Origin of the sequence: Planomicrobium sp. CPCC 101079, assembly GCF_007859275.1 — a bacterium.
In the GTDB taxonomy this organism is placed as follows: domain Bacteria; phylum Bacillota; class Bacilli; order Bacillales_A; family Planococcaceae; genus Planococcus.
Map to the genome: position 1 here is coordinate 115,344 of NZ_VOHC01000032.1, position 57,671 is coordinate 173,014.

Here is a 57,671-nt window from a genome sequence, read left to right on the forward strand (position 1 = left end):
TCGATTTTGGCATTGTGGCGGGCAGCTATGGCGTAGCAAATGCCGAGCCCAAGCCCAGTGCCATTGTCTTTTGTTGTATAAAAAGGCGTGCCAAGCTTTTCCAATACTTCCGGCCGGATTCCCTCTCCTTGGTCCTGTACGCCAAGAACGATGCAATTTTCACCTTCCTGGTACGTAAAAATTGTTAGCTGTTTTCCGGCCTCCATCGCATCCAGTGCATTGCGGTACAAGTTGATGATCAATTGGCGGATTTCGTTGCGGTTTAGCAGCAACTCTGGTATATCTTGCGTGTCGAATTCAATCAGTTTGTTTTGGCCGAACGTATCAATCTTTATTAACGGCGCAATATCATGGATGACGGCATTCAAATCCAGCATCTGCAAATCGGATGTTCGTGTGTTTCCTACTGACAGAAATTCGGTAATGATCGCATTGGCACGGTCGAGTTCTTCAATCATCACATCGAAATAGACATCGTGTTTATCCAGCTTGTTTTCTTGCTTCAACAATTGCAAGAATCCACGGACTGTGGTCATTGGATTGCGAATTTCATGACTGATGCCCGCAGCCATTTGCCCGATCAAATCCAAGTTGGACAGCCGCCGCAATTCTTTTTCGTATTTCTTTTTCTCCGCTATGTTTTTGGATAAACAGCAAATTCCTTCATCGTAAGGATAGGCGACGACTTCGTTCCAATAGTTTTCAGAAGTGGAAGGCATTTCGAAGTGTACCGGCACCCGGTCTATCATAGCGCGATGGAATTCTTCATACATAAGTGTTTTTGCCCATTCAGGGAAAATTTCCCATATATTTTTACCCATTACGTCCATTGCTCTTTTTCCTTCTGGAAGGTATTGATGCTTGTTGATATAGATAAATTCCCATTCTTTGTTCAACGCGAAAAATCCATCTGTAATACTTTCAATAACGCTGACCACTTTTTCATTGGCAGCAGCCAGTTCGCTTGTCCGCTCTTCCACCATGTTTTCAAGCTGGTCCATATACAGCAAGTTTGAAAATGTCGGGGCTGTAGCATCGACAATAGATTGTACCAATTGAATTTGCGATTCGTCATAAACAGGTGCTTCTCCAGCCGGCTCGGCAACCAGGATGACTCCGATCACTTCCCTCATCAATGCCAACGGGATCAGGAGCGCTCCTTTGCATGGCCCGACCGCGACATGAGAAATAGTTTTTGTCTGGATCACCTCTTGGATTATATTCTCATACGTCCGCCCTTTTTTTGCTTTCTCAATCAATCTGCTCCATTCCGCCTCTGTCCAGTTGCAGTCCCTGCTCTGACTTGTAGCGCGAATGATTTTTTTCTCCACCGGATCCAAAAGGTGAATAATCATATTGTTGTTGTTCAGCACTTTTCCAATGTAGTAGAAACATTTATCCATGCATTCCTGCAGCGATGAGCACATCGATAGATCACTCGTAACATCGAGCAGCAGCTGTTTCTCAGCAATAAGGCTTTCCTTCTGCGCCAAGGTTTTAGCGTTCCGGATGGCAACCGCCGCCATATTCACATAGGCTTCCACGCTCTGGATTTCCGACTCGATCAAGTTCATCGGCGCTCCGTAATCAAACAAAAAAACCAAACCGTACAGCTCTTGCTCAAACGAAATCGGCAATGCCAGCAAGGATTTTATCTCAAGCGCTTCAACAGGTGTGCGGTCAGGCCGGTTGTCTTTTACAGCATCAGGAATGTAAATGGTCTTATTTGTTTCAATAACTTCTTTGGCCAATAAATCCGTTTTGGGATCAATCACTTGTTTGTAGAGCGAGGCGCCATTTATAACTTCCGGCTTTCCCGCATATGCCCTGAAAGTTCCATCTTCCTGGGGCAAGAAAACGCCGACAGAACTACATTGCATGATTTCTTCAGAAATTGCCGCCGTTACATGCTGCAGCACTTCGCGCAGTTCTAATTTGGTATTGATGATTTTTGTTATATTCGCCAACCTGGAATATCTTATCTGTTCCCCTAACATTCTTCCACTCTCCAGTCATACGGCCTCTTTATGTTTTTTGATGAAAGGCCCACTAGCTAATTTCTATTTTCTCAGTCACCAGGCACTTCTTATTTTACATCGGATACTAGGAACTATATAGAAAAACAGAGAACTTTCCAACACCCGGCGGCAAAAAGAGCAAGATCTTTTTTCACCTTTGAACTGACCCCTAAGTTTTCTGCTAAAGTGATACTTTTAACTAGGCCAATCCTTTGCTATTGTAGCAGTACGTTAAAAACTGCAAAGAAAGAAGGAACAGGACGATGCAAAAAACAACAACCACCTCTTATTCAAGCGGCCGCACTTTTGATTTGATTTTGACCGCTATGTCCATTGCACTTGTATTTGTTGCTACGCTTTTGTTAAATATAAAATTGCCGATCACAGCAAATGGCGGATTGGTCCACCTAGGGACCGCTATGCTTTTCGTCATCTCGATTGTCTTCGGCCCTAAAAAAGGGATGATTGCCGGTGCCATCGGGATGGGGCTATTCGATCTAGTTTCCGGCTGGACCCTGTGGGCGCCAATTTCATTTCTTGCCCGTGGCCTGCAAGGATATTTAGTCGGACAAATCGCTTGGTCGAGCGGCCGCAAGGGCAATAGCGTCGGCTTCAACATCCTTGCCGCCATAGTCTCGGTGCCATTTATGCTGGCTATATACTATGTCGGTGAAGCGATCATCTTCGGCAATTTCGTCGTACCGGCAGCGTCAATTCCCGGCAACCTCATCCAGAATGCAGTGGGGCTTATTGTAGCCATCCCAGTCGCCATCGCATTGAAGAAAATACCGTTCTTCAAATAAGAGGTAAAAAAGAAACTCAATAATTGCGGTAATAGTTATAGCTGCAAAAACAGGAGAGTGCCCGTATATGGGCACTCTCCTGTTTTTATTTATCAAATTTTACGTTTTCAAGATTTTAACAACTTATGATTCAGTTCACAGTAACGCGTCTAGATAAGTATTTGGATAAAACACATTACCCTGCCAGTATTTCTTTTTTTGTATTTAATTCTTCACTTTCTAAATGCACTTTTTCAGATTTAACGACGAATATACTAATTAAAGTTGCAAGCGAGAAGAGGGCCATGATGACATATAACACCATGTCATAGGATTGCGTTTTTTCTAAAACAAAAGTACTTAACTGATTGCCTGTCAATCCTGCAAACGCCCAAGCGGATAAGGTTAATCCATGTACAGTAGAAATACTGTTTAGACCAAAACGGTCCGACAGCAATGGCGGCAAAGATGAAAATCCTCCACCGTAACCTGCATTTATGACACAAAGCAAGGCGATAATAAGGAATGCCGTAAGAGTATTGCTAATACCATCAAGCACAATCGTTAGTAAAATGGCTGTAATCGATGAAGCGAAAATAATTTTGTAAATCGAATTCCGGTCTTTTAATTGATCACCCAGTGACGAGAAAGCTATCCGTCCGCCTGCATTGAAAATAGCTGTCAGCGAACTGACTAAACCAATTGCCCCGAATCCAATGAACGCTAAAATGCCTTTTTCTTGTGAAATCAATGCTAATCCGCACGTGATATTAATATAGAACATGAGCCAAATCCCAATGAATGTTTTATTTGTTAATACATTCTTATAACTAAATCCTTGGCTTAGTGGACTTTCTTTTTCATATCCACCTGGTTTCTTCAGCAGCAGATGTCCAATAACCATCATCACTAAATATAAACCTGCTAAAATATAAAACATTGTGTAAATGCTGGCGGGGTTCACTAAAATCCCTTCATCGGTTCTTTCTCCAAGCAATTTTTCCATTAAAGGACTTGCTATCACCTTCGCTAAGCCGAAACCTAAAACTGCGAGGCCTGTCGCTAACCCTTTTTGCGTTTTAAACCAAAGCATCAATGTTTTTACCGGAGTTAAATAACCGATGCCAAGCCCAATCCCCATAATAAGCCCATAAGAAAAATAAACGCCGATCAATGACTTTTGATAAATGAAGAAACCGGTTCCTGCCATCCCGGCAACAAAAAACAACGCCGCAAGGAGGGATGACTTCTGGATGTTTTTTTCGACAAACTTGCCCCCGAAAGCTGCAGACATGCCAAGAACAAAAATGGCTATACTAAATGCCCATTCCACGTTACCGACCGTTTCCCCCATGTAAAAAGCAATATCCCCCTTGAACAATGACCAACAGTAAACTGTGCCGATGCTGCAGTGGATCAGTAAAGCCGGAAGCACAGCACGCATCCACTTGTTGTTAAATTTATCCATTAGGCAAATCCTCCACTTTCCTTCAACTTAAATTTATATTTACGAACATTATATTTATTTTAAATAAAAATGTTCGTCTTTAAGTTGTTATTTAGTAAATTTAAAATTAAATCATGTTTTATTTAACTCCATTTACGAAAGTCAATAAAAACATTATATAGTATTCTGGCATGTAAAAGAACAGGGATTGTTACATAAAGGAATGATTGCGGAAAAATATTTAAAAGACATTATCCAAATAAGAATAGAAGCGACTTCGTTTATTACGATACGGTTCACCTCCATAAATACAAAAAACCTTTAGCCCAGTGATGGACTAAAGGTTTTTGTATTTAGAAAATGAAGCTATTATTTAAGCTTTTTCGCTCAATACTTTTGTTTCCACACCAGACCAGTTGATATCATCCAAACCAAGCGCTTTCGCTGTTGAAGCATGGATTTCTTCGAAAAGCTCAGGATTGTCGGATAAGGAAACACCATAAGATGGAATCATTTCTTTGATTTTTGGTTCCCATTGTTTCAACTCTTGCGGGAAGCATTTCTCAAAGATTTCAAGCATGGCGTGAACAGCAGTGGAAGCTCCTGGAGAAGCGCCAAGCAGCGCAGCAACCGAGCCGTCAGCAGCTGTAACGATTTCTGTACCAAACTGAAGGGTTCCTTTGCCTTTATCGGTATCTTTGATCACTTGCACACGTTGTCCTGCTACAACGACTTCCCAATCCTCGAGTTTCGCAGTCGGGATGAACTCGCGCAATTCTTCAACGCGTTTTTCGTTCGACAGCATCAATTGCTGGATCAAGTATTTAGTCAGTGACATCTCTTTTGCCCCTGCCGCAAGCATCGTGAAGACGTTATTCGGCTTTACAGATCCGATCAAGTCCATGTTGGAGCCAGTTTTTAGGAACTTCGGCGAGAAGCCGGCAAACGGTCCAAACAGCAAAGATTTTTTGTTGTCGATATAGCGTGTATCAAGGTGCGGCACGGACATTGGCGGAGCGCCAAGTTTCGCTTTGCCGTATACTTTAGCGTGATGTTTTTCTGCAATCGCCGGATCTTTACATACAAGGAACAACCCGCTTACCGGGAAGCCTCCGATATGCTTGGATTCCGGAATGCCTGTTTTTTGCAGGATCGGCAAACTTCCGCCGCCTGCGCCGATGAAGATAAATTTCGCTGTATGGTATTCGATTCTATCTTCAACCATGTTGTGGACTTTCACTTCCCACATGCCGTCAGCAGTGCGTTTAATATCTTTAATCGTATGCTTGTAGTTGACTTCAACATTTTGCTTCTGCAAATGGTCAAACAGCATGTTTGTCAAAGCACCAAAGTTTACATCGGTACCTGAATCGATTTTCGTCGCTGCGATCCGATCGTTCGGATTCCGGCCTTCCATGATAAGCGGAATCCACTCTTTCATTTTTTCAGGGTCTTCCGAGAATTCCATGCCTTTGAAAAGCGGGTTATCAGCCAGCGCTTCAAAACGCTTTTTCAAAAAGCTGACGTTGTCTTCCCCAAGCACCATACTCATGTGCGGGATTGGCATAATGAAATCTTTCGGGCTGTTGATCCGTTTGTTCTCTACAAGGAAAGACCAGAACTGGCGCGAAAGCTGGAACTGTTCGTTGATTTTTATCGCTTTTGTAATGTCAATCGATCCGTCAGGTTTCTCAGGTGTATAGTTAAGCTCGCACAGTGCAGCATGCCCTGTACCCGCATTGTTCCATTCGTTAGAGCTTTCTTCCCCTGCCTTTTCGAGCTTCTCAAATACTTTGATTTCCCATTCTGGTGACAACTCTTTTAGCATGGCCCCCAAAGTCGCACTCATGACTCCGGCACCAATTAAGATAACGTCTGATTTTTTCTGACTGCTGCTCATTATACCCTTCCTTATCCTGTATATTTGCAACAAAGATGCGGCGCACCTTTGTTGCTTAAATTTCTAAAGGCAATGCACTCTATGGAATCTAATTATAGATTAAAATCTTTACTACTAACTAGTAATTATAAACTAATTACTGCCGGTAATAAAGTAAGTTGCCCGGTATTACAGCTTCGAAACTTGCACAAACTAAGGTTTTTCTAGTGCTATGCCGCAAAATAGCTTTTTAAAAAATAAAAACTGAGTACTCCTTATTTGCTCAAACTTTAGTTTACGGCCTCCCTGCTTTCCATATAAACACATACCCGGTCGCGCCCTTCTTGCTTGGCCTCGTACAAAGCTTTGTCTGCTTTATTTAAAAGCCGGGAAAGGCTTTCCTCGGCTTCTTCTCTTGCGGCTGCCACACCTATGCTCAAAGTCACTGAAATTGCCCGCTTCTCGGTGACAAGCGGCTGAAGTGCCAAGTGCATTCGCAGCCCGTCAGCCAGTTCTTCAGCTTCTTTTTCAGTGCAGCCGTCCAAGGCGATAACAAATTCCTCGCCTCCATAACGTGCAAAGACTTCCCCTTCTGTTAACTGCTTTTGAAAAACTTTGGCAACATGCACGAGCACTTGATCACCGATATCGTGGCCATACGTGTCATTCACTCGTTTAAAATGATCAATGTCGACCAAAAGGACCGTAAAAGGCGACAGATTTTTTTTCGCTGCCTCAAAGTTCCGCTCCGCTTGGCGCAAAAAAGCGCGGCGGTTGTAAATTTGAGTCAGTTCATCAAAATAAGCCTGGTGTTCGAGTTGTACCTGCAGCCTTTTTACTTCTGTAATATCTGTGAAAATGATCAATCGGCCCTTGCTGTTTTCAAGCGGGGAAATCCGGACTTGGTAAATCCGCTCTGACCGATCTGTCGCAAGCTGCACTTCCTGGTTGGACCAGGCGTCTAATTCTAACGGAAACGGGTTTCCAGACAGCTCTAGCCAAACCTCATGAAAGTTTCTGCCAAACTTGTTTTTATTCAATTTCGGAAAATTATTTTTGGAGGCTTGGTTAAACTCGATGAGCCGGTGGGATTCATCCAACACGATGACTCCATCGTTGATGCTGTTGAATATGGCATCTTTTGCAATCGGCATCAAAGTGAACAGCCGCGAAGTGCTGATCGCCCATAGATACAAAAGCGAAGACAGCCAAAGAACCATCGGTACAGGATCGATCCCTGCCGGCGTCACCCCGATTAAATAAAGAAACGCTGTAGCCATTGGCACAAATTGGCCGAATAGCAGCGCAACCAATTGGGGCCGATACACTTTTGCCGTTTCCCGCCAGTGGAAAAGCACCAGCAAAAACGCAAAAAACATACAGCCGAATGTGTAAATCCCATGAACGGTATACCAGCTGCCAATCTCTTGATAAATATAAGGCGCCCCTAAAAGAGGATCTACTTGAAACACTTTATAATGCAGGTGGTGAAAGTCATTGGTCGCCACCATTGCAAAACTGATCATCGGAATCACAAGCAGTGACAGGCATCTTTTTCTTGTTAAGGTTATCCCTAAGTAATGCATGACAAACAATAAGCCGAGCGGCGAAGAAACCGGCATGCCGACATACTGGACGATGGTCCAAAACTTCATCTGTGCTAGAGTCTCGGCCAGCAAGCCGAAGGCGGATGCAAAACAATAGATGGCGATTGACGCTGCATAAAAAACAAAATACTTGGCGACATTCGTGAAATTATGGCGCTTCAAAAAGACATATAAACATAAAAACAAATTCAGCACGCCTGACGTACTGATAAGTGTAATGTAAGTGGTCAATTGCGGATGCATGGGTTACCTTCTTTTCAGCAAACTTTTCTTCTAATGTAGCATAGATGGAGTGAAAAAAGAGGAGGTTTTAGAAGAGGGGCAGGAGTTTTTCCTGAGCCTAAGGAACTATCCTAACGCAATGTGTTAAGAGGCATTCTTGAATAATAGAACATCCCATGAACCAAGTGCTTTTAGCATGCCTCCCGGGGTTGGTTCTGTTGCAATGGAAAGATTACCCGGCAACAACGCTGCCGCCACAGTATCATCTTCTTTGAGCTTAACCAATTCATCGTTCACCAGATTTTTAAGTTCTTCATTTTCAAATAGGAAATTGATAAAAAACAGTTTCTGCTTCTCCTGATTCTGCCGAAGCCGTGCTTCAGGCTATCACGGAGTTACGAACAGCCAAATCACTGCATCCGCTGCTAAAGGCAATTTCGCAGTAAAAAAGAAAGGAGATGGGTCCGGCTTCTGCCAAACTCATATCCTTTCTGTTCAATTTGCTTTTTTATCTTTTAAAGATTCATACTGGCGAATCACTTCTTGGGTGATTTCGCTGTTTTCATCCAAGTGGCTGACGTTCTTCAAAACATATGCCGGCCCATTTTCTTGGATCATTTTCTGGATTTCTACTGCTTCTTCGTCCTCTGGAGAATCGAACAACAAAGCAGCGGCAATCGCTTGTGCAAGATTGGTATAAGGCAATCCCGCTTTTTGAGCTTGGGTTGCCGGACGGATCAACCGGTCTTCAGGCCCGAGTTTACGGATCGGCGAACGGCCCACTCTTGTAACGCCATCATTCAAGAATGAATTCTTAAAGCGCTCAATGTTTTTGTTGATGTAAGCCAAATGCTCTTCTTGATCAAGGCCATACTCTTTGACCAAATAAGCACCCGTCTCTTTCAGTGTCTCTCTTACCTGTTCCGCTACGTGTTCATCAGCCAATGTTTCATCGATTGTCGATTTGCCTTCCAGGTAGCCGAGGTACGCAATAACAGCATGTCCCGTATTGACGGTAAACAATTTCCGTTCAATGAATGGCGCCAAGTCTTCAACGATTTTCATCCCGGTCACTTGCGGGATTTCTTCTGTTGTTTCCACGACCCACTCAAAATAAGGTTCGACCAACACATCGAGCGAACTTTGGTCTTGGATCGGCACGATGCGGTCAACCGCCGAATTGAAGAAGTAGACTTTGCCTTCTAGCTTCTGCTTCGTTTCTTCGTCAAGATTGTTCAAAATATGATTCTTCAAGATATCTGTTGCCCCGATTTGGTTTTCACAAGCAATCACATAAAGCTTTTCATCTGTTGCCCCTACGCGCTTCGCTATGCCTTTGGCGATTAGCGGCGCAATCCGCGGCAGGATGTTCGGCCCGATTGCTGTCGTCAAATACGTCGCTTGTTGGATCGCCTCTATCACTTCATTTTCCTGGGTCATGTTATTTAACCCTGAAACGTTTTTGATGGTCGTTGTTTCTTCTTGTGCTGTAGCCAGCTTCACGCCGTACTGCTGTTCTTCGTTTAATTTATTGATGACTTGTTCGGCAATATCGACGAACGTTACATGGTAGCCCGACTCGGAAAACAGCGCCCCGATAAAGCCTCTCCCTATATTCCCTGCTCCAAAATGAACCGTCTGTTTCAACATTATCATTCCTTTATCAAATTATTTTGTAGGTAGTCCAAAAATAAATCCTCCAGCTTTTGCCGGATCATTTTTTCGTTCGAAGATGAAAAAATCATCATCGAAGCAGCACTTTCAATCAAACTAGTGCTGATCATGCTTAAAATTTCCTGTTCCCTGTCGCTCATCTTAGTTGGCGCCAGCATCAAGAGCAGATTTTTTATCTGCATACTCTGCCCGTCCATTCCTTCGACTGTACAGAATTCTTCCAAATGTGCCACTTGAAATATCAGTTCCTGGATACTGTCATCCCGGCAATGGAAAAGTCCCATGGTTGTGTCCGGGATGCCAAGACCGCCTTTCTTCTCCCGCTCCTCCAGCTGGTGCATAACGGCTGGAGCATCAGTGATAAGGCGATTGGTTTTCGCTTGTTCCACCATTCTATTCAGCACTTGCCAGTGGTCCGGCGCCTGGTGTTCCCGGTATACTTGGAAGTTGTTCAGAATAGCATCCATGCTCGATTGGACATCTTTTATTTCCTGCAGGAGGGTCTGGAGGCTCGGTTTGTTGTTTTGCATCCTGTCGTCCTGCTGAATCTCTGGAGTCAAATACCGCTTTTTCCTGGTGATTTTCTCCAGGTTGTTCTGCAGATAGTTTTCTATATACCCGATATCCTTGTCACTTAACAACGGGCTTACCATAATATAGTCAATATCTGTAAGCGGCAGCCTAATGGTGGAAATGATTAAGTCGTAGTCGTCAAAATGCGCCGATTGAAATTCATTGATAGATAAAATTTTCACGGCATTGATTTCGACAATTTCTTTTTGGATGCGGCTTGCAAGCATTTTGGAAGTTCCAATGCCCGTCGGACAAATGACCACGGCGTTGATTTGCACTTTTTCCTCGTTCATCAACAGAGCCGACCCGAAGTGCAGCACAATAAAGGCAATTTCATCAGCTGGGAAATCCATGTCCTTGAACACTTTTTCCAAGCTTTTCGCAACTGCCATAAACAACACCGGGTACTTTCGTTTAATCTCGTCAGTCAACGGATTGTATAATTCCAATTTTTGGTTCAAGCGAAAAATTGATGGGCCCATATGCGCGAGCAGCCCTTGATACAGCGAAAAGTCATCCGATAAATCAACATGCAGGTTGGTGGAGACTTCCTCAATGACATTCTTGATCAGCTTGCCAAGCAGCACACTGTCGTAATAACCCCAGCCAGCGCCATGAACTTTAGAACCCCTTAAAACAACCGACAGAAAATGCGCGTCGCTGGTCGTCAATGATGCAGAAAGGTCAGCGTTCAACTCAGCGCAAAGTTCATCCATCAATTTTGATTCGCTTGTATACTCCGTTACCACTTCAGCAATCGGATTCAGCAAAAAGTGGTTTTCGGTCCGCTGGATCGTTAGGCAAATGTGGATGACCAGGCCGATATAATCACTGTCGGCCAATCGCGTTTGTTCGTTATTGATCCGTTGGTTTACCAAACAATCAATCGCTGCCAAATACCGTGGTGAAAAATAGCCCAGAACCGGCTCTTCCAGCTTTTTCCCTTGCTGCAGCAAATACAGCTGCTCAACGATTTCTTCGTAAAAATAAACCAAAAAATAATTGGCCAGCGCATGCCGTTTATTGGCTTCTTCTCCGTCGAGTTCCACGCCGACGCCCCTTTTCCGCGTCAAGGCGATTGAAAACTTGCCGAGCCATTCCGCTAAATCATCCAGGTAAGCCGATAGCGTGGCAGCGCTGACGCCCAATTGGTTGGCGAGCATCCGTGTCTTGAAAGAAGACCCTTCGTGCAGCAGGATGATCAGCAAGTTCAGCTTGCGTTCTTCTGGCGTTTCATCGGTCGGCTGGCTGCTCATGAGGTTTTGGATCAGCCTGTAGACCTGCTCGTTTTTCCCATCGATAAAAAGCCCTTCGTTTGAAGTGCGCTTGAGCTCCAAATCAAATTCCTCTAAAGTTTTTTCCACAGATTTTAAATCTCTTTGGATTGTTCTGGCACTGACATTTATATATGTAGCAAGCGAGTGGACCGTATGCTTTCCAGCGGTTCTTACGATCAACTCGATGATGGACTTTTCCCTAAACGTGACAAACATTCTTCTCACTCATTTCGCTTTTAAACTGCCTTTTTTAAGAAAATACGAAATATGGGTTGAATAAATTACTTTCAGTGAAAGATACTCCGCAAAACAGCTTCGCTTGCCGCGGGCGAGCGCTGAGCCTCCTCGCCGCTTCACGGCTCCGGGGTCTCATCTGTCTCGCTTTCCCGCAGGCGTCTTCGCTATTTTGCTCCGCATCTTGCAGCCAACTAGCAGTAAAATTGCAATACTCCATCGGTTCACTTATGATCTCAAGAAATTTCTAAGCCTTTCCCAAAGCGCTCGAAGCGATTTCAAGAAATCATTTTTAAATTCAGCCTATATAAACCAAAAAGGCAGGTTTCCCTGCCTTCTATTGTAGTATTTAATTGCGATTGAGGATACTCATCAGTTCTTTGGCTGATTTTGCTTGCACCAGTTGGTCGACGTTTTCTTGGTCAGCGCAGATGACTGCGATGCCAGAAAGGATTTCCAAATGTGTGCCGTCCTTGCCTGCGATACCGAAGATCAATTTCGCGCTTTCTCCGCCGAAATCTACACCGTTCGGCACTTGGACAACCGTAAAGCCGGATTTGATAACCGCTTTTTTAGCTTCTTCCGTACCATGCGGAATTGCGACGTTGTTGCCCATGTAGGTAGTGGTGATTTCTTCGCGTTTCAGCATTTCGTCAACGTATGAAGGCTTGACATAGCCAGCTTTCACTAATGCATCCCCGGCAAAGCGGATGGCTTGTTCTTTTGTTGCGAAGCTCTGGTTAAGGAAGATATTTTCTTCTAGCAAGAGGTCGTCTTCTTCGACCATTTTAGGTTCAACGCCTACAGCGTCTTTCTGAGAATCTTCAACAAGCTCCGCCTGTTGAGCTGTGACGCCGTTTTGCAAACTTGCAATCAACTTATCGTATTCAGGGCTTGATAAGAAGTTGTCCACCGAAATATGGTAAGCACCCGGTATTTTGTTTTGCGCACGCGGCGTCAATTTTTCCTGCGTGATGATGATTTGTGAATCGGCAGGAAGTGTGCTGATGGCTGTATTGGTAACTTTCACATCCAAATCAGCTTCTTTTACTTTCTTGCGAAGGAGAGAAGCTCCCATCGCACTTGACCCCATACCGGCGTCACAAGCAAAGACGATTTTGTTTACATTCTCTGGAAACGCGCCGTTTGCTGATACAGTTCCTGCTGCTAATGCAGTGGATACAGAACTTTTCTTGCCTTTCATTTGTTCCATCTTCTTCGTTGCTGCATCGATATCGTCTTCTGTTTGTTTGCCTGACTTCAGGACCACTGCAGAAACCAGGAATGAAACAGTTGCTGCTACAAGGACTGCTGCGAAGTTGGCCAGATACGCCATTCCTTCAGGCGGCGTTACCGCTGCAATAGCCAAAATACTTCCTGGAGACGCTGGTGCGACCAAGCCGCCGCCAAGCAATGTAAGTGTGAAGACGCCGCTCATTCCGCCTAGGATGACAGATAGGATAAGCATCGGCTTCATTAACACGTATGGGAAGTAGATTTCATGAATTCCCCCAAGGAAGTGGATGATAGCCGCTCCCGGAGCCGACTGTTTTGCTACGCCTTTTCCAAACAGCATGAACGCAAGCAGTACGCCAAGCCCCGGTCCAGGGTTTGCTTCCAAAAGAAACAGGATTGATTTTCCGCCTTGCTGGACTTGCTCCAACCCGATCGGCGACAAAACACCGTGGTTGATGGCATTGTTAAGGAATAAGATTTTCGCAGGCTCGATCAGAATGCTTGTCAGCGGCAATAAGCCCGCTTCAACCAGCCAGTCAACACCTGCAACAAGTGTCTGTGTAAACGCATCTACTGCCGGGCCAACGCCCATATAGGCAAGAAGTGCAAGAGCCCCACCGAGGATACCAGCAGAGAAATTGTTGACAAGCATTTCAAAGCCTGTCTTGATTTTCCCGTCGATCAACTGGTCAAATTTCTTGATGACATAAGCGCCAAGCGGCCCCATGATCATAGCCCCTAAGAACATCGGCGTATCAGGCGCGCCGACTATAACCCCCATCGTGGCGATTGCACCGACTACGCCGCCGCGCTGATCATGAATGAGCCGGCCTCCTGTATAGCCTATAAGCAATGGCAACATGTATGTAACCATCGGCCCTACTAATGAGCCAAAGCCCTCATTCGGGAAGAACCCCGTCGGAATAAACAACGCCGTGATTAAACCCCAGGCGATAAAAGCACCAATATTCGGCAATACCATCGAACTCAGGAAATTCCCGAACTTCTGTATTGCAACTTTTGTTTGTGATTGTTCCATTACGAACCACCTCTCAGAAAAAGATATTTAATTTCTTTCCTTATCATAGGTTAGAAATGTAAACGGATTCAATAACAAGGAAAATCAACTTTGTCGGGGTTGTCGTGACAAAGGTGGTGTTTCTGATTTGAAAATTGATGGTGGTTAAACAAATTATGGCTGCCTTAGTGATATTCAGCAGAATGGCTGTGCTTTTCGCGGGCTCGGCCGAACTAGCTCAGGACTTGTGTCCGAGTGGGTCTCGCCGATTTGAAGCCGAGCAAAAACACCAAAACTAAACCGCTTTGGTGTCTCCACTCTACATTTACTTCTGAAGCAAGGATGTACGGAAAATCTTCCGAAAGTTCGGCAGGCACTACAGTGACTCGGTCGCCTTCTTTCAATTCCTCAAACGACCTTGCCGCTCCGCTGAATATGGTGGGATCAATAAGATAAATTTTTTCGTGTACTGGTGATCCCGCTTTTGAATTATCCGTAGTCACTTCCAATATAAAGCTTGAATCTGTTTTCTCGATCACCGTTCCCTCGTAGTTTCCACAAGCCGCTAAAAAAAGCATTGAACCGATTAACAAGCCAAGCAATCTCTTCATCTCCGCTCACTTCCGTTTCATGGAGCGTTTTCTAGTACACAAATAAACTCTGAAATTCAGCTTTTCACATTTGTTGCTGGTTAATGAAACCATCATTCATTGTTCATGAAATTCTGCTTCTCCAAATAGTTCAGCACCGTTTGTGAAAACTCCATATGAGATTCCTTTGTATATTTGGCTATCGTGTAGATTTGAGCGAGGTTTTTTAATCCCAGTTCCTCTGTCATTTCCTTTAGCCTTGGAACGTCCATATAGCGATTCCATCCCTTTTCATTTCGTTCTTTATAAATCTCTAAAATCTCTTCCTCGGAATAATCTTGGTACTTGTCATAATGCACAATCCCGTGTTGCGGCAACCGGTCACGCGGAGCAGGATTTTCGGCAGGATACCCTAGCGAAAACCCGACAACCGGCACGACGTTTTCCGGCAAGTTTAGAAGTTCGCCAATCTGGTCGCAATTTGCAAGCGTTGAGCCCATATAACAAATCCCTAGTCCCGCATTCTCCGCTGCTAATGCACAGTTTTGCGAGGCTAACGTAGCGTCAATGGTGCCGATCATCAAGCTCATGAAATTATCGAAATGCACCGGTGCGTCGTTGAGCGAAAGCCATTTTCTCATCCGGTTGAAATCGGCGCAAAACGTTACGAGTACAGGCGCATCCACCACCATGGATTGTTCCATATGCGCGTTGTACAATTTTTTCTTCAATTCTTTGTCGGTCGTAACGACAATGGAATAGGTCTGCATATTGCCGCTGGAAGAAGCGCGGATTCCGGCTTCAAGAATTTGATCCAGCAATTCTGGGCTTACTTCCCTGTCTTCGTATTCGCGTATCGATCTGTGTCCGTGTATAACGTCTTTTAGTTCCAAATTTATCACTCCTTAATAAAACTATAGCATTAACAGGAATGTTCTGACATTAAAGATTTAGTTTAGAAGTCCTCTCGTTATCATTCTAAGATCTATGTTACTTTTAGGTGAAAGAGGCAATAATAGAGAGAGAATATATAAAATAAATTTTATAGGAGCTGAGGATTAAATGGCAAAAGAAGCTTTGTTGATTGTAGATATGAGCAACGATTTCGTAGCGGATGATGGAACATTGACGGTAGGTAAGCCTGGGCAGGTTATCGTACCTTATATCATTGATACGGCTAACCAGTTTTTAGAAGAAGGAAAAGTGGTGGTCGTGGCAATGGATGCGCACCAGCCAAATGATCCACACTTTGAATTATGGCCTCCCCACAACGTAGTAGGTACAACAGGACAAGAATTGTACGGAGAATTGCACGAGTGGTTCAGAAAGAACGAAGATCATGAAAATTTGGTTTACACCCCTAAACCTAACTACAACGCCTTTTTTAAAACAGGTTTGGCTGAAAAGCTACGGGATTTAGGCATAGAAAAGGTTCATACGGTCGGCGTATGTACAGATATTTGTGATTTTCTTACAGTTGCTGGAGCGGATGCGGAAGGATTCAAAACCGCTATTCATGCAAAAGGCGTCGCTACATTTACTGACCTCGGCGACACGATGGTAAACCATATGAAAACTTGCTTCCATACAGAAATTATCGAATAAAGACAAATAAAGAAGGATCTTCAATTAGAAGATCCTTCTTTAATACTTCAAATGCATGGATAATAAATTCTCTTTCAGTCCTCTTTAGCAGCAGACTTAAAAATTTTTGCCGTCAGCAGATTTCGCTCTTTGTTATGACAGAACGTCCAACTTATTGAGCCGTGTAACCACCGTCAACAATGATGCTGTTCCCGGTCATGAATGAAGAATCATCGCTGGCCATGAATACGACAGCTTTTGCCATTTCTTCCGCTTTGCCAAGGCGCTTCATCGGAGTCATTGCAGCTAACGTTTGTTTGCTTTCTTCCGGAATGATTGGGGTATCGATGAATCCTGGGCATAATGCGTTAACGCGAATGTTCTGCTCCGCGTATTCAAGTGCAAGAGAACGCGTTAAGTTAACAACGCCGCCTTTTGCTGCGTTATAGGCAGCTGATCCAGGAGAACCGACCCAACCATACATAGAGGCAGTATTAATAATTGAACCTCCGCCAGATTTTAGCATTTCACGGATCGCTTCACGAGCTACCAGGAACACTCCGTCCAGGTCAACATTCACTGTGTTGCGCCATTCAGAGTACTCCAAGTCATGTGTTGGGTGAACGCGTCCGATACCGGCATTGTTGAAGACAACATCCACATTCCCGAAAGTTTCAACCGCTTTTTTAAAGATATTGATTACCTCTTCCTCGCTGGTAATATTGGCTTTAATAAATAACGCTTCGGCATTAAGCGCTTTCAATTCTTCTTCAAAAGCTTTTCCCTTTTCTTCATTCAGATCCACAAGAACCACTTTCGCTCCTTCTGAAACGAATAAACGTGCTGTCGCTGCACCGATACCAGATGCTCCTCCTGTAATTACAGCTACTTTGTTTTGTAATTTACCCATAATGAGATTCCCCCTATATCAATTTAACTAGCACGATTATACTTATCTTAGACGAATATACTAAAATAAAATTTGTGCTAAGTCGTCCTCAATTTCACTTTACTTTGTTGTTCCCATTTTGCAATCATCAAGATTTTATTGAATGTCTATGCAATAGACATTCAGAGCCGATTTGTCTATTTCAAGGGGGATTTTCAATGAATGACGAACAAAACACGTCTTCTAAACAACGAAACCGGACAAAAGAACACCTAAAGCTCGCATTGATTGAGCTTATCAAAGAGAAGGGGTACCATACTGTTACTATAAAAGACATTGTAAGCCGCTCCTCCTATAATCGCAGTACGTTTTATATCCATTACCGGGATAAAATGGACTTAGCTGAAGATTTACTCGATTCTATGCTCGAAGGGTTGGAAGATTCCGTAGGTCAGCCATACATACCTGGACAAAAAATATACACGGCAAATCTGCTCGCTCCATCCTTCAGCATTGTTTCTTACATATACAAGCACCGAATTTTTTTTGAGCTTATTAATTTCACTGACACCTTGCCAGAACTACATACCAGATTCCCGCAAGCCATCTTAAAAATTTATAAGGAACAATTTGTATTCAGAACAATTAACGACATCCCGGTAAACATGGAATATTTTAAGCTATATACGGCCTACGGCTTTTACGGACTTGTTCAGAATTGGATTAAAACCGGTTTCAAAGAATCACAAGAAGTATTTATAAAAGAAGTAATTGATTTATCCAAGACCCATATCCACTCGTTTGAATACAAAGGAAAATAAACGAGAGAGGCGTTCCATTCGAAATTTAGGCTTTCTAATAAATCCTTTAAACAAGCATCCCACAGAAAACATTCATTTCGGAAAGGATCTGTTCAAAATGGAGATTGAGAATCTGATCGAAGTGAAGACCAGGCAGGAATTCAGGAATTGGCTTGAGGAACACTCAACTATCGAAAAGTTTTGTTGGGTGCTGATCAGTAGGACTGAACAGGCAGGAGCCATCCGCTATTTAGATGCCGTTGAGGAAGCGTTATGCTTTGGCTGGATTGATGGCACAACGAAGAAAATATCAGAGACCAAAGTGGCCCAAAGATTTTCTCCAAGAAAGAAAAAAAGCAACTGGACCGAATTGAATAAAGAAAGAGTGCGAAGGCTAGCCAAATTAGGCTTGATGAAAGAAGAAGGGCTGCGGATTCTCCCTGATATGCGCCCCGAATCGTTCGCCATCGACAAAGACATTGAAGCGCGCCTGAAAGAAGATGCCCAAGTATACCAAAACTTCCTCCGCTTTCCCGAACTTTATAAGAGGATCCGAATCGATACGATTCAAAGCTACAAACATGACCCTGAGCTGTTCTATAAGCGATTGGAGAAATTCATCAAAAACACAAAAGAAAACAAGATGTACGGCCAGTGGAACGACAACGGCCGCTTGCTCGATTATTGAAAAAGGAAGGAGCCCATTTATGGCCCCCTCCTTTTTCATGTGTGCTTTTTCTGCTGAAAAACAGATGAAGTTTGCGGCTCAGGTTGCAGCTGCGGTCGCTTGGTCAGCCTTTACACAATCAATTGCGACAACAAGCGCAACGACGAGGGCTTCCATCCTTTTGTCCACTATTTCAACTTGGTAACTGTCCCCCCACGTGAACCATTTCTTGCTCACTTGCCCCACAACTTTTCCATGCTGCAATACTTGAAAATCCATATCCCACCAATTCCCGAGCACCTCGATGCCGGCCGCATCAATCTTATAACGCGCCTTGACGAATGAAAACTCCTTTTCAATCGTCAACACCTCTTGGCCATTCACCTCAACAAAGAACTTCGGCAAGAAACTAAACGTCTTTTTCGTTATGAGCGCAACCTCGCTTCTTGCTGCGTCCTTGATGGAAAAAGTTTTTGGAATCTGCATAAAACTGCCTTCCACAGAATACACATCGTTCTCGTGCTGGTCTTTCACCGTAAATTTTTCGCTCAAACTGAATAATTTCTGCTTTACGTAAAGGTATGTCATACTCCGCCTCCTTTGAATCTATGCTAATTTCTCCATACAACTGAGAGTAACTGCCTTTACTTACGGTTAACCCCGTCTAAAAGTTTCTAGTTAAGTTCGTTTTAGTTTAATTGTTTTAGTCGCGCTCGATAACCTAAAAAAGGATCTTCTAATCGAAGATCCTTTTCCATTTTATAATTCTCGAATAGAGCCGCGCTGCTTTCGGTTATCAAACAGCAAGTGAATCAGGCTCTCATAATACGAGATAAATTCGCCATTGCGGATCATGGCTAAAATTTCTTCCCTGCTTGCCCATTTCACGTTCTGCACTTCATCATACTGTAGCGTGAGGGTATGTAACGGCACATCTTTTTCAATCAAATAAATGTCATCAAAGCCTCTTTCAAAGTTTATCGTTAAGTGAGGCCTAAATTGCTGGAAGTCCAAATCCATACCAATCTCTTCATACAACTCCCGCTGCGCGGCAGTTTGGCTTGTATCCCCGGCCGTTGCACTCCCTCCTACAGTCAGATCCCACATATTCGGCCATCCTTCTTTAAAAGGCTGCCTTTGTTGAATGAGCATCTCTCCATCCGAATTGAAAATGCACACATGGACCACCAAATGGTAGTCGCCAGGCTGCATCATTTCCCCGCGCACCCATGTCTGGCCGGTTTTCTTGCGGTTTATGTCATATAAATCCCATAATTCCATGGAGTACCTCCGTCTATTTTCTAATAGGCTTGAATTCTCTTTGCGTTCGAAGATGATCTCGAAGAGAAAAGGTTTTTTAAAGAATTTAATATACTTCTTGCAGCGTATCCCTGAACAATCGATCCAGCATTTCCGTAGGATCCTTCACTGCAATGTTCAGCGATTTGGCATATTCTTCGAGTCGTTCCATCTCGTATTCCACAAAATTGTTGATGACATCTATACGGGGCTCGATATCAAACTCATCCCCAGCCAATTTCCGTCTCAACAGCTGATTAACTTCATTTTTCAATTCGCTTTCAGGAACGATGTCTTCCAATAACTCCTGGAAGCTGATAGGGGGCGCCCCGTTATATTTCTCGATCCACTTGCAAGCCAATATCGGCCGAAGCACATAAAAATACTTTTTGATCTTCACTTCAGGACCCTGGAGGTATTCACGATAGTTTTTCTTAGCCATATTCAAATAATGATAAAGCATCGAATTTGGATAAAACACATCGGATTCCAATGACCGCATGTTATCGACAAACCCGTATTTTTGATAATAGACGATTTCGCTTCTTAGCCATTCCAATAGCGGCGGATTATTTTTCCTGAAAAGGCGCAGCGCTTTGGTGACTTCCCAGCCGCTGATGTCGAGCAAATCATTTATCGGCTCTTCAATCACATCCCGTTTTTCCCTGATTCCCTGCGGATCGATCGACAGATACCATTCGGGTGAATGAATATAAATAAACCGGACATCGTAATCGCTGTCTTTTGATGGAAAGCCCCATGCCCGGCTTCCAGATTCCACTGCATATAAAATTTTTACTTCGTGTTTCTTTTCGATTTCCAATAGCTTCTGTTGAATGATTTCGTTCATCGACATATCTCCTAATTCGTTTAGTTGGACAGCTGCATTTCCCATTTGTTAGGTTTAACGGCCCGTTGCATGCAACCTGCGATGGAGCTCACGAACCTGTTCCGCCAGTTCAGGGACAGGGCCATCTACGACCGCATCCTTGATCACATCTTCGATGGCCAGGTTCCGAACGCGCGACGGCGCAACGCCCATTTCACTTAGCCACCCGGCCAACTGCTCCGATGAACTTGCATACACGATTCGCCCCAAACCGGCCCAACCGTGAGCCGCCGAACACATCGGGCAATGTTCCCCGGATGTATAAACCGTCGCCTTGCTTCTTTCTTCAAGTGCCATATTGTTTGCCGCCCACCGTGCGATCGCAAACTCCGGATGCTGTGTATGGTCACCGCCTGCCACGTGATTATGGTCTTCAAAAAGCACTTCTCCGGCAGCTGACACAAGGACAGACCCGAACGGCTCGTCCCCTTTCTCTAAAGCCGTCTCCGCCAATTCCACACAACGCCGCAAATGCTTCAAATCCGCCTCACTGATCATTTTTGACTCCCCTTTCGTGCGCTTGCATTCCATACAGCTTTACTGCCTATCTTAACTTGCCTTTGACACAAGAATATCATTCTATAGGAATTATTGCCCTTAGATCTATTCAATAAACGAATAGATAAATCATAAAAAAATACAAGAAAAAAATAACGAAAGTGGAAATTTCCACTTTCGTTATTTCTGGATTGCAAAAAGAAGTGAGAAGGAAATTTTTCAAAGGCTCTAATATACTTCCTGCAAAGTATTTCTAAACAATTCATCAAGAAGTTCCGTTGGATCCTTCACTTCTATATTGAGTGTTTTGGCATATTCTCGAGGCGCTCCATTTCGTATTCCACATTTTTATGCTCTTCTTGGGATAATGCCTACCTCATTTTAAACACAGCTGCCTGCTATAACTCCTTACAAGGGCATCTGCGCTGTCTTCATACCGTTTTCCGGGCCCATCCCGTAATGGCCGCAATATCCTCAGGAGTGGTTCTGCAACAGCCTCCGATAATTTGGGCGCCAGCTTCATGCCAGCGTTGTGTGCTAGCGGAAAACGGATTCGCCGCAAGCTCTTCGTTCCACGTTTTGCTCGTCGGATCGTATTGTTCACCTGAATTGGGATAAACAATGATCGGTTTTGAAGATCGGCTTTTTATCTCGTTAATTAACGACTCTATAAATTGCGGTGCTGAACAATTGATGCCAATTGCGGCAGCTTGCTCTTCTCCATCCAGCCATTCAGCACAGACGGAAATCTTTTCTCCATCACTTATGTGGAAGCCATCCTTTGCACTAAAGCTGAACCAAGCACAAACCCCTGGAAACTCCTCGAGTACCTTTAGGATCGCTTTCGCTTCCGCCAGGCAAGGAAGCGTCTCACACGCGAGAAGATCCGCCCCCGCTTCCACCAATACCCTAATCCGGTCTTTATGAAAGGCAACCAATTCATCTTCGGTCAAAGAATAATTCCCGCGATATTCAGAGCCGTCCGATAGAAAAGCGCCATACGGTCCGACAGAGGCGGCGACTAACGGCTTCGGCCTGCCGGACTTGTCATTCAAGTTCGTCCAAAACTCGTCGCGGGCCTCTGATGCAAGCCGGACAGACTTTTTGATCAAGGCGATTGCTTCTTCCTCAGTCAATCCTCTTTCTTTATACCCTTCAATTGTCGCCTGGTAGCTTGCCGTGATTGCACAATCTGCACCGGCATGAAAATAATCGAGATGGACTTGCTTTATCAATTCCGGCTTCTCCATTACGATTTTTGCTGACCATAGGCGATCATTTAAATTGCATCCATAATTCTCGAGTTCTGTCGCCATCGCACCGTCCAGAATCAGAATAGGATAGTCCGTTAAAATTTCCTGTATAGGGTTCACTCTAAACCATCCTTCCACTGGCCAAACTTGTTTCGCCATCTTTTATTTGGTTCTGATTGCTTTGCCTAAAAATTGTTTGGTTCTCTCAGCTTTAGGATGATTAAAAATTTGCTCAGGTGTTCCCTCTTCAATAATCACACCATCTTCCATGAAAATGACGCGATCGGAGATTTCACGAGCAAAATTCAGTTCATGTGTAACAATAAGCATCGTATTCCCTTCGCTTGCCACCTTTTTGATCGTTGTTAAAACTTCATCGACTAGTTCTGGATCCAAGGAAGATGTCGGTTCATCAAACAGTAGAACTTCCGGATTGAGTGCAAGCGCCCGGGCAATTCCCACTCGTTGCTGCTGCCCGCCTGATAGTTGTGCCGGATAGTGGCTTAACCGGTTCGTTAAGCCGACTCTTTCGAGAATTTCCAAGCTCTTCTTTTTTGCTTCAACCTTATGGACTCGCTTCACACTGGTCAACCCAACCATCACATTTTGCAGCACGGTAAAATTTTTAAACAAGTTGTATTGTTGAAAGACCATTCCTGTTGAATTTCTTAAAGTAACGATATCTGCTTTGCTTGCTGATTCAGCATCCACTCTTTTATCGCCAATTTCAACGATTCCGCGTGTCGGCTGCTCCAAGAAATTAATGCAGCGCAAAAGAGTGGATTTGCCTGAACCGCTCGGCCCTAAAATCGAAACGACTTCGCCTTTATTGACGGTTAGGCCGATCCCTTTCAGCACATGCTGGCTGCCGTAATACTTATGGATGTTTTCCAATTTAATCATGAAGCAATCCCTCTTTCATATCTGCGAGCCCGCTTCTCAATTAGTACCAACAATCGCTCTACTACAATACAAAGAATCCAGTAGACAATCGATACCCCGATATACACTTCAAAAAATGCCAACCCGCGGGAACCGAGAATTTTGGCTTGTCCCATAATATCTATAACACCAATAATGAAAACAAGAGAAGTGTCCTTGATCGTGCTGATAAACATATTTCCAAGGTTGGGTATGGCCACGGCCAAAGCCTGCGGAAAAATGATTTGGAGCATCATTTGAGCAGGGGTCATCCCGATTGATTTAGCGGCTTCGAATTGCCCACGGTCAACCGATTCAATTGCAGACCTGATTGTCTCGGACAAATAAGCCCCCAGATTCACAGAAAACGCCACCAACGCATAGACCTCTGGGGGAATGCTATTAACATCCGCCGATTGAAGCCAGCCATATTGGATCTGCAAATAATAAATAATTTTAGGTATTCCATAAAACACAAGATAGATCTGCACCAACAAAGGGGTTCCCCTGATAAATGATACGTAAATAGACGAAATTACCCTTAATACCGGAACCCTATATATTTTGATGAGTGCCGTAATCACCCCGATAAACAAACTCAAAATCAGCGAGCCTACAGCAATCCCGATCGTAATGGGCAGCCGCGAAATAATAGCAGGAATACTTTCTATTAAAAAATTGATATCCAGTAAATTTTCCATATTCTCTTCCCTTCCACAAACCTATTCAGGGATGTATTCTCCGCCGGTCCATTTTTCCGACAACTCGGCCAACGTGCCATCTTGTTTGAGTTCTTCCAGAACAGGGTCGATCAAAGCCTTTAACTTTTCGCCTTCCTCTTCCTGTTTCAGTACAATGCCCATGTCATCATTGACCAAAGGCTGGCCCACAACTTCCACACCCAGATCATTTTTTTCCAAAACCGCGTTGATCATGATCGGGTCGTTTACATAGGCATCTATACGGCCATTCTGCACATCTTGCAAAATCTCAGAAGGGTTTCCGCTTTCGCTGTATTTCAGGTCAATCGGCTGCGCCGCTTTTTTGTTGTATTCTTCCAAAAGCAATGTGTAAGAATCTCCAGCTAGAGCTCCGACCTTCTTGCCTTCCAAATCCTCTATTGTTTGAATGTCTTCTCTTCCTTTTTCCACGGCAATCACCGTCTGGGAAGCAAAATACGATTCATCGGTGAACAAGTATTTTTCCTGGCGTTCTGGCGTTTTCGCTACTTGATCGGCTATGGCCTGAATTTTATTTGATTCCAGTGCAAGAAACATACTGTCCCAAGGAACAGCAACAAACTCGAATGTATAACCATCCAATTTCTCGTCGATTTCTTTTACAACTTCAACATCATACCCTGTCAGTTCGTTGTTATCGTCTGCAAAAGCAAAAGGAGGATAATCGTTTTGTGTCCCTACCAGAATCACTTGGTCTCCAGTGGCACTTGTTGCTGCTTCTTTTGATGAACACCCGCTTAATGCCCCACTTACACCTAATAATAAAAACAGAGATCCGGCTAAGTAATGTTTTCTTTTCATTTTAAAAACTCCTTTGTTTTACAGAGAGTCACAAGTCAATTCCGTGCCAAAAGCAATGATGCATCTTTTGCTAATTAAACAACAGTAAAGCCTGCGCTGCTTCAATTCATTGTGCAGATGAACCAATTTCCAGAGACCCATGCCTGTCGCCAGTTTGAATCCGGTAACTCTTCTCCTTTCGCTGTAAGAAATAAAACAGCGGCAGTGTTTTTTGTATACAAAAAAACCTATTCCGATACGAAATAGGTTTTAATCTACATCTTATCTCTCAGAGTAAACACTCTGCAGGAATTAGCACCTCTCATAAAAATGATGGTTGCTGGACGTCATCGGGCCTGTCCCTCGGTCTCTCTTGATAAGTTATTTAATTTTTTTACATATTAAAGATAGTATTTTACATTGCCTCTCCTGTCAAATACATTTTTCTTTTACTCCGAATTTATACAAAGAATTTTAATGAAAATTTGAAGATTAGAGTGAAAAGGCAAGGTTTTATGCCTTCTTAAGCTTTTTAAGGAAGTTCATTTCGTATATTAAAAAGCGCGCTATGAAGAATTGACAACAATTCAAATGTTAAATACTATCTAATAATACTTCAAATTTTGGAGAGCTCTTTACAAATAACATCGAATTTTACTTTATCCAGGGCTGTTAGCTTTTAAACCGACCCAATTTCACAGAAGAGCGGAGCGAAAGAAAAATGACAAAAGCCACTGTTTTTGATGTAGCAATAATTGGTGCCGGAACAATGGGAATGGCTGCCGGCGCCTTTTTGGCACAACAAAAAGTAAGCACTTTATTAATCGATGCCTTTGACCCGCCCCACATTAATGGGAGCCATCACGGGGACACCCGCCTCATCCGGCATGCGTACGGTGAAGGCAGACAATACGTTACATTGGTGAAGCGTGCCCAGCAATTATGGGAGGAACTTGAAAAGCAGACAGGCTATAAAATCTTTGAAAAAACCGGAGTTCTGGGCCTCGGCCCAAAAGACTCCCCTTTTCTCCAGGAAACAATTGCTGCTGCTCAAAAGTATGAGCTTCCACTCGAGCTGTTAACTGGTGAGGAGATCAAAGAAAGATGGCCTGGGTTTTCAGTTCCGGATCATTTCATCGGGTGCTTCGAAGCAGGATCTGGAATCATTTACAGCGAGACTGCAATTCAGGCATACAAGGAAACGGCTCTTAAAAATGGCGCAAATCTTGTGACGAATACACCCGTGAAGCACATCGACGTGAATGACGAGCAGGGTGTCAAAATTTCGACCGAAACCACGACATATTATGCCAAGAAAGTAATTGTCACTGCAGGGGCATGGGCAGCAAAATTATTGCCGGATTTAAACCTTCCAATTCAGCCAACCCGTAAAGCCGTTGCTTGGTTTGAAGCACCTTCTGAATTATATGACGCTGCTAACTTTCCGGCCTTTTTTGTAGAAGACACTGATAAAAAAGCTTATGGGTTTCCTAGCCTGAACGGCGCCGGCTTGAAAATCGGAAAATCCGATGGCGGGCAAGCGATTGATCCGAACTCGCATACGCAGAACTTTGGATTGTATGAAACCGATGAAGGCGACTTGAGGCGCGTGCTTGAAACCTACATGCCTGGCGCCAACGGGAAGCTCAATCAAGGGAAAACTTGTTTATACACAAACTCAAGTGACCACGATTTTATCGTTGACTACCACCCGGAAAACAACCATGTCATCTTTGCCTGCGGCTTTTCTGGGCATGGCTTTAAATTCGGCAGCGTGATGGGAGAAGTATTAAGCCAAATGGCTTTAGAAGGGCAAAGTCAATTTGATATTTCAATATTCTCGCTAAAAAGATTCGGCTTGTGACCAAAAGCAGCAAACGGAAGATGCCTCCCTTTACTTTCCACATCTTGTTGTAATTTAATTATGAAAAAAAGCACCTCTAACGAGATGCTTTTTTTCTTTTATTGGCTTTTAGTTTGCTGGCTAAAAAAAGATAAAAAGCCAATCAGCAACTGCCTCAGATATTAAATTTCCTCATTTCTTCCAAAGGGGGCTTTTCAATTTCAGGTAGCTATTGGCTGAGAGACTACCGTTTACTCCAACTCCTCTTCCTGAAGCAGCTTGAACCCTTCAATCATCGTGTCTTCTTCCACCTCGATCAAGAGGCAGCGTTTGCCGTTGTAATTGACCTGCTTCACGTACCGCAGATCCTGCGGGCTAATTTTAATGTCCGCCACTTTCGTGCTGATTTTGATGGACTTAGACGCGTAGCTCGGAATGACGTGGCTGGCTTTCATTTCGTAGTTTTTGTCCTCCACTACCCGCTGAAAGGCCCGCTCCACTTTTTCCGTGCTGACATCTTTTACGCCGCTTGCCTTCAAGACACGCGTTACTTCCACCGTATCCAAAGTCGGCGTATCCTCTTCATCTTCGCTCTCTTTTTCCACGACCAGCATATGATTGATCTCATCATATACACCGGCAAGGGTTCTTGAATTTACTTCCTCTCCAATTACCGCTTTGACGATTTCTTCAAACACTGCTTTATCTTCTTCGGCGGTCATGATTTCCTCACCGTTCAGCACGTTCTCGATAAACTGGAAATCCGGGTTGTTCGCTTTGCTTGCGGCATAGATGATGTGGTTGACGTCTGCGGCGTTGTCCGTGAAGCTCGGGAACAGGAAACCGCCAATTGGAGAAGTCAGTTTAATGACGGGATCGGCCAAGACGTTCGATTTGAACTCCCGCTCGATAAAATCAAACACCAGCGAACTTTTCGGCAGCTCAGTCTGGTTGATGCTGCTCAGGATGAAAGGCGTCGTGTACACTTCATCCCGCATGTCGATTTCCGTTTCATCAGGCTCACGTTTCGTCGTTTTAAAATAAGTGCCGCGGATGAACGTGATGACCATGTCCTTTTCGTAGGTTTTGTCTTCCACCATCTTCAAGGCGATGCGCTGCATATTTGCTTTCCAGTCATCAGCATCATCTGCCTCTAGCCCATCGTACAGGAGCCGCTGCGTATGGTCCTCTTGCCCTTCTTCCTGCCGCTGGAACTTCACCTCAAACAGCTTCTCATCCAGTTTCCCGCCCAACACCTTCTTAAAATTAGCAAGAAACAACTCTTGCTGCTCCCGGTCCAATAAGGAAAACGAGCGGCTCTCCTCGTGGAAGATTTCCGTCGTTTCCCCTTTGATGTAAACATTATAAATATCGGTGATTTTCAATAAATCGGTATCTAGCTTGAATCGTTTTCGGATATCTGCTATATCGTTCTTGTTCATGTTTAATTCCAACTTTCTGCTTAAGATCCGTGTTGTACGCAAAAAAAGAGCAGCCAAAGCGTTTGTTTAGCTTTTTGGCGCTCCTTTATTATAACAATATTTTTATATGGAGAAAGGAATGCTTCGAAACACAGAAGCTGGATGTCTTTTTAACGCTTGATTTGGCTTTCGATATAACTGCGCCGGCTTTCTAAAAAATTCGGCAGGAACAATGGGATGGCATCATAGTCTGCCGTTTCTCCGGTTGGTTTTACGAAGTTCGCCTGCTCCGTCGCTACTTCGATCAATAAATTATTCGGCTCCCGGTAATACAGCGATTCAAAGAAATCACGTTGTTTTATGCCGGAATACCTGAAGTTGATATCCAAAATCATTTTCTCCACTTTATCCAAATAGGTACGATCTTTGGCATTCAGTGCAATATGCTGGACTGAACCAGCCCCTTGCACTTCAATATCCCGTACCCTGTCTTCGATGAGGTGAAGCTGCTGCCCAAACAAGGAATGCTCTCCGCCTAATACCGTCACTTCATGATGGTTGTGTTCATACGTCTCGATTTTTTGAAAGCCATGCATTTTCATAAAAGCGCGCGCAGAAGCTTCTGCGTAGCGGACCCGGCACTGGAAAGAATCAATGCCCAAAATGGCATGCTCCAGTGGAATATCAGCCGACTCGTGCGGTGCATGTTCGGAGGCCTCGCCTTTTCTTAAAGGCGTCAGCGCCAGCTGTATGCCGTCACGGTCTTCAAAATGCAAATACTGTCTGCCTTGATAGTGTTCAATTCCGCAATTGAATACATCGTTGGCTTCGAAGCGGGCTTGCCAAAATGGGAGCGACGCTTCGGACGGTACCGCAAAAACCGTGCGTTCTAGACTATTGGTGCCGAACTTTTTTTGCGGAGCGCTTGGCATTTCAAATACGCTGAATTCGGTTCCCGGCCGGCCTGTTTCGTCGCCGAAGAACAAATGGATCATTTCAATCTCATCTTGGTTTACGGTTTTCAATAGAAATTCCAAACCGAGTAGCTTATGATAAAAATCAAAGGTAACATAACGGTCGCGGTTGATGACTGACACATGGTGAATAATCGGGCTTGTCATAGAGCACCACCTTTATTGGGATTGGAGAAGGAATTATGGAACATTTTAACATAGACACAAAATCCAATACATCTTTTGTTGTTTTTCACGGCACAGGCGGAAACGAGTATTCCCTGCTGCAAGTGGTCGGGGACCTCGATCCGACAGCGAATATCCGTGCCTATATAGGGGACGTCGGCACAGGAACAGAACGCCGCTTTTTTGCGCCGCTGGAAAACGGGCACCTGAACCGCAGCGATGTTGATATGCATGTTGCGTCGTTTTTAACAGACTGGGCAGAGCAGAAACCTGAAGGCAAAGTCATCATGCTGGGCTATTCAAACGGAGCCAATTTCTTGCTGGCACTTCTGGAGAAAGAGCCGAACCTTGCAGACGCGGTGGTCCTTTTGCATCCTTCGAATTTAACGTATCATTTTTCCGGCACTTCAAATACTGCGCTCTTTTTGACAGCCGGCGCACGCGATATGATTTCCATTCCGGGTGAATCCTTGAATTTGTCCAAAACACTGGCCGAACATTTCCCGCAGACCACATTCAAGCTGTTTGATCACGGACATGAAATCGCGGATGAAGAAGTGGATTTTATCCGTTCGAAACTGGCGAGCTTATAGAAAGAGAAAAAATCATGCAGAGCTATTTTCTGCATGATTTTTTAGCTTTTATTACATTCTAATCAGTATTAGGACTAGAACGCTTTGATTTCGTCCACCGTCTTCCGGTCCAATCGTTTGATCACTTCAGTTATCAGCTGGACCGTATGTACATAATCATCGTAATGGATTATCGAAGTCGGGGTATGCGCATAACGGGACGGCACATTGACCAGCAATACCGGGCCTTTCCATAATAAGTGAAAGAACCACTGAAAGCATTATCGATTCAATGCTTTCAGTGGTTCTTTTGTTGAGTACTCTTCCTTATGATAAGGCTCATAGAAGCAGATCTAACTGAGAAATTCATTTGGTCGAAACTAGCAATACTTCTACAAAAAGGATTCTTTACAAGAATCCTCATACATTTTTGGTAATAGCGTAGTATTTTATATTTTCCTTTCCCCATTCGTACATCATCAGAACGATCGGCATCAAGCTTTCCCCTAAATTTGTTAAAGAATATTCTACTCTTGGCGGGACTTCGGGGAACACTTTCCGATGGACAATCCCATCCTCCTCTAACTCCCTAATTTGAGTGGTTAATACCTTATGTGTAATTTTTGGAAGCAATCGATTAATATCACTAAATCGTAAAACCCCCTCTGTTGCTAAATGGTAAATAATGATGATTTTCCATTTTCCGCTGATAAGAGACAAGGTTAATTCTTTTTCACAATTAAATTCGCCGCTTTTAATTTTTCTTTTTGTTTCTGTCCGTAAGTCATCCATTGGACTTCCCCTTTCCTTGTGATGATTAAAAGTATCCTTTTGGTAACCTTCTCACAAAAAAGTGCCTTCTTCCAATGAAAAGAATTATATTTTAGAATATATAGAATATAATGAATAATCACACTTATCCTTTAGTTGTTTCGCTTTCCATCTTTAAAGCAGGATGGGCATAAAGATCAGATCTTGTATTTGAAAAAACAGGACAGGAGATGATAGGAATGGCAGGAAACAGAGCGGTTGTATACAGAGGTGCAGGAACTGTAACGGTTGAAGATATTAGTTATCCTGAATTAATTATTAGGGACGGCCCTGGGGTAAATCCTTTGAATGTAGGGCGTAAATGCGAACACGGGGTAATTGTGAAAATCGTTACAACAAATATTTGCGGAAGCGACCAACATATGGTGCGTGGACGCACTACAGCTCCTTCAGGGCTTGTATTAGGCCATGAAATCACAGGCGAAGTCATTGAAGTGGGACGTGATGTTGAATTTATCAAAAAAGGAGATCTGGTCTCTGTACCATTTAATATTGCTTGCGGCCGCTGCCGCAGTTGCAAAGAGCGTGATACCCATATTTGCGAGAATGTAAATCCCGATCGCCCCGGATCTGCTTATGGCTATGTAGACATGGGAGGATGGGTCGGCGGCCAATCAGAATACGTCATGGTCCCTTACGCAGATTTCCAGTTGCTGAAGTTTCCGGATAAAGATCAGGCGATGGAAAAAATACTCGATTTAACGATGCTTTCTGATATTTTTCCAACGGGTTATCACGGTGCAGTGAGTGCTGGCGTCAGACCAGGATCTACCGTCTATGTTGCGGGGGCCGGTCCAGTAGGTTTAGCCGCTGCCCACTCTGCCCAGCTTCTAGGAGCATCTGTTGTAATTGTGGGTGATTTGAATGGCGAACGCCTTGCACAAGCCAGAAGCTTCGGCTGTGAAACCGTAAACCTAAGGGAACATCCGGATCTCGGAGAGCAAATAGATCAAATCTTAGGGGTGCCGGAAGTTGATTGCGCTATTGACTGCGTTGGCTTTGAAGCTAGTGGACATGGCGAAGGAGCCGGTGAATCACCCGCTATTGTATTGAATTCCATTATGCAAGTTACTCGCGCAGGCGGCCGGCTTGGCATACCCGGACTCTATGTAACGGGCGATCCAGGCGCTGTTGATGAAGATGCGAAAATCGGAACCTTAAAAGTGCGCTTAGGGCTCGGCTGGGCAAAAGCACATACTTTTGTAACTGGCCAAACACCAGTCATGAGGTATCACCGCGACTTGATGATGTCGATTTTAAGCGGAAAAGCACAGATTGCCAAAGCGGTAAATGCCACAGTGATTTCATTGGATCAGGCACCTGGGGCCTATGCTGAATTTGACCAAGGAGCTTCTAAGAAGTTTGTCATTGATCCCCATGGAGTTTTTAAATAAGCAGGCTATTTTTCTATGTGCCCATTAAAAAGGAGGTTCGTTCTTATGTATAAAATCACGTTAGATGTAGCAAAAGAAATCATTGCCGGTGCGGAAGAAGAAGCAAAGAATATCGGCGTTGCCATGGTTATTTCGGTTGTAGATGATGGTGGAAATCTGATAGCCATTCACCGGATGGATGATGCTTGGCTTGCGAGTATTGACATTGCCCAAAACAAGGCATGGACATCCGTAGCGCTAAAAATGCCTACAGCAAATCTGGCTGAAGCAACAGTTCCTGCGGCTGAACTTTTTGGATTAAATACGACCAATAATGGGCGCCTTGTCGTTTTTGGCGGTGGGATCCCCCTTCTCGTTGAGGAAAAAGTAGTGGGCGCAATAGGAGTCAGTGGAAGTTCAGTGCCTCATGATGTCCAAGTTGCGGAAGCCGGCGTAAATGCATTTAACACGCAACAAGCGCAATAGCAAACTTCTATATTCCTTTTTTATATTGAAGAGTCAGGATTAATATCCTGACTCTTTTTATTTGTGGTACGGTTGGTTCACTGCGGCTACTTTATAGGCGGTTTTATTTGTCTGTTTGGCGGGTGGAGTAAAATTGTTTTTGTATAGTCTTTCAAAAGCATCTTTAATATTCTCCAAAAGATTAATGTTTACACAGACATTCCGGCAGTTAATCCATTAATCCAAAAAGGTGTAGTCTTCTCATTAGAAGAAGACTACACCTTTTTAGTAAACTCTATAAACGAAAAAACATCTGCCTTAGGCTTCTATGTAAGAAGAAAAAGGCAGGCGTTTTTCAAAACCTAATTGTAATACAAGTTCTCAGTTGGATATACCGGATCATTGGTGATGTCGATTCCAAGCTTCTTGAAGGTCTGTTCGTTTTCCCTATTCAATATAACCGTGGAATGCGCTTGTGTATCTCTTAAATTCGGCAGTTGCTTATAAGCCAGCTCAGAAGTAGGGTTGGTGACCGCACTGATTGCCAGTGCAATCAGCACTTCATTGGCGCTTAATGTCGGGACTCGGCTGTTCAACTCATCGGTTTTCAACCGTTGAATCGTCTGCAGAATCATCGGCGACAACAAATTAATTTCATCGGAAATATTGGTCAATTTCTTCAACCCATTCAGAATCGCGGCTGCCGAAGCATCCATTAAAGTTGTCGTTCGACCGGTGATCATCTCGCCATTTGGCAGTTCTAACGCAATTACGGCTTGTAAATTCGTGCTGCCAATTTGCTCTTGGATTGCTTTCGCATAATTACGGGCTGGCAATACAGGTGCCCGATCCTCTTTCTTTAAGTCAGTCTCTTCCAGAATCACTTGCATGTGGCGTACACTATCTTCATCAGCAAGCCCTTTTTTATAGTCGTTCTCTACGACGAAACTGCGCCGAATGATTTCCTGCTTGGCAGCTTCCTGCACGACCCCATCGTCGGTGATGCCCGATTTTAGACGATTAACACCCATATCAGTCGGTGAGCTGTAAACAGACTCTTTACCAGTAATCCTTTCAATAATTCGTTTGATGACAGGAAACGTCTCAATATCACGATTGTAATTGATCGCTACTTTCCCGTATGCCTCATAGTGATAATTGTCAATCATATTCACATCTTTTAAATCGACGGTTGCCGCTTCATAAGCGATGTTTACCGGGTGCTTCAACGGCAAGTTCCAAACCGGAAAAGTTTCAAATTTGGCATAGCCCACTTCATTCCCCAGTTTATTCTCATGGTACATTTGGTTAAGGCAGGTGGCCAGCTTCCCGCTGCCTGGGCCAGGTGCCGTTATGACCACGATTGGCTTTGTGGTTTTGATATAGGGGTTCGTCGCAAATCCCTCTTCCCCGAGGACCGCGTCCACGTTTGTGGGGTACCCTTCGATTTCGCGGTGGATACAGACGCTGATTCCGCTTCTCTCAAGCTTTGTCATAAATACTTTGACTGTTGGTTGTCCTTGGTAACGAGTGATCAAGACACTGTTGACAGAAATGCCATACGCCCGATATTCATCGATTAAGCGCAAGACATCTTGGTCATAAGTGATGCCGTAATCTTCACGGACTTTGTTCCGTTCGATGTCTCCAGCGTACACACAGATGATGATTTCCGCATTTTCTTTCAGTGTATGCAATAATTTGATTTTGGCATCTTCATCAAATCCAGGCAAGACACGCTTGGCATGTTTGTCGCCTATCAATTTTCCGCCAAATTCCAAGTAAAGTTTATCATACTGCTGCACCCGCTCTAGGATGTAGGCAGATTGTTCTTGGAGATATTTCTCCGAATCAAATCCAATTTTTTTCATTCAATTCCCGTCCCGTCTTCTATACTTCAAGCTTTCTCTTTCCCGATAGATAAAAACGCCTTAAGAGAAACTACTAACTAAAATCTATTCTTTATCATTATAAATTTTTGAAAAAAAAAGTAAATCGGTCCAATTGCTTCATTGATTGGGTTATCCTAATAAGCGCAGTGGCCTAACCATGGATGTATTCGACTAAAATAACGGAATTTAGGGCAATGTTTAGCAAATCCAAACGACAAAAACCCTGTTTCTCTTGGATAGGTTTCAATAACTGAATTAATTTGATTTATCGGTGTAAAGAAAACATTAGAATTCGGTTTAATAACTGTATTATCTTTAACATTTGGACAAAACATGTATAAGTTAGAGTTTATTTAATAGTATGAACTTCATTTACTTATGATAAGGCTCTCCGTACTATATCTAAATGAGGTTTATCAAAATATAATTTAGAATCAAAGGGTCAGTAGGGGAATCACGAAAATATATCTAACCGTCAAAGGTTCCTGCTAACTAAACACTTTACTATAAAACAGTGAATTTTAGTCAAACGTGTAGGTGCCCCTTAGAAGGGTATTACGATTTGAATAATATTATTCGGCATGAGACAAACTTTAGGTCGAATCAACTTAAAATTTGTGTTACTCACTGGAACACACAGTATTCTTTTACTTTTCTTTATACTTTATTTTCATAAAATTAAATTGGCATTCTATAAATTGAGGAATATTATATTGCAATCGCATGTTTAAACTTTTAGTCTAAATTTTTTATACTGATTAATATATCAATTACCACTTCTTCAAATAAATAATTAATTTCTTTAATTAATTCATAATCTGTGGGAGATATGCTTCTATAATCATGCACAATTAAATTCCTGACTCCATAGAGAGACAATCCAGAATCTCCTTTCCCATCTCTTCCATTACTTAATAACAATTTATTACATTCGTCTTTCAAACTTGATTTCAAGCTATTATTTGAAATATGTTCTGTAAAAAGTTTTTTTATTCTGTTATTTTCTTTACTTAGTTCATTGAATTCATCCTTGATTTGAGATAGTTTTTTTTCTCCAGCACCTAGACCAACCAAGATAGACTTTAATTCTTTGTTAAATATTTTATCTATAATTAATTCTATTACTTGATATAGTAAATGAAATCTTACTAACAAATGAGTTTCTGCTATTAGTACATCTGTAAATAGATGTACTGGATAAGGATCACTTTTCATATCTGCTGATATTTTAGATATCTTTATTGTTTCATCAGCTTGCACTACTTCTTTCTCACCATCATATTTTTTTAAATAATAGCCTTTTCTGTAAAGGTCTAAATAATAGTCCTCAATGCAAAATTCAGATACTTTGTTTAATGACATGCTGCTTAGTATTAATACTTGGATATTTTCTACATCATAAAAATCTTCAATAGTATATATTCCATCTTCTCTGAAATTAGGCGTGAGAGATTTATCTGTATTGCCTTCTTTTACAAAAAAATTAAATAATGCCATATAAGCATAATTTAAGAAATAAACATTTTCAGCATATTTATGCTCTTTAGAGATTAGTGCCTGTAAAGGAAAAATCCAACCTACTCTTATTCTTTCTTCTTTCTCGTAAACTTGATAGATATTACTTTCAGAAAAGTTTTTATTATAAAATATAAAAGTTTCACAAGGAAATACATTAACCCCGTCTATTAAATTTAAAGGATTTTTAACTTCAATTTCGTTCTCTTCATTACCTAATTCATTTAAAATTATATTGCCTTCTAAATCGAATTCCTTAAACCTATACTGGATACTTTCTACTTCATTAATTTTACAAGTAATACTCATTTCTTACTCCGAAGTCAACTGGTACTTTTTATATCCAGTTTGAACTGCTTCATATAAATTAGTGTAAGCATCACTATTTTCATTAAATAATTCTCTAAATATCCAATAAAAATACATGCGTTGAGCATTTCCTATTTTCTTTGAATTTTGTTTTATTGAATCCAAGTTCTTGATTAAATCAACTATCCAATCTTCATCTTCGGCTACTTCTAATTTATTAACTAAATCTCTAACTTCATCAAGGTTTTCAATTACTTCTAAATCTTTTAGTTTACCTATTGCAGCCCCAAATCCTGTTATAGCTTGAGATTTATTGAATACTCCTATTGTATTTTTAGAAAACGGAGAAGCATACAAACTCAATTCATCCAAGACTTCGTCATCACTCAAATTTGCTGAAGTTTTGTTATCAATAGCCTTTATTAAATTGTCATACGTTAAAACAAAGTCTTTAAATAAATCATTTTGTGTATTTTCATTGGATAATCTTTCTAAACTTTTAATATTATTTAAGACATCAAATCTATCGATAGGCGCTGGATCCCGTTCTAAATAGGAGTTGAATCCCTCAACTAAAGTTTTAAAATGATAAGCATTTGGCGAAGCCGTATCTTTATTAACCTCTTGAACTATTTCAATTCCTTCAATTGCGTTATCAAGATATTTACGGTATAAAATCTCTATTTGATGTCGTAATGACATAGGTGTTTGACCAGTATTCAAAGTTAACATTCTATACAAAATTCCGAATTGATTAATTCCTATGTATATCTCTACTCTGAGCATACCGTTTCTAAATTTAATAAATTTATCAAAATCATTTGTTTCTTCTCTAAGTTCACTTTCTAAATCTTTTAAAGTGTGGGTTCTTTGCAATCCGTCCAATATTAGCAAATTTTCAATATTACTCTTAACTAAATCAATAATACTCTCATTATCTAACTTGAAAAAATCTGAATCATTTTCTAAGTTTAGTGCTAACACTATTGGGGGCATTATACAACCTTCTAATAAATCTTTTTTCAATAATGAATAAACTGTATTTGAAGATTTGACACGTTTTCTTTGCAAAGGATTGTTCATTAAAATATCTTTAGCAATCTCTAAGTATTCTTCATAAGTCATTTCCAACAGAATATTTTCCGCTCCTATTTTTGAATCAATAATTCTTGATTTTAGTTGCATTTTTTATTCCTCCATTCTTATATATAAACTATACTAATATTCTTACACTAAACCAATTCTCTCTATTATGGGATTTAAATTAACCCTAAGGGTTGGGAACTGTTTTTGCTTGTGTAACTCTAAAACTATTTCTTGTGGAATAAGATTCCTTTTTCCATTCCAAGTTCGTGCTGCCGAATGGCTTTTCCCACTTTCGCTGCCAACATAATAGAAAACTCTGTCTAGAGAGTAAGCAACAAATTCAAATAAAGCTGGCGGCATTTTTTTAAACTCAATATTAATTATTATATCTAGTAATATCGTTAAATTCTGATTATAGCCTTCGAAAGCTCCAAAAGGTTTAGAGTTCTCCCAAGTTTTATCAATGCATCTAGATAAGAAATCAATAAACTGAGAAATCATGTGTATCTCAAAATCCGCTAATATTTTTAATATGGAAAACCTAAATTTTTGATCTGATATGAATTTTGTTATATATTCTTCAGTTGTAAGCTCTCCATTTAATTCTTCAATTTTTGCTAACCTTCCTAAATTAAAGTGTATATTCTCTACTAAAACTTGATTAAATTCTGCCAAAAAATCCTTAATTTCACTTGTTTCTATAATAATAATATTATTTTTATCTCTATAAGGCTCAGCATTGGGATTCGCTGATCTGACAACTTGAACAATGTCATGAGGATATATATTAGAGTATTCATAAATATTGTTTGACCAGTCTACTGCAGAGAGAACATTTACATCACCTAATCCATAACCAAGTATTAAAGTGGTTGATTCTTTTATAGTTAAGGCTAATTTTATTTGGCGATATTCATTTGGTCTAAACAGTTTTACATAATCCTCTTGAGTAATTATAATTGATTCCGGGTTATGACGAATACCATGCAGGTGGTATACAGGTATTACATTTTTAGGACTAGTTATATAATCTTCTGGACTTAAAGAAAGACATCTTCCTGTTAAAAGACTTTCAATCACTAAGTCATAATTAGTAGTGATAACCCATTTAGGATCCATAACTTCTAAGTATTCACTAAATTCTTCTCTCTGTTCCTTATTTGGATACCAAGTTGTTAATCCACAGACTATACTCTTAAACTTTGATTTTGCTTCTTCATATTCAATACCTTCTTTAATTGCATATTGATCACAGATAATAGTAGAAATCTCGGGATAAGATATTCCAACTTTATTAATACTTGTATAGTCTATTCCTAATTCTTTACTAGTTGCTTCAATCAGTTCTCCCCAAGATAATGCTGCTGCTCCTGATTCATCATGGAGAACTGCTTTTGAAAATCCTGCTCCAATAAATAATCCTAAATTACCGTAAATTACAGAACTAGATAAAAAGTTTATTACATTTTCTCTGGTTAATTCAGATTCTAATTCCATGTAATCCTCCTGTTTATATTTTTTTGATTGTGGACACGTCTCTTTTTACAGTCTTTACATTGTACTAATCTCCGGTTAATTCCTATCCACTTTTAAAACCTCATTTACTTATGATACGGTTCACCCTTCATTATCCGAAAAGCCCGATAAACCTGTTCCACCAAGATCAACTTCATCAACTGGTGAGGAAACGTCATCTTAGAGAATGACAATTTCTCATCCGCCCGCTTCAACACTTCATCATGCAAGCCAAGCGATCCGCCGATGACGAAGACCACTTTACTCCGGCCGTAGGTCATGAGGGATTCCATGTCTTTTGCCAGCTGCTCGGATGTTTTCATCTTGCCGTCGATGGCAAGAGCGACGACGTAAGCGTCTTGGGGAATTTTTGCTAAGATCCGGTCGCCCTCTTTCTTTTTGACGATTTCCATGTCGGCTTCGCTTAACTGCTCCGGCGCTTTTTCATCCGGCACTTCCACTTCGTTTACTTTTGCATAGCTTCCAAGCCGTTTTGTGTATTCTTCGATTCCCGATTTCAAGTATTTCTCTTTTAGCTTCCCAACACTAATAATTGAGATATTCACACCTTATCCCCCTTTTACATTCCCTTTACAAACAAGTTACCCACAAATGTTATCAACATATCCACATGTTTTTCTACATGTTGTGTCCGCTCATGCGTTCGCCACAAGATACATCGCGGCTTCTTCACAGTAATCGCACTTTGTGGATAACTTTTTTTCGTCTGACAATTCAGTAAGAATAGGATAGCTTTTCGTTTCCGCCACAAACACGTCTAAAGCGTGTTCCACGTGGGTTTTACAGCAATTTATTATCATTTTTTATCCCCCTTTCAAATTCCGAATATTCCACAAGGTTATGCACAATTCTTTCACTTTTATCCACAACTCATTTTAACAGAAGAAAAGAATGGCGGAAAGAAAAGCTTTTCCAGGTCTGTGGATAACGGATAACTATAAGATTTCAAAAAAGTTATCCACATGCTGCTTTTTGTTTTTCCGAACAATTAGCCCGTTTAAGATAAAAATCTATTTTCATTTTTAAATAGTATTTCACCCTTTTTCGAGCAAAAAAATACCCGAAAAACCTTCTTCGGTTTCTCGGGTTCTTCTTTTAAACTTCCGGAACCGGCGCTCCCATGGCAGCCCAATCTTCCATTGCCGGACCATAAAGACCCGGAACTTTCAATCCCGCTTGGCGCATGAGTACTGTCATTTGTCCCCGGTGATGGGTCTGGTGCAGCACCAGCCCGCTCATGACTTGTGCGACAGTCCAATTGTCGCCGTACATGTTCCGCTCTTCCTGCAATGTTTCATCCGTCCACTGTTCTTCCATCGCCTTTACCATTGCATCGCTCGATATGCGGTACGCATCAGCAATTTCTTTCGCAGATTTTGGGACCGGCAGATCTTCTGGTGTAGCTTCAAACTCTAATCCAGCATGTCCCATCATTTCTCCAAGCGTTGTCGTCAAATGCCAGCCGAGGCGCCCTAAGGTCCGGTTTTCCAAAGTGATCTGCTGGTTCAACGATTCATCCGTCAGCATTTCGAGCACCTGTAGTGTCATCACCGCTTCCTGTCTCCATTGCACCAAGAAGTCTTCCAATGTTCTGTACATCTTTTCCCTCCTCTTAACATTAGTATTGCTTAACTAAATTCGAGACAGGCCTCTCTTTTCCTGCCTTGAGAATAGGCTGTTTATCATAATAATGGAGTAAATCAACGGAGAAGAGCATATTGCTTCGTCGCAAGTCCGCAGGAAAGCGGAGTTGTTTTACGGAATAATGCAATAAACTAGCTTACTTCTTGAAAAATAAAAAAGACTTAAAAGCAAATGCTTTTAAGTCCGAAAAACTAAATTTCCGAGTTATCAACAAGCTCCAATTCAAATGTCATTTCTTCGCCATCACGGTAAGCTTTCACCGTCATCGTATCGCCAATCTTTTTCTCATTGTATAGATGCTGGCGCAACTCAATGATGTCGCCGACCGGCTGGCCATCCATCTCAACGATGACATCATATTGCTCCATGCCCGCTTGTGCAGCTGCTGAGCCTTCTACTACTGTATCTACCACTACACCTGTTTTCACGTCTTCCGGCAGGTTCAGCGTTTCCTGGCGCTCTCTTTGCGGTACTTGCACCAAATCAACAAGCGTTACACCCATTGCCGGACGCACCATTTCACCCGTAGTTTCAAGAGAGTTGATGACTGGCATCGCCGAATTGATTGGAATCGCAAAACCGATGCCTTCGACTGCATCAGTCGCGATTTTCATCGAGTTGATGCCGATCAGCTGGCCAGCTAAATTGACTAGCGCTCCGCCGCTGTTACCGGGGTTGATTGCTGCATCTGTCTGCAATACTTCCGCCTGCCAATCTTCCTGTCCATTTCCATCCAAATCGACCGGTACAGCACGATCAGTGCCAGATACTACACCTGTTGTAACCGAACCTGAAAAATCAAGGCCAAGCGGATTCCCGATAGCAATGACTGTTTCTCCTTGTTTCAGCGCTTCAGAATCGCCAAATTCGATTGTGCTCTCAATATTCGTCCCATCCATTTCAACTACCGCAAGGTCTGTCCAAATATCGCTCCCTACGAGTTCTGCTTCAATTTTCGTGCCATCCGATAACGTCACCTCAAGCGCATTAGCTCCTTCGACAACGTGGTGATTGGTCACTACAAAAGCCCGGCCGTCTTCATTTTTATAAATAACGCCCGATCCTGTTCCAACGGCCTGCTCCTGCTGCTGATCTTGCCCTTGGGCACCATTCCAGAAGTTTGAGGACTCTTGAAGATTCGTTATTCCAACGACGGCATCTGCTGCTATCTCAACGGCTTCCGTAACATCGGTATTGATCTCAACCGCATTTGAACTTGTCGTGCCTTCCGTCTCTCCGGCTACTGTCTCTGTCGCTGTATTGTTCCCAGGAGCCAGCCCCGGCACTGAAGAAAACAATAGCCACACGATTAGCGCCCCAACCAAAACCCCTGCAATCGCGGCTAAAAATGTGCCGCCCCGGCCCCGTCTGCTGCCGCGGCTGGGCGGATCATTATAATATCCCATACACTTCATCCTCCCGTTGTCTTTACCTATATATAACCGTAAACGAATGAGGCTAATCAATCAAAACTACAACAATTCTGTGAATTCCCCCAAAAGAAAAAACCGGCAGCAAAATGCCCCGGCTTTTTTATTTTGTAAGCTGTCGCTATTTACTTAAAAAACTCTAAAACTACACTTGAAAATCTTAGAAGAAAGAGCGGAAGGCGGCGACTCCTGCGGGATAGCGCAGTGCCGAAATCCACTCGGGCATTTAGCCCGAGTTAGTTCGGCGCCAGCCCGCGGAAAGCGTCCGCTTGAAGCGATTTCTTCAACCACTTCTTAAACAGTCACCAAAGGCGTCGGCACATTGGCGTCCGTGTCGAGCAAATCGACATATTCCCCGACTATGATGCCTTTTGTCTGCAGTGTCTGCTCCACGCTCATGCGCGCCAAATCCTTCATGTTGTTGTCTTTGCTCAAATGCGACAAATAAATCCGTGTCGGCTTTTCAGCCATCACTTCACTCATCGCCACCGCCGCGTCTTCGTTCGACACGTGTCCGACATCACTCAAAATCCGCCGTTTAACTGACCAAGGGTATCGGCCCATCTGCAGCATGCCCACGTCATGGTTGCTCTCAAATACGAACGAATCCGCCGCTTGGATGACACCCTTCATCCGGTCGCTGACATACCCCGTATCCGTGATAAGCGCCAACTTGCGGCCGTTTTCATGGAATACATAAAACATCGGGTCAGCCGCATCGTGCGACACCGCGAACGACTCGATATCAATGGAACCGAACGTCTTCACCGTATCCATCGGGAAATGAAAACGCTGCTCCACTGGAACGGTGCCCACAAGCCCGTCCATAGCCGCCCATGTTTTTTCATTGGCATAAATAGGCACATTGTATTTGCGTGCCACAATGCCAATTCCTTTTATGTGGTCACTGTGCTCGTGAGTCACAAGAATGCCATCCAGGTTGCTCATTTTTTTGCCGATGGATGCAAACAGCTCCTCCATTTTGCGGCCGCTTAAGCCCACATCCACCAAAAATGAGTGCTGGTCATTCTCTATATAAATAGCATTGCCGCTTGAGCCGCTTGCTAGTACACTAAAACGCATATAAAAAACTCCTTATTTTACTGCTTCTTCTGCCTCTAATTCAACAATGCTGTTATTTACCGCATTTATAAAGTACTCTTCTTTCGTGCCATCTGCAAGTGTTGCGCTTATGCGCCAAGTGGGCAGGAACATCCGGGCATTTTCGGAAACTTGGACATATACGGAATACCCAATCTCCGTTGTGTCGATGGTTGAATTCGCCGGCAATACCCCTCTTGTGTAAAGCGTGTAAATCGCTTGGATCGGAGGGATCAATTCTTTTGGCTGTTCTCCAAGTTCGACATTGTCGTAAAGTGATTGTTCATAATACGTTACTTCACCTTCTTCATTCCAGTAAACCGTGACCCGGCCATTGTCGCTGTAGTAAAGGGGTTTCCCATTAACCTTCTGGAAAAAGACAGCTTTTTTTTCGGCTTGGTTCATTTCCCAAAAGACATAATCCTTTCCTTTAGTGACATTTCCCAAGACAAAGGCTGTTAATGTTTCTGCGCTCACTTCAGTGCCTAAGGACAACGGTTCCCTGAAATCTACACGCAGCGAGTTTTCATCCATGATGCGCCCTTGCTGATTGCCTTTTGGAATCTCGTCGTTTGTGAATTCGTTAATCTGGGCATTGACGTAGGGCTCAGGGTCAACCAATTCCGGAAGCTCCCCGTAAGAAATATTATCGTCCTTTAGCTTTTCTTCTGAAGAGGAATCATTCCCGAGAACTTCTACTTTCTCATATTCCGTATAACGGTTCACATACAAAGAATATAAAAAGACATTCAAAATGGAAAAGACGATGATGAAAATGGTTTTGGTTTTACTCCAATCCAACTTTCCCACCTCCAAGCTCTTCTTTGGAAAGCTTTTGCCAACTTCCGTCTATTTTATAATACCAGGCGGCCTGGAACGTAATTAACTTTTCCCCCGTCTGCGTCAATTCATACCCCGGTAAAATCTCCGTCACTTTTTTCCGGTCTTCTTCGCTCAGGCGGCTGACGGCCTCAAGTGCGGCCGTTCCCGCTTCAAGTTTTTCCGTAGTCGTCTGCGCCGTTGATTGCAATACAAAGGATGGCCGGACATAGCGGAAAATTTGTTCGGTTCCATCAATATTGCCCCATTTCAATTCCAATTCCGTAGCGGTCGATGTGCTGAATACCGGCAGGTTATCTAAAAATAGCCGGTAATAGACTTGCTGCGTAAGAGGTTCAATGCCAAAATAGCGGTATTCGTTTGTCCAGCCGCCGTGGTCGTTGACATAGTCAATTGTGCTGAAAAGCAATTCCGATGGGATTCCTGGATCTGACGTTTCGGCTCTTGGCTTGACATAGCTCAGGCTTTTCCGGCTGGAGTCAAAGCGCATGAATGCCCCCGTCCTGTCATCCCTATATTCCTCATTTCCAGCATTGCCGGATGAATTCACATCAGCTGTGGTTTCAAAAAGTGCAGAACGGAAGTTTTCGCGTGTCACTTCTTCTAAAAGGTACGGATAAACCACTTTGCTCAACTCTTTTTCCGGCACATAAATCGGCAATTCACCAATATCTTCATTCGTAACGTATACATCTTTCGCTCCGTCTAAAATATTGTTCTTGAACTGAGCCATTTCACTTATCGATACATTTCCTTCATGAACCCTGCCAGAGGTCGAGTTAATAAAATAGATCTTGATCTGAGTCTGTTCAACAGTCGCCAATTCAATGACGACCCGGTCAAAAGAAGCTTCCGGAATTGTCTCATCTGTGATGTTTACCATCGCATCGAATATCGGAAAAGGCACAGCCCCTGGATAATACAGGATTATGCGATTGGGCTGGTGCATATAAGATTGCAGCGTGTCCGCCGATGCCTTTTTCTCCTTTTCCGCCACGTCTTGAATTTGCCACAGCTTCATCGAAGCGAGAAGCGGATCAATATCTTTTCGATCAGTCGTCCCTGTTACTTTGTCTTCCTGGTGGTACAGCACTTTGGTGGGCCGGACCACTTGTTCGACAGTACGTTTGTTCCCGATTGAGACGTCAACTGCAGGAGTTGATTCGATCGGGTCAAACGATGGAGTAAAAGTCCAAATCGTGAAAGTCAGGGCGAAACTCAGAAGAATAAGCAAAAACAAAACGATCGACTTTACTTGTTCGACGTATTTCATTCCCACTCACCTCCATCGTCTATTTCAAAAGGCAACGTGAAGAAAATCGTTGTCCCTCTTCCGTAAGCGCTATTCGCCCAAATAGAGCCGCCGTGTGCATGGATCATTTCTTTTGAGATGGCCAAACCGAGGCCAGTGCCGCCCATTTCACGGGAACGCGCCCGGTCCACACGGTAGAAACGGTCGAAAATCCGTTCAATATTTTCTTTCGGAATGCCCATTCCCTGGTCACTGATCCGAATTTGCAGCGCCCCTTCTTCCACCGTCATTGCAAAGCGGATGGTTCCGCCTTCCGGTGAGTATTTCAAGGCGTTGGAAATGATATTGTCGATTACTTGCGTCAATTTATCCGGATCGATTTCCACAAAATACTGTTCATCCGGCAAATAGCGTTCAAAATGAACATTTTGCGATTTCGACATTTCGAAGCGGTCGATAATCCGGTTAAAGAATCGATTAAACTCTATAATTTCTTTGTTCATTTCGGTTTCGCTCGAATCCATTTTGGACAACTTGAGCAAATCGTTTACAAGGCGGATCATCCGCTCGGTTTCTGTTTGGGTGACGTTTAAAAAGTTCGGTGCAAGATCCGGGTCCTGCCATGCGCCTTCAGCAAGAGCTTCCAAATAACTGCGCATGGTCGTCAATGGCGTCCGCAATTCATGGGAAACGTTCGCCACAAATTCCCGGCGCTCCATATCAATTTTTTCCTGCTCCGTATTGTCATGCAAAACAGCGATCAAGCCGTTCACAAAGCCGGTTTCTTTTTGGATGACCGAAAAGCTGGTGCGCAGCAGTGTGGTTTGGTCTTTCGTGCTGAAATCGAGCGTTATTGTCTCTTTCAGATGAATTAGATCTTCAAACGTATATTCTGAATCCAAGCCCAACACCATCGTCAATGGACGATTAATAACCGTTTCACGTGAAACATCCAATAGCCGGAGTGCCGGATCATTAATCAAGATGACGCGCCCTCTTCTATCAGTAGATAAAACGCCATCTGTCATATTCGATAAGATGGAAGCGAGCTTCCGCCGCTCACTTTCCGTAGATTGCTGGGATTCCTGCAATCGGTTGGTCAAATGGTTGAATGCCCTTGCCAGCTGGCCAATTTCATCATCTCCGTAAACCCGTACTTTTCTGGAGAAGTTCCCTTTTGCCATGGCTTGCGCTTGTTTTCTCATATCCGATATCGGACGGGAAATCGTTTGTGCCACCAAGACTCCTAATATGGCTGTTATCAATAGCGAAATGGCTGTACCACCCGCTAAAATAGCATTGATTTCATCCATCTGATCGTAGACATTCTCAATGGCCGCTTCGATATAAAGAGTGCCAAGCACTTCTCCTCCAGCCGCTTTTATCGGCTGGACGCGAACCCACACCCGGTCATTCGGCTGTTCCCTGCTGACGTAGGTTCTTTCTTTTACGTCCTCTTCGGTCGTCGCCAGCCTCACCAATTCATGCATGGAGCGCTGGCCGACCGAGACTTGGTTATCAGGTTCAGAACTTGCCAATATGTTGTAGCGTGAATCAATCACGCGTATTTCATTGACGTCATCCGACTGAAAGCCATTTAATACGGAACGAAGGCTCTGTTCTAAAGTCAAATCTTCCTCCGACCGGCTTTTGACCATTTCTTCACGGACACTGAACTCGATGATGTTCATGCGGTCTTCGATGGAATTTTGAAAGTTTTGGCTAAGCGTTTGTTCAAGTTGCTGCGCAAAATAAAGGCCGATTATCTGCATCGCCAATACAATCAGCAAGATGTAAATCAGCACAAACTTCACATGAATCGATTTAAAAAAACTAACTTTCTGCATCTATTCTACTCCTGTTCAGGATTTCGCAAGTAATACCCCACCCCGCGGCGCGTTACAATCCACGTTGGATGGCTTGGGTTGTCTTCAATTTTTTCACGCAAACGGCGGATAGTTACATCGACTGTCCGGACATCCCCGAAATAATCGTAGCCCCATACCGTTTGAAGCAAATGTTCACGTGTCATCACTTGTCCGATATGCTTCCCAAGATAGTGGAGCAATTCAAATTCGCGATGCGTCAACTCGATGGTTTCTTCGCGTTTCAGAACTAAATAGGCATCTGGCTGTATCGTCAAAGAGCCTACTTGAATGTCATTCGATTGTGGAGCCTCATCGTCCGTCGGCACAACGCTTTGGCGGCGCAAGTTCGCTTTCACCCTTGCGATCAATTCCCGGGTCGAGAACGGTTTAGTGACGTAATCGTCGGCACCCAGTTCAAGTCCCAGCACTTTGTCAATTTCCGAGTCTTTAGCGGTTAGCATAATGATTGGAAAATCGAACTTCTTGCGGATTTCACGGCACACTTCCATACCGTCGCGATTCGGCAGCATGATATCAAGCAGCATTAAATCAGGCAGAATTTCTCCAGCCAATTTAATGGCTTCATCCCCATCATAGGCACATATCACATCAAAACCTTCTTTTTTCAAATTAAACTGCAGAATATCTGCAATCGGCTTTTCATCGTCTACTACTAAAATCGTTTTGCTCATCGTTATTCTCCCCTCTATTTCCCCGCTTTTGCAGCGTGAAATTCTACCCGTTTCTTATTCATATCTCCCTATACTTTATCACTGTTGAAGCGGTTTCGCATCTCTTACTCTTTATGCGGTATTTCCCGGGAAATAATTAGGAAATACAAAAGAGACCGGCCCCAAAATCTGGCCAGTCTCTCGTTTTTTTAGTTGATATAACGAAGTGGATTTTTTGTTTTCCCATCCAATGAAATTTCAAAATGCAGATGGACACCTGTAGAACGGCCGGTAGAACCCATTTTTCCTAACTTTGTCCCTGCTTGTACCTTTTGCCCTTTCTTGACATCAATCGACTTCAAGTGCCCATAGATGGTTTCATAACCGTTTTGGTGATCGATGACAACTCGGTTGCCGAGTGTGCCTGCCGGACCCGCTGCTTTAACAATCCCATGGTCAGCTGCTTTAATGGCGAAACCGTCCGGACGGGCAATATCGATGCCGTTATGCCAGCGTCCCCAGCGCTTCCCTCTCTCGCTGGAAATGTATCCGCCTTCCGCCGGCCATTCGAATTTTCCGGTTCCGACTGAAGGAAGTTCTTTCGTGCCATTTAAGATTACTTCCCCAACCGGTTTTCCGGTAATCTCCATGGCGGTTTCCTGCCGGTCCACTTCGTGGCCGTTTTGTTCTTGAATCGCAAACGTCAATTCTTTCTTGCCGTCTTTTCCTTCTACTTCGACTTTTGAGTCGCCGATATAGAGATTGCCATCTTCTTTTTCAGCGGTGTCATGCTTGTAGACTTCCTCAATCTTCTGTTCTTTGCTGATGTTGACCTTCACTTTCCGCTCGTTCAACAAGAAATCGACCGCTTGATCGACAGTCATCACTTGCTCGGGTGCTGCTTGAAGAGAATAACCGGAAATTTTCTCTCCAAATGACAAGTCAGTCAGGCGGGTTTCTCCCGCTTTCAACTCACGCGGCGCTTCATTAGAATTTTGAGCGGCTTCCCATGCCTCCAGCTCTTCAGGAGAAACATAGGCTAACTTTAACCGGCGAACAGTCTCGTCGTAAGCTTCTTGGTCTTTCAAATAGATGGCAATTTCATTATCGACCGCAAGTGCAAATGTGGCCGCTTTAATGGCCAATTTTTGGTCAAGTTGCGCGATGGTTTCCTGTTCATTGGCAACAGCCGATTCAAATACCCGTTCCTCTAGAACATGGAAATCTTCGCTGGCTTCAAGATTCAAATTTTCTACGGCAACATCGACGTTTTCAATTTTCTCTTCGATCAACAAATCAATCGATTCTTCATGTGCCACAGCGCCGATATACTCGCCGCTATTATATAAATGATAAATGGTTTTCAAGCCATCTTCTTCTGTAGGTTTGGCTGATGCTGGATTAACAGTAAAGCTTGCCAACAGCAAAATAGCTGCTATGGCTGCTTTCAAGCTATTAGAGCTGTTGATGTGCATGCCCGTTTTGTTAATGTACTTCATTGCTTCTATTGCGACCCCTTCCATAACCGCGGCAACGCGCCGCCCTTAAAGCCTCTTCTTTGGATAACCTTTCTTACTCTAACACGTTCTTATTTTAAAATAGCGTGCCATTGCTATTCGTAAATAAACCGTATTATTAGAGGCAATAATTTCTAGCCAGTCGGGATAATGCAGAATTGCTGTCTGTTTAAAGGCCTAAATTTTCTTTTTTCGCTTCTATGCCTTCCCAAAAGCCAACTGTTTCTTTGTCATATTTGTCATATTTTCATTAAAATAAGCGGTTAAAATGTGGCTATTTTGTTGCAGTACTGCACATGAAGAAAAACTGCACTAACAGAAATTCGCAGCTGTTTTGCAGAAGAACAATCGGATCCCCTGAAATCTTAAAAAGGATGGCTCAACAAAATAAAAGCTGAAACCGTCATAGCGGTTTCAGCTTTTATTCATTGGTGTAGTTTATCGCCAAACGCTTGTGACGATGTTTGTCTGGTTGCGGTCAGGTCCTACTGAGAAAATGGAGATTTGCACACCAGTCAGTTGTGCAATGCGCTCCAAATAGTGGCGTGCATTTGCAGGAAGTTCATCCAATGACTTGCATCCTGTCACATCTTCCGTCCAGCCTGGAAGCTCTTCATATACCGGTTCGCAATCCGCAAGCATACGCAAGTTTGCTGGGTATTCGGTAATCAATTCGCCTTTGTAGCGGTAAGCTGTACAGATTTTCACTGTATCAAGGCCAGTCAACACGTCGATCGAGTTAACAGTAAGGTCCGTCAAGCCGCTGACGCGTCTTGCGTGGCGCACCACAACGCTGTCAAACCAGCCGATGCGGCGCGGGCGCCCTGTTGTTGTTCCGTATTCTTTTCCGACTTCACGGATTTTGTTTCCAACTTCATCAAACAACTCAGTCGGGAACGGTCCATCGCCGACACGGGATGTATAGGCTTTACACACGCCGATAACGTGCTGGATGGCAGTCGGCCCGACTCCGGCGCCAATTGTGACTCCACCCGCTACTGGATTTGATGATGTAACAAATGGATATGTACCTTGGTCGATATCGAGCATGACCCCTTGGGCGCCTTCGAACAACACGCGGCGTCCATCGTCTACTGCATCGTTCAGTACTTTTGAAGTATCCGTAACATATTGCGCAATTTCCTGGCCGTATGAATAATACTCTTCCATAATTTCATCGACTGTAAATCCTTCTGTTTCATAGAATTTCTCAAACATGCGGTTTTTTTCATTCAAATTCTGGCGAAGTTTTTCTTCGAACACAACATGATCTAAAAGATCCGCCATGCGGATGCCGACACGCGCTGCTTTGTCCATATAAGCAGGCCCGATGCCTTTTCCTGTTGTTCCGATCTTATTCGCGCCGCGGCGTGCTTCTTCCACTTCATCTTGTTTGATGTGGTACGGCAAAATGACGTGTGCGCGATTGGAAATGCGCAAGTTGTCTGTCGTAATGCCCCGTGCATGCAGCCCCTTCAGCTCATTTACAAGCGCTTTCGGGTCCACTACCATGCCGTTGCCGATTACTGAAATTTTGTCTTTATAGAAAATCCCCGAAGGAATCAAATGCAATTTATACGTTTCGCCGCCAAAAATAATCGTATGCCCGGCATTGTTCCCGCCTTGGTAGCGCGCAATCACTTCTGCGTGCTCAGATAGAAAATCGGTGATTTTCCCTTTTCCTTCGTCTCCCCATTGCGTTCCTACTACTACGATTGATGTCATCGTCCGCACCTCCGTTAGGCATATGCCCTGTCTTAAACCGTGTTTATTGTATCAATGAAAACTGCTTCAGTCAATCAAAATCAAAAGAAAACACGAACATAAAAATGTGTTTTCACATTAAACGTTCGTGTTTAGTATCCGTCTGCTCCTTCGTGCTGACTCCAGTCAATGGTGACGAATTTGTTGTATTCTTTTACGAAAGCCAGTTTTACAGTCCCAGTTGGACCGTTACGCTGTTTCGCTATGATGATCTCAATGACATTCTGGTCTTCAGTTTCTTTGTCGTAGTAATCTTCACGATATAGGAAGGAAACAATATCCGCATCTTGCTCAATACTTCCGGATTCACGTAAATCCGACATCATCGGTCGTTTGTCTTGGCGTTGTTCTACTCCCCGGGATAACTGGGATAAAGCGATTACCGGAACTTCCAGTTCCCGCGCAAGGCCTTTTAATGAACGGGAAATATCGGATACTTCCTGTTGGCGGTTTTCTCCTGCGCGGCCTGGTCCTTGGATCAGCTGCAAGTAATCAATCATAATCATGCCAAGGCCGTGTTCTTGTTTTAACCGGCGGCATTTCGCCCGAATATCATTAACTCGGATGCCTGGTGTGTCGTCGATAAAAATTCCGGCATTAGAGAGACTTCCCATTGCCATTGTCAACTTCCGCCAGTCTTCATTTTGAAGCGCACCCGTCCGCATGATTTGTGCATCGATATTTCCTTCCGCACAAAGCATCCGCATGACCAGCTGTTCTGCACCCATTTCAAGACTAAAGATCGCGACGTTTTCATCTGCTCGAGTCGCCACGTTTTGGGCAACATTCAGGGCGAATGCCGTCTTACCGACAGACGGCCGTGCCGCTACGATAATCAAGTCGTTTCGCTGGAACCCTGCCGTCATCTTATCAAGATCCCGGAAGCCGGTAGGGATCCCTGTAACGTCCCCTTTTCGCGTGTGCAACAATTCGATGTTATCGTACGTCTTCACTAATACATCTTTGATATGGATAAAGTCGCCGGCGTTTTTCCGGTTTGATACTTCCATCATCTTCTTCTCTGCTTCAACCAGCAAAGCGCCTACTTCATCTTCACGCGTAAAGCCATCTTCCACAATTGACGTTGCCACGCGGATAAGCCGGCGCAAAAGCGCCTTTTCCTCCACGATGTGCGCGTAATGTGCAACGTTTGCTGCAGTAGGAACAGCATTGGCAATTTCCATCAAATAAGACAATCCGCCGACATCTTCCAATTCTTTTTTCACAGACAGCTCTTCTGTCACCGTCACCACGTCAATCGCTTTTCCATGGTCTGACAGCGTCAGCATCGTCTGGAAGATTTTTTGGTGCGCAATGCGGTAAAAATCTTCCGGCATGACGATTTCCGCTACGGTGATCAGTGATTGCGGTTCTAAAAAGATGGCTCCAATAACCGATTGTTCGGCTTCTTGGTTATGCGGAGGAACTCGATCTATCGTTTCGTTCATCGGTGCATCTCCTTACGCTTCTTCAGTTACGTGGACTCTGAGCGTAGCTGTTACTTCTTGATGGATTTTTACTGGAATATTTGTGTAGCCCAGTGAGCGGATGGCATCATCCAACTCCATTTTGCGTTTGTCGATTTTGATGCCGTGCTTTTTCTCCAATTCACTAGCCACTTGTTTTGTCGTGATCGAACCGAATAACCGGCCGCCCTCGCCTGATTTTGCTTTCAATTCAACCGTTAAAGCCTCGAGCTTCTCTTTCAGCCCTTTGGCTTCCTGAAGTTCTTGTTCAGATAATTTTTCTTCTTTTTTCTTCTGTCCATTCAATTGGCTGATGGCTGCTTGGCTTGCTTCAATGGCGTAGTTGTTCTTTAACAAGAAATTATGTGCATAACCATCCGCCACATTTTTGATTTCGCCTTTTTTGCCTCTGCCTTTTACATCTTTTAAGAATATAACTTTCATTCAGTTTGTCCTCCTTCATAATGTTCCTCAATCGCATTTTTAAGCAGTTCAACGGCTTCTTCGACCGTTGTATCCGGTAATTGCGTTGCAGCGTTTGTTAAATGGCCGCCGCCGCCAAGATGTTCCATAATTAATTGCACATTCACTTCTCCAAGTGAACGGGCGCTGATGCCGACACCACTTTCTCCTCGCTCTGCAATGACGAACGAGGCATTGACGTCTTTCATTGTCAGTAAAATATCGGCTGTCTGTGCAATCAGCACAGGGCTGTAAGTTTTTCCAGGTTCGCCATTTGCGATTGCAATGCCATCGGCCACGAATTCAACCGTCTGGACGATTTTCGCACGTTCTAAATACGTATCGAGATCTTCTTTCAAAAGGCGTTGGACAAGAACCGTATCGGCGCCGTTTGCCCGTAAATAAGAAGCTGCTTCAAATGTACGAGCACCGGTGCGAAGTGTAAAGCTTTTTGTGTCAACAATGATTCCAGCAAGCATTGCAGTGGCTTCCAACATCGACAACTTCTCGTGCTTCGGCTGATATTCGATCAGCTCGGTCACTAGTTCAGCTGTAGAGGAAGCGTAAGGTTCCATGTAAACCAGCATTGTGTTGGTGATGAATTCCTCGCCTCTCCGGTGGTGATCGATGATGACCACCCGCTCCATCCGCTGAAGCAGCCGTTCGTCAATGACCATGGAAGGCTTATGGGTATCCACAATGACCAGCAGCGAGTTGTCGGTCATCGCGGCAATCGCTTCTTCCGGTGTGATGAATTGGTTGAACAAGTCCGCGTCTTCTTCGATTTCATTCATCAACCGCATGACGCTGCGGTCGTATTCATCGAAATCCAGGACGATGCTGCCTTTTACTTTATTCATTGCGGCCATTTTCGCTACACCGACCGCAGCTCCGATCGCATCCATGTCAGGCATTTTATGGCCCATGATGAACACTTGGTCGCTTTCCTGGATCAAATCTCTCAATGCATGCGAGATAACGCGCGCCCGCACCCGTGTCCGTTTTTCAACCGGATTGGTCTTGCCGCCGTAAAATTTCACTTTGCCGCTTGGATTTTTAATCGCCACTTGGTCACCGCCCCGGCCAAGAACTAGATCCAAGCCAGACTGCGCCATACTGCCAAGTTCGACAAGCGAAGCAGATCCTGCTCCTACGCCAATGCTCAACGTCAATGCCAAGTTGTCTTTTGACGTCACTTCACGGATATCATCCAAGATGGCGAACTTCGATTTTTCCAACTCTTGCAAGATGGATTCATTGAAAATCGCCATAAAGCGGTCCGATTGCACGCGCTTGACGAAAATCCCGTGTTTTGCTCCCCAATCATTGATCAATGACGTCACCAGGCTATTCAAATTGCTTCGGGTTTGGTCATCCATTCCTTGCGACAGTTCGTCGTAGTTGTCGATAAACAAAATTCCGATCACTGTCCGGTCTGCGTAATACAAAGTTTCAATTTCCACTTGTTCCGTAATATCGAACAAATAAAACAGGCGGTCGTTCACTCGGTAATAGACCCGATATTTGCGGTCTCCAAGCGTGATGGTCATCTCTGTTGCTTCATTGGATGTTGTCAAAGGCTGAAAATCTTCCGATAAAGAGTATAAAGACTCGCCGATTAATGTGTCATACTCCAATGTAGAAGTCATATACGGGTTGGCCCATTCTATATCGAAATCTTCATTTACCAATAAAATCCCAATTGGCATTTCAAGCAGCGCTTCTTCCCCGACTTTTTTCATGCGGTAAGACAGCGTTTCAATATGTTGTTCAGTCGCTTCATAAGTTTTCTTCTCCATCGCCCATGCAGTGGCAAAGGCAATGCCAAACAGCAGGACAAAAACTCCCGCTATCCATCCCGACCAAGTTGAAATCAGAATCGCCGCGGCTAAGCCTAGCAGCAATAGCGCAATAAGCGGATATCGAAGTTTCCTCTTTCTAAAAAAAGCCGACATTATTCTTCAGCTCCTCATTTTCCTTTAAACTCGTGTGCCCGCTTAACCCACCCCCGGATATCAAATCCAAGGTCCACGATTCCGACGATACTCGTAAATGATTGCAGCGGCAAAGCCAGGAAGGTGACAATAACGGCCACCCACTTCGGCCATCCTTCCTGCTTAATGTAAAAATGGTAAAACGATACCCCTTGCAGGAACAACAGCATTTGAAGCAGGACGGACGCATTGATAAAAATCATATAAGCCATTGTTCCCGGCTGCAAATCAGACAGCATGGAAGCCAGCAATACGATTAAATAATACCATAATACACTTTTCGGCAGTTTCATATCCCGAAAAGGCGGAAATTTCGGCACCGCTGTTCCAAGCCGTTTCAATACCGGCAAATAAAACAATAACATCAGCCAAACCAGAAGGAAGACGGAAGCGACAAGCAAAGTCGGCAACAGCGTTTCCACTAGAAATGCCATTTGGTCGACCGATTCGTTATACTGTTCCATCTGGTCTGCGGTAGCGCCAAAACGCTCCAGCAAATCTCCAGCATGCGCATACGACTCTTGCATCATGGCAATGGATTCTTCCAGCACGTTAATGCCCAACAGGACGATTGATCCTACATACTGGAGCACTGTAGAAATGAGCAGGACAATGCCTGTACACAAGAACATGAATAGCTTGCTTTTTCCATAATAGATGCAAAGCCCGATAGAAAGCCCGAGCGGCACGTACACCAGCGCCAGTGGCAGGGACAGAAGGCCGCCAACGATAAACGATAAGGCCAGGCTGACGAATGCCAAAAGCAAGCTGGGTTTCCATGGATATTTTGCGCTGTACCATGCTATCGGCAAGCCCAAGAATAAGGTAGTGATAACATTCAAAAGAGGCACGTATACTGAAACGGCAAGGAGTACGGCAAACATGGCCGCCATCATCGCACCATTCGTAAGTTGTCTTGTTTGTTGATTTTGCATTCGGCTGTTTTTCCCCTTCTTTCGGGTTTATTTCATCCTTCCAATTGTAACATGATTAAGGAGCGTGAACAAAAAAGCCGACGGCGCCTGCCTGCCTTTCCCTTTGTAAAAATGCGAATAAAAAAGAAGACCGGTTTCCCGGCCTTCTCTAAAATACAACAAAGTATAAGTTACTAAGTTTATAAAAATTTATAGACTTCTTATTTCTTTGTCTAGACTTCAGCACCTAGCCCCTCGAGTCGCGGTCTGACTTGCCGATAATGGCAAAGAACGCCATTACTTTCAAGCCCTCCAGCGCTTGTCGGCGCTAAACAGGTGCTTCCGCTTTTCTTAATTATCTTTCTTCCGCAACAAACGGTAGAAGTGCCATGATACGAGCGCGTTTGATAGCGATTGTCAACTTGCGTTGCCATTTAGCGCTAGTGCCTGTAACACGACGTGGCAAGATTTTTCCTCGTTCAGAAATGAATTTCTTCAACAAGTCAGTGTCTTTGTAGTCGATGTATGTGATGTTGTTAGAAGTGAAATAACAAACCTTTTTACGTTTCTTTCCTCCGCGACGTGGTGCCATATCGAATTACCTCCTTTATAGTAGAATGGGTTGTAAGCGTTAGGTTTAGCCTGTTTTAGAACGGCAAGTCGTCATCCGATACTTCGATCGGGCCGCTGCCGCTTGAGAACGGGTCTTCATCTACACGCGTATAGTTTTGCTGACTTGGGCTTGGCGATTGGTTCTGTTGATAGGACGGTTGTCCCTGCGAACGATCTGCACCAGCACCAGAGCTTTTTGGTTCAAGAAATTGAACGCTATCTGCCACTACTTCAGTCGTGTAAACACGTTTTCCGTCTTGTCCCTCGTAGCTTCCAGTTTGAATGCGGCCTTCTACGCCAGCTAAGCTTCCTTTTTTCAAGAAGTTTGCTGTGTTTTCAGCTTGTTTGCGCCAAACGGTACAATTGATGAAATCCGTTTCTTTTTCACCTTGCGCGTTGGAGAATGTACGGTTTACAGCTAGTGTAAAACGGGCAACCGCCGCTCCGCTTGGAGTGTAACGAAGATCAGGATCTTTTGTCAGTCTTCCGACTAAAACAACTCGGTTAATCATCAGAATTCAACCCCCTTTTAAGTCAAAATTATAATCAGGTCCATATGCTTACGCGTCTTTGCGTACAGCGATATGACGAATAATGTCTTCGTTAATATTCGCAAGACGTGTGTATTCGTTGATAGCTTCAGAACCAGCGTTAACTTTTACGATTTGGTAGAAACCTTCACGTAAATCGTTGATTTCATAAGCTAAACGACGTTTACCCCACTCTTTCGACTCGATGATTTCAGCACCGTTAGAAGTTAGGATATCGTTAAAACGCTCAACTAGAGCTTTTTTCGCTTCCTCTTCAATTGCAGGCTGAATTACGTACATTAATTCATACTCTCTCATCGTGTTGTCACCTCCTCATGGACTTGGGCCCTACTGTTTCCAGTGGGCAAGGAGCAAGCAATTCATATTATTACTCACATCAATGTATTGTAGCATAAAGTCTGAACCTCCGCAACTATCATTTGCGCAACCAATTCCGTTATACTTTTTATAAATAAGGAAAGAAGTGAGCCTATGAAACCGGATCGCATCATCGAATTAAAAATGGAAGAAGTAGTGCCAAAGGTTCTATGGATAAATGGGCTGCTATTGGTTTTATTTGCGGCTGCTTATCATTTTTTCACCGAACCGTTAACTTTTCGCTTCTCCTTTTTGGGCATCGCTTTTTTTATCATTGGCTATTTGGTATTGATCGTCCTTCATGAATTGTTCCATTTGATCGGTTTTGTCCTGTTCGGAAAAGTGGCCATATCTTCTTTAAATTACGGA

53 protein-coding genes and 1 riboswitch (2 of these 54 cut by a window edge) are annotated in these 57,671 nt (G+C 43.4%); of the genes, 9 read left to right on the plus strand and 44 right to left on the minus strand.

The genetic code is table 11. From position 1 onward, the window contains the following. On the minus strand, positions 1-1,997 hold the 5' portion of the coding sequence (locus FQV28_RS17815) for an ATP-binding protein (RefSeq protein WP_146497865.1). Its footprint begins 64 nt before the window's first position; only the first 1,997 of its 2,061 coding nucleotides appear in the window; it begins with the start codon at positions 1,995-1,997; its stop codon lies beyond the left edge, outside the window. Positions 1,998-2,281: 284 nt separating this feature from the next. Here FQV28_RS17815 and FQV28_RS17820 point away from each other — a divergent pair, with 284 nt between their 5' ends. Then, positions 2,282-2,821, plus strand: a complete 540-nt coding sequence (locus tag FQV28_RS17820) for an ECF transporter S component (RefSeq protein ID WP_146497866.1) — start codon at positions 2,282-2,284, stop codon at positions 2,819-2,821. Positions 2,822-2,996: 175 nt separating this feature from the next. Here the strand turns inward: FQV28_RS17820 and FQV28_RS17825 are convergent, their stop codons facing one another. From FQV28_RS17825 to FQV28_RS17860, 8 genes are all read right to left on the minus strand, one after another. Further along, entirely contained in the window at positions 2,997-4,268 is a 1,272-nt protein-coding gene (locus tag FQV28_RS17825) for an OFA family MFS transporter (protein WP_146497867.1), read from the minus strand. Between the two features lie 352 nt (positions 4,269-4,620). Next, positions 4,621-6,147, minus strand: a complete 1,527-nt coding sequence (locus tag FQV28_RS17830; protein WP_146497868.1) for a malate:quinone oxidoreductase — start codon at positions 6,145-6,147, stop codon at positions 4,621-4,623. A 269-nt stretch (positions 6,148-6,416) separates the two neighbouring features. Continuing rightward, positions 6,417-7,976, minus strand: a complete 1,560-nt coding sequence (locus FQV28_RS17835) for a histidine kinase N-terminal 7TM domain-containing diguanylate cyclase (protein ID WP_146497869.1) — start codon at positions 7,974-7,976, stop codon at positions 6,417-6,419. 474 nt (positions 7,977-8,450) lie between these two features. Beyond that, entirely contained in the window at positions 8,451-9,602 is a 1,152-nt protein-coding gene (locus tag FQV28_RS17840) for a mannitol-1-phosphate 5-dehydrogenase (RefSeq protein WP_146497870.1), read from the minus strand. Between the two features lie 5 nt (positions 9,603-9,607). Further along, positions 9,608-11,695 (minus strand): BglG family transcription antiterminator, encoded by a 2,088-nt coding sequence (locus FQV28_RS17845; protein WP_146497871.1) that lies wholly within the window; start codon positions 11,693-11,695, stop codon positions 9,608-9,610. Positions 11,696-12,062: 367 nt separating this feature from the next. Next, positions 12,063-13,988, minus strand: a complete 1,926-nt coding sequence (locus tag FQV28_RS17850) for a PTS mannitol transporter subunit IICBA (protein ID WP_146497872.1) — start codon at positions 13,986-13,988, stop codon at positions 12,063-12,065. Positions 13,989-14,200: 212 nt separating this feature from the next. Further along, entirely contained in the window at positions 14,201-14,578 is a 378-nt protein-coding gene (locus FQV28_RS17855) for a hypothetical protein (RefSeq protein ID WP_146497873.1), read from the minus strand. A 92-nt stretch (positions 14,579-14,670) separates the two neighbouring features. Beyond that, positions 14,671-15,450: a nitroreductase family protein gene (locus FQV28_RS17860; protein ID WP_146497874.1), complete on the minus strand. Its 780-nt coding sequence runs from the start codon at positions 15,448-15,450 to the stop codon at positions 14,671-14,673. A gap of 169 nt (positions 15,451-15,619) precedes the next feature. Here FQV28_RS17860 and FQV28_RS17865 point away from each other — a divergent pair, with 169 nt between their 5' ends. Continuing rightward, on the plus strand, positions 15,620-16,162 hold the full coding sequence (locus tag FQV28_RS17865) for a cysteine hydrolase family protein (protein WP_146497875.1): 543 nt from the start codon (positions 15,620-15,622) through the stop codon (positions 16,160-16,162). A 151-nt stretch (positions 16,163-16,313) separates the two neighbouring features. On the opposite strand, the gene FQV28_RS17870 is transcribed toward FQV28_RS17865, so the two are convergent. Next, positions 16,314-17,051, minus strand: a complete 738-nt coding sequence (locus tag FQV28_RS17870; RefSeq protein WP_146497876.1) for an SDR family NAD(P)-dependent oxidoreductase — start codon at positions 17,049-17,051, stop codon at positions 16,314-16,316. Between the two features lie 197 nt (positions 17,052-17,248). Between FQV28_RS17870 and FQV28_RS17875 the strand changes: the two genes are divergently transcribed. Both FQV28_RS17875 and FQV28_RS17880 read left to right on the plus strand, forming a co-directional pair. Then, entirely contained in the window at positions 17,249-17,851 is a 603-nt protein-coding gene (locus FQV28_RS17875) for a TetR/AcrR family transcriptional regulator (RefSeq protein WP_146497877.1), read from the plus strand. Between the two features lie 97 nt (positions 17,852-17,948). Then, on the plus strand, positions 17,949-18,518 hold the full coding sequence (locus tag FQV28_RS17880) for a YdeI/OmpD-associated family protein (protein WP_146497878.1): 570 nt from the start codon (positions 17,949-17,951) through the stop codon (positions 18,516-18,518). Positions 18,519-18,596: 78 nt separating this feature from the next. Here the strand turns inward: FQV28_RS17880 and FQV28_RS17885 are convergent, their stop codons facing one another. The 8 genes from FQV28_RS17885 to FQV28_RS17920 form a co-directional block, all read right to left on the minus strand. Further along, positions 18,597-19,085 (minus strand): LURP-one-related/scramblase family protein, encoded by a 489-nt coding sequence (locus FQV28_RS17885; protein ID WP_146497879.1) that lies wholly within the window; start codon positions 19,083-19,085, stop codon positions 18,597-18,599. Between the two features lie 171 nt (positions 19,086-19,256). Then, a complete protein-coding gene (locus tag FQV28_RS17890) occupies positions 19,257-19,778 on the minus strand; it encodes an NUDIX hydrolase (protein WP_146497880.1) in 522 nt (173 codons plus the stop codon). A gap of 85 nt (positions 19,779-19,863) precedes the next feature. Beyond that, on the minus strand, positions 19,864-20,646 hold the full coding sequence (locus FQV28_RS17895; protein WP_146497881.1) for a nucleotidyltransferase domain-containing protein: 783 nt from the start codon (positions 20,644-20,646) through the stop codon (positions 19,864-19,866). A 54-nt stretch (positions 20,647-20,700) separates the two neighbouring features. After that, positions 20,701-21,183: a nucleoside deaminase gene (locus FQV28_RS17900; RefSeq protein ID WP_146497882.1), complete on the minus strand. Its 483-nt coding sequence runs from the start codon at positions 21,181-21,183 to the stop codon at positions 20,701-20,703. A gap of 431 nt (positions 21,184-21,614) precedes the next feature. Further along, positions 21,615-22,556, minus strand: coding sequence for a homocysteine S-methyltransferase (gene mmuM, locus FQV28_RS17905; RefSeq protein ID WP_146497883.1), 942 nt, complete (start codon positions 22,554-22,556; stop codon positions 21,615-21,617). Positions 22,557-22,598: 42 nt separating this feature from the next. Then, on the minus strand, positions 22,599-23,339 hold the full coding sequence (locus FQV28_RS17910) for an amino acid ABC transporter ATP-binding protein (protein WP_146497884.1): 741 nt from the start codon (positions 23,337-23,339) through the stop codon (positions 22,599-22,601). Continuing rightward, positions 23,336-24,058 carry an amino acid ABC transporter permease gene (locus FQV28_RS17915; RefSeq protein ID WP_146497885.1) on the minus strand — a complete coding sequence of 241 codons (723 nt, stop codon included), beginning with the start codon at positions 24,056-24,058 and terminating at the stop codon, positions 23,336-23,338. The genes FQV28_RS17910 and FQV28_RS17915 overlap by 4 nt, the downstream gene beginning before the upstream one ends. 21 nt (positions 24,059-24,079) lie before the next feature. Continuing rightward, a complete protein-coding gene (locus tag FQV28_RS17920) occupies positions 24,080-24,898 on the minus strand; it encodes a transporter substrate-binding domain-containing protein (RefSeq protein WP_146497886.1) in 819 nt (272 codons plus the stop codon). 258 nt (positions 24,899-25,156) lie between these two features. Next, a riboswitch (SAM riboswitch) is annotated at positions 25,157-25,260 on the minus strand. 338 nt (positions 25,261-25,598) lie between these two features. Between FQV28_RS17920 and solA the strand changes: the two genes are divergently transcribed. Further along, the gene (gene solA / locus FQV28_RS17925) at positions 25,599-26,741 is read left to right on the plus strand and encodes an N-methyl-L-tryptophan oxidase (protein WP_146497887.1); all 1,143 of its coding nucleotides are present in this window, start codon (positions 25,599-25,601) and stop codon (positions 26,739-26,741) included. Positions 26,742-26,971: 230 nt separating this feature from the next. Here the strand turns inward: solA and FQV28_RS17930 are convergent, their stop codons facing one another. Both FQV28_RS17930 and FQV28_RS17935 read right to left on the minus strand, forming a co-directional pair. Then, positions 26,972-28,162, minus strand: coding sequence for a DUF4317 domain-containing protein (locus tag FQV28_RS17930; RefSeq protein WP_146497888.1), 1,191 nt, complete (start codon positions 28,160-28,162; stop codon positions 26,972-26,974). Positions 28,163-28,311: 149 nt separating this feature from the next. Then, positions 28,312-29,262: a VOC family protein gene (locus FQV28_RS17935; RefSeq protein WP_146497889.1), complete on the minus strand. Its 951-nt coding sequence runs from the start codon at positions 29,260-29,262 to the stop codon at positions 28,312-28,314. Positions 29,263-29,297: 35 nt separating this feature from the next. On the opposite strand from FQV28_RS17935, the gene FQV28_RS17940 reads away from it, so the two are divergent. Beyond that, a complete protein-coding gene (locus tag FQV28_RS17940) occupies positions 29,298-29,873 on the plus strand; it encodes an alpha/beta hydrolase (protein WP_146497890.1) in 576 nt (191 codons plus the stop codon). Positions 29,874-29,947: 74 nt separating this feature from the next. On the opposite strand, the gene FQV28_RS19340 is transcribed toward FQV28_RS17940, so the two are convergent. Then, positions 29,948-30,091, minus strand: a complete 144-nt coding sequence (locus FQV28_RS19340; protein ID WP_186763933.1) for a hypothetical protein — start codon at positions 30,089-30,091, stop codon at positions 29,948-29,950. 181 nt (positions 30,092-30,272) lie between these two features. Then, positions 30,273-30,644 carry a winged helix-turn-helix transcriptional regulator gene (locus FQV28_RS17945; RefSeq protein WP_146497891.1) on the minus strand — a complete coding sequence of 124 codons (372 nt, stop codon included), beginning with the start codon at positions 30,642-30,644 and terminating at the stop codon, positions 30,273-30,275. Positions 30,645-30,862: 218 nt separating this feature from the next. On the opposite strand from FQV28_RS17945, the gene fdhA reads away from it, so the two are divergent. Both fdhA and FQV28_RS17955 read left to right on the plus strand, forming a co-directional pair. Beyond that, positions 30,863-32,077 carry a formaldehyde dehydrogenase, glutathione-independent gene (gene fdhA / locus FQV28_RS17950; RefSeq protein ID WP_146497892.1) on the plus strand — a complete coding sequence of 405 codons (1,215 nt, stop codon included), beginning with the start codon at positions 30,863-30,865 and terminating at the stop codon, positions 32,075-32,077. 45 nt (positions 32,078-32,122) lie between these two features. Continuing rightward, positions 32,123-32,542, plus strand: coding sequence for a GlcG/HbpS family heme-binding protein (locus FQV28_RS17955; protein WP_146497893.1), 420 nt, complete (start codon positions 32,123-32,125; stop codon positions 32,540-32,542). A 341-nt stretch (positions 32,543-32,883) separates the two neighbouring features. On the opposite strand, the gene FQV28_RS17960 is transcribed toward FQV28_RS17955, so the two are convergent. The 22 genes from FQV28_RS17960 to rpsF form a co-directional block, all read right to left on the minus strand. Next, complete coding sequence (locus tag FQV28_RS17960; protein ID WP_146497894.1) at positions 32,884-34,392, minus strand: DUF1846 domain-containing protein; 1,509 nt, start codon at positions 34,390-34,392, stop codon at positions 32,884-32,886. 756 nt (positions 34,393-35,148) lie between these two features. After that, positions 35,149-36,237, minus strand: coding sequence for a hypothetical protein (locus FQV28_RS17965; protein ID WP_146497895.1), 1,089 nt, complete (start codon positions 36,235-36,237; stop codon positions 35,149-35,151). 3 nt (positions 36,238-36,240) lie between these two features. Continuing rightward, positions 36,241-37,422, minus strand: a complete 1,182-nt coding sequence (locus FQV28_RS17970) for a hypothetical protein (protein ID WP_146497896.1) — start codon at positions 37,420-37,422, stop codon at positions 36,241-36,243. A 42-nt stretch (positions 37,423-37,464) separates the two neighbouring features. Beyond that, complete coding sequence (locus FQV28_RS17975; RefSeq protein WP_146497897.1) at positions 37,465-38,820, minus strand: SIR2 family NAD-dependent protein deacylase; 1,356 nt, start codon at positions 38,818-38,820, stop codon at positions 37,465-37,467. 104 nt (positions 38,821-38,924) lie between these two features. Beyond that, positions 38,925-39,404, minus strand: coding sequence for a 23S rRNA (pseudouridine(1915)-N(3))-methyltransferase RlmH (rlmH, locus tag FQV28_RS17980; protein WP_146497898.1), 480 nt, complete (start codon positions 39,402-39,404; stop codon positions 38,925-38,927). Between the two features lie 90 nt (positions 39,405-39,494). After that, positions 39,495-39,659 (minus strand): CxxH/CxxC protein, encoded by a 165-nt coding sequence (locus FQV28_RS17985; RefSeq protein ID WP_146497899.1) that lies wholly within the window; start codon positions 39,657-39,659, stop codon positions 39,495-39,497. A 295-nt stretch (positions 39,660-39,954) separates the two neighbouring features. Then, complete coding sequence (locus FQV28_RS17990) at positions 39,955-40,458, minus strand: DinB family protein (RefSeq protein WP_146497900.1); 504 nt, start codon at positions 40,456-40,458, stop codon at positions 39,955-39,957. A gap of 236 nt (positions 40,459-40,694) precedes the next feature. Beyond that, positions 40,695-41,909, minus strand: coding sequence for a S1C family serine protease (locus FQV28_RS17995; RefSeq protein ID WP_146497901.1), 1,215 nt, complete (start codon positions 41,907-41,909; stop codon positions 40,695-40,697). A 318-nt stretch (positions 41,910-42,227) separates the two neighbouring features. Next, positions 42,228-43,016, minus strand: coding sequence for an MBL fold metallo-hydrolase (locus FQV28_RS18000; RefSeq protein ID WP_146497902.1), 789 nt, complete (start codon positions 43,014-43,016; stop codon positions 42,228-42,230). A 12-nt stretch (positions 43,017-43,028) separates the two neighbouring features. Continuing rightward, a complete protein-coding gene (locus tag FQV28_RS18005; protein ID WP_146497903.1) occupies positions 43,029-43,835 on the minus strand; it encodes a two-component system regulatory protein YycI in 807 nt (268 codons plus the stop codon). Next, the gene (locus FQV28_RS18010) at positions 43,822-45,147 is read right to left on the minus strand and encodes a YycH family regulatory protein (RefSeq protein ID WP_146497904.1); all 1,326 of its coding nucleotides are present in this window, start codon (positions 45,145-45,147) and stop codon (positions 43,822-43,824) included. Before FQV28_RS18010 ends, FQV28_RS18005 begins: the two co-directional genes overlap by 14 nt. Continuing rightward, on the minus strand, positions 45,144-46,973 hold the full coding sequence (gene walK / locus FQV28_RS18015) for a cell wall metabolism sensor histidine kinase WalK (protein WP_146497905.1): 1,830 nt from the start codon (positions 46,971-46,973) through the stop codon (positions 45,144-45,146). The genes FQV28_RS18010 and walK overlap by 4 nt, the downstream gene beginning before the upstream one ends. Positions 46,974-46,978: 5 nt before the next feature. Continuing rightward, a complete protein-coding gene (gene yycF / locus FQV28_RS18020) occupies positions 46,979-47,686 on the minus strand; it encodes a response regulator YycF (RefSeq protein WP_146497906.1) in 708 nt (235 codons plus the stop codon). 188 nt (positions 47,687-47,874) lie between these two features. Further along, positions 47,875-49,164: a peptidoglycan DD-metalloendopeptidase family protein gene (locus FQV28_RS18025; RefSeq protein WP_186763934.1), complete on the minus strand. Its 1,290-nt coding sequence runs from the start codon at positions 49,162-49,164 to the stop codon at positions 47,875-47,877. Between the two features lie 456 nt (positions 49,165-49,620). Next, positions 49,621-50,907 carry an adenylosuccinate synthase gene (locus tag FQV28_RS18030; protein ID WP_146497908.1) on the minus strand — a complete coding sequence of 429 codons (1,287 nt, stop codon included), beginning with the start codon at positions 50,905-50,907 and terminating at the stop codon, positions 49,621-49,623. Positions 50,908-51,038: 131 nt separating this feature from the next. Beyond that, positions 51,039-52,394 (minus strand): replicative DNA helicase, encoded by a 1,356-nt coding sequence (dnaB, locus tag FQV28_RS18035; protein WP_146497909.1) that lies wholly within the window; start codon positions 52,392-52,394, stop codon positions 51,039-51,041. Between the two features lie 12 nt (positions 52,395-52,406). After that, positions 52,407-52,856: a 50S ribosomal protein L9 gene (rplI, locus tag FQV28_RS18040; protein ID WP_146497910.1), complete on the minus strand. Its 450-nt coding sequence runs from the start codon at positions 52,854-52,856 to the stop codon at positions 52,407-52,409. Next, positions 52,853-54,829 carry a DHH family phosphoesterase gene (locus tag FQV28_RS18045; RefSeq protein WP_146497911.1) on the minus strand — a complete coding sequence of 659 codons (1,977 nt, stop codon included), beginning with the start codon at positions 54,827-54,829 and terminating at the stop codon, positions 52,853-52,855. Before FQV28_RS18045 ends, rplI begins: the two co-directional genes overlap by 4 nt. A gap of 14 nt (positions 54,830-54,843) precedes the next feature. Further along, positions 54,844-55,803 carry a YybS family protein gene (locus FQV28_RS18050; protein WP_146497912.1) on the minus strand — a complete coding sequence of 320 codons (960 nt, stop codon included), beginning with the start codon at positions 55,801-55,803 and terminating at the stop codon, positions 54,844-54,846. A gap of 334 nt (positions 55,804-56,137) precedes the next feature. Beyond that, positions 56,138-56,374, minus strand: coding sequence for a 30S ribosomal protein S18 (gene rpsR, locus FQV28_RS18055; protein WP_146497913.1), 237 nt, complete (start codon positions 56,372-56,374; stop codon positions 56,138-56,140). A 55-nt stretch (positions 56,375-56,429) separates the two neighbouring features. Continuing rightward, on the minus strand, positions 56,430-56,906 hold the full coding sequence (gene ssb / locus FQV28_RS18060) for a single-stranded DNA-binding protein (RefSeq protein WP_146497914.1): 477 nt from the start codon (positions 56,904-56,906) through the stop codon (positions 56,430-56,432). Between the two features lie 48 nt (positions 56,907-56,954). Continuing rightward, positions 56,955-57,242: a 30S ribosomal protein S6 gene (gene rpsF / locus FQV28_RS18065; RefSeq protein ID WP_146497915.1), complete on the minus strand. Its 288-nt coding sequence runs from the start codon at positions 57,240-57,242 to the stop codon at positions 56,955-56,957. Positions 57,243-57,416: 174 nt separating this feature from the next. On the opposite strand from rpsF, the gene FQV28_RS18070 reads away from it, so the two are divergent. Then, positions 57,417-57,671, plus strand: partial view of a DUF3267 domain-containing protein gene (locus FQV28_RS18070; protein WP_146497916.1) — the 5' end (the start) only. It continues 306 nt past the right edge of the window; the window shows 255 of its 561 coding nt (coding positions 1-255); it begins with the start codon at positions 57,417-57,419; its stop codon lies off the right edge, out of view.

Bases quoted from the DNA above. Each gene is read 5' to 3' on its own strand.
- FQV28_RS17820 (WP_146497866.1), top strand. From the start codon at position 2,282: ATGCAAAAAACAACAACCACCTCTTATTCAAGCGGCCGCACTTTTGAT.
- FQV28_RS17825 (WP_146497867.1), bottom strand. From the start codon at position 4,268: ATGGATAAATTTAACAACAAGTGGATGCGTGCTGTGCTTCCGGCTTTA.
- FQV28_RS17830 (WP_146497868.1), bottom strand. From the start codon at position 6,147: ATGAGCAGCAGTCAGAAAAAATCAGACGTTATCTTAATTGGTGCCGGA.
- FQV28_RS17835 (WP_146497869.1), bottom strand. From the start codon at position 7,976: ATGCATCCGCAATTGACCACTTACATTACACTTATCAGTACGTCAGGC.
- FQV28_RS17845 (WP_146497871.1), bottom strand. From the start codon at position 11,695: ATGTTTGTCACGTTTAGGGAAAAGTCCATCATCGAGTTGATCGTAAGA.
- FQV28_RS17850 (WP_146497872.1), bottom strand. From the start codon at position 13,988: ATGGAACAATCACAAACAAAAGTTGCAATACAGAAGTTCGGGAATTTC.
- FQV28_RS17855 (WP_146497873.1), bottom strand. From the start codon at position 14,578: ATGAAGAGATTGCTTGGCTTGTTAATCGGTTCAATGCTTTTTTTAGCG.
- FQV28_RS17865 (WP_146497875.1), top strand. From the start codon at position 15,620: ATGGCAAAAGAAGCTTTGTTGATTGTAGATATGAGCAACGATTTCGTA.
- FQV28_RS17870 (WP_146497876.1), bottom strand. From the start codon at position 17,051: ATGGGTAAATTACAAAACAAAGTAGCTGTAATTACAGGAGGAGCATCT.
- FQV28_RS17875 (WP_146497877.1), top strand. From the start codon at position 17,249: ATGAATGACGAACAAAACACGTCTTCTAAACAACGAAACCGGACAAAA.
- FQV28_RS17880 (WP_146497878.1), top strand. From the start codon at position 17,949: ATGGAGATTGAGAATCTGATCGAAGTGAAGACCAGGCAGGAATTCAGG.
- FQV28_RS17885 (WP_146497879.1), bottom strand. From the start codon at position 19,085: ATGACATACCTTTACGTAAAGCAGAAATTATTCAGTTTGAGCGAAAAA.
- FQV28_RS17890 (WP_146497880.1), bottom strand. From the start codon at position 19,778: ATGGAATTATGGGATTTATATGACATAAACCGCAAGAAAACCGGCCAG.
- FQV28_RS17895 (WP_146497881.1), bottom strand. From the start codon at position 20,646: ATGAACGAAATCATTCAACAGAAGCTATTGGAAATCGAAAAGAAACAC.
- FQV28_RS17900 (WP_146497882.1), bottom strand. From the start codon at position 21,183: ATGATCAGTGAGGCGGATTTGAAGCATTTGCGGCGTTGTGTGGAATTG.
- FQV28_RS17910 (WP_146497884.1), bottom strand. From the start codon at position 23,339: ATGATTAAATTGGAAAACATCCATAAGTATTACGGCAGCCAGCATGTG.
- FQV28_RS17915 (WP_146497885.1), bottom strand. From the start codon at position 24,058: ATGGAAAATTTACTGGATATCAATTTTTTAATAGAAAGTATTCCTGCT.
- FQV28_RS17920 (WP_146497886.1), bottom strand. From the start codon at position 24,898: ATGAAAAGAAAACATTACTTAGCCGGATCTCTGTTTTTATTATTAGGT.
- solA (WP_146497887.1), top strand. From the start codon at position 25,599: ATGACAAAAGCCACTGTTTTTGATGTAGCAATAATTGGTGCCGGAACA.
- FQV28_RS17930 (WP_146497888.1), bottom strand. From the start codon at position 28,162: ATGAACAAGAACGATATAGCAGATATCCGAAAACGATTCAAGCTAGAT.
- FQV28_RS17935 (WP_146497889.1), bottom strand. From the start codon at position 29,262: ATGACAAGCCCGATTATTCACCATGTGTCAGTCATCAACCGCGACCGT.
- FQV28_RS17940 (WP_146497890.1), top strand. From the start codon at position 29,298: ATGGAACATTTTAACATAGACACAAAATCCAATACATCTTTTGTTGTT.
- FQV28_RS17945 (WP_146497891.1), bottom strand. From the start codon at position 30,644: ATGGATGACTTACGGACAGAAACAAAAAGAAAAATTAAAAGCGGCGAA.
- fdhA (WP_146497892.1), top strand. From the start codon at position 30,863: ATGGCAGGAAACAGAGCGGTTGTATACAGAGGTGCAGGAACTGTAACG.
- FQV28_RS17955 (WP_146497893.1), top strand. From the start codon at position 32,123: ATGTATAAAATCACGTTAGATGTAGCAAAAGAAATCATTGCCGGTGCG.
- FQV28_RS17960 (WP_146497894.1), bottom strand. From the start codon at position 34,392: ATGAAAAAAATTGGATTTGATTCGGAGAAATATCTCCAAGAACAATCT.
- FQV28_RS17965 (WP_146497895.1), bottom strand. From the start codon at position 36,237: ATGAGTATTACTTGTAAAATTAATGAAGTAGAAAGTATCCAGTATAGG.
- FQV28_RS17970 (WP_146497896.1), bottom strand. From the start codon at position 37,422: ATGCAACTAAAATCAAGAATTATTGATTCAAAAATAGGAGCGGAAAAT.
- FQV28_RS17975 (WP_146497897.1), bottom strand. From the start codon at position 38,820: ATGGAATTAGAATCTGAATTAACCAGAGAAAATGTAATAAACTTTTTA.
- FQV28_RS17985 (WP_146497899.1), bottom strand. From the start codon at position 39,659: ATGATAATAAATTGCTGTAAAACCCACGTGGAACACGCTTTAGACGTG.
- FQV28_RS17990 (WP_146497900.1), bottom strand. From the start codon at position 40,458: ATGTACAGAACATTGGAAGACTTCTTGGTGCAATGGAGACAGGAAGCG.
- FQV28_RS17995 (WP_146497901.1), bottom strand. From the start codon at position 41,909: ATGGGATATTATAATGATCCGCCCAGCCGCGGCAGCAGACGGGGCCGG.
- FQV28_RS18000 (WP_146497902.1), bottom strand. From the start codon at position 43,016: ATGCGTTTTAGTGTACTAGCAAGCGGCTCAAGCGGCAATGCTATTTAT.
- FQV28_RS18010 (WP_146497904.1), bottom strand. From the start codon at position 45,147: ATGAAATACGTCGAACAAGTAAAGTCGATCGTTTTGTTTTTGCTTATT.
- walK (WP_146497905.1), bottom strand. From the start codon at position 46,973: ATGCAGAAAGTTAGTTTTTTTAAATCGATTCATGTGAAGTTTGTGCTG.
- yycF (WP_146497906.1), bottom strand. From the start codon at position 47,686: ATGAGCAAAACGATTTTAGTAGTAGACGATGAAAAGCCGATTGCAGAT.
- FQV28_RS18025 (WP_186763934.1), bottom strand. From the start codon at position 49,164: ATGAAGTACATTAACAAAACGGGCATGCACATCAACAGCTCTAATAGC.
- FQV28_RS18030 (WP_146497908.1), bottom strand. From the start codon at position 50,907: ATGACATCAATCGTAGTAGTAGGAACGCAATGGGGAGACGAAGGAAAA.
- dnaB (WP_146497909.1), bottom strand. From the start codon at position 52,394: ATGAACGAAACGATAGATCGAGTTCCTCCGCATAACCAAGAAGCCGAA.
- rplI (WP_146497910.1), bottom strand. From the start codon at position 52,856: ATGAAAGTTATATTCTTAAAAGATGTAAAAGGCAGAGGCAAAAAAGGC.
- FQV28_RS18045 (WP_146497911.1), bottom strand. From the start codon at position 54,829: ATGTCGGCTTTTTTTAGAAAGAGGAAACTTCGATATCCGCTTATTGCG.
- FQV28_RS18050 (WP_146497912.1), bottom strand. From the start codon at position 55,803: ATGCAAAATCAACAAACAAGACAACTTACGAATGGTGCGATGATGGCG.
- rpsR (WP_146497913.1), bottom strand. From the start codon at position 56,374: ATGGCACCACGTCGCGGAGGAAAGAAACGTAAAAAGGTTTGTTATTTC.
- ssb (WP_146497914.1), bottom strand. From the start codon at position 56,906: ATGATTAACCGAGTTGTTTTAGTCGGAAGACTGACAAAAGATCCTGAT.
- rpsF (WP_146497915.1), bottom strand. From the start codon at position 57,242: ATGAGAGAGTATGAATTAATGTACGTAATTCAGCCTGCAATTGAAGAG.